General features: G+C 63.3%; 44 protein-coding genes, 1 tRNA gene and 1 pseudogene (1 of these 46 running past the window's edge). 21 read left to right on the plus strand and 25 right to left on the minus strand.

Annotated features, from left to right (window positions below; all coding sequences use genetic code 11):
- Positions 1–436 precede the first annotated feature (436 nt).
- Together PQR02_RS09485 and PQR02_RS09490 are read right to left on the minus strand one after the other, a co-directional pair.
- Entirely contained in the window at positions 437–1,852 is a 1,416-nt protein-coding gene (locus tag PQR02_RS09485) for a lactate utilization protein B (RefSeq protein ID WP_408228852.1), read from the minus strand.
- Positions 1,853–1,954: 102 nt separating this feature from the next.
- A complete protein-coding gene (locus tag PQR02_RS09490) occupies positions 1,955–2,683 on the minus strand; it encodes a (Fe-S)-binding protein (RefSeq protein ID WP_408228855.1) in 729 nt (242 codons plus the stop codon).
- A gap of 180 nt (positions 2,684–2,863) precedes the next feature.
- Here PQR02_RS09490 and PQR02_RS09495 point away from each other — a divergent pair, with 180 nt between their 5' ends.
- Entirely contained in the window at positions 2,864–3,670 is an 807-nt protein-coding gene (locus tag PQR02_RS09495) for an IclR family transcriptional regulator (RefSeq protein WP_408228858.1), read from the plus strand.
- Between the two features lie 123 nt (positions 3,671–3,793).
- Here the strand turns inward: PQR02_RS09495 and pbpG are convergent, their stop codons facing one another.
- Positions 3,794–4,987, minus strand: a complete 1,194-nt coding sequence (gene pbpG / locus PQR02_RS09500; protein ID WP_408228861.1) for a D-alanyl-D-alanine endopeptidase — start codon at positions 4,985–4,987, stop codon at positions 3,794–3,796.
- Between the two features lie 770 nt (positions 4,988–5,757).
- Here pbpG and PQR02_RS09505 point away from each other — a divergent pair.
- The gene (locus PQR02_RS09505; RefSeq protein ID WP_095418901.1) at positions 5,758–6,330 is read left to right on the plus strand and encodes a phasin family protein; all 573 of its coding nucleotides are present in this window, start codon (positions 5,758–5,760) and stop codon (positions 6,328–6,330) included.
- Positions 6,331–6,333: 3 nt separating this feature from the next.
- Here the strand turns inward: PQR02_RS09505 and PQR02_RS09510 are convergent, their stop codons facing one another.
- From PQR02_RS09510 to aceE, 4 genes are all read right to left on the minus strand, one after another.
- The gene (locus PQR02_RS09510; protein ID WP_408228864.1) at positions 6,334–6,561 is read right to left on the minus strand and encodes a hypothetical protein; all 228 of its coding nucleotides are present in this window, start codon (positions 6,559–6,561) and stop codon (positions 6,334–6,336) included.
- A gap of 66 nt (positions 6,562–6,627) precedes the next feature.
- Complete coding sequence (gene lpdA, locus PQR02_RS09515; RefSeq protein WP_408228867.1) at positions 6,628–8,400, minus strand: dihydrolipoyl dehydrogenase; 1,773 nt, start codon at positions 8,398–8,400, stop codon at positions 6,628–6,630.
- Positions 8,401–8,540: 140 nt separating this feature from the next.
- Positions 8,541–10,187, minus strand: a complete 1,647-nt coding sequence (gene aceF, locus PQR02_RS09520) for a dihydrolipoyllysine-residue acetyltransferase (protein WP_408228870.1) — start codon at positions 10,185–10,187, stop codon at positions 8,541–8,543.
- Between the two features lie 86 nt (positions 10,188–10,273).
- Positions 10,274–12,970, minus strand: a complete 2,697-nt coding sequence (gene aceE / locus PQR02_RS09525; protein ID WP_408228873.1) for a pyruvate dehydrogenase (acetyl-transferring), homodimeric type — start codon at positions 12,968–12,970, stop codon at positions 10,274–10,276.
- A 274-nt stretch (positions 12,971–13,244) separates the two neighbouring features.
- Between aceE and fixL the strand changes: the two genes are divergently transcribed.
- The 4 genes from fixL to PQR02_RS09545 all read left to right on the plus strand — a co-directional run bounded on the left by fixL (position 13,245) and on the right by PQR02_RS09545 (position 20,172).
- Entirely contained in the window at positions 13,245–15,761 is a 2,517-nt protein-coding gene (gene fixL / locus PQR02_RS09530; protein ID WP_408228876.1) for an oxygen sensor histidine kinase FixL, read from the plus strand.
- Positions 15,758–16,402, plus strand: coding sequence for an oxygen response regulator transcription factor FixJ (gene fixJ, locus PQR02_RS09535; RefSeq protein WP_042322743.1), 645 nt, complete (start codon positions 15,758–15,760; stop codon positions 16,400–16,402). The genes fixL and fixJ overlap by 4 nt, the downstream gene beginning before the upstream one ends.
- A gap of 467 nt (positions 16,403–16,869) precedes the next feature.
- On the plus strand, positions 16,870–17,733 hold the full coding sequence (gene folD / locus PQR02_RS09540) for a bifunctional methylenetetrahydrofolate dehydrogenase/methenyltetrahydrofolate cyclohydrolase FolD (protein ID WP_408228880.1): 864 nt from the start codon (positions 16,870–16,872) through the stop codon (positions 17,731–17,733).
- 330 nt (positions 17,734–18,063) lie between these two features.
- Entirely contained in the window at positions 18,064–20,172 is a 2,109-nt protein-coding gene (locus PQR02_RS09545) for a M3 family metallopeptidase (protein WP_408228883.1), read from the plus strand.
- A gap of 137 nt (positions 20,173–20,309) precedes the next feature.
- Here PQR02_RS09545 and PQR02_RS09550 read toward each other — a convergent pair whose 3' ends face one another.
- The gene (locus tag PQR02_RS09550) at positions 20,310–21,602 is read right to left on the minus strand and encodes an amidohydrolase family protein (protein ID WP_408228886.1); all 1,293 of its coding nucleotides are present in this window, start codon (positions 21,600–21,602) and stop codon (positions 20,310–20,312) included.
- 208 nt (positions 21,603–21,810) lie between these two features.
- Between PQR02_RS09550 and PQR02_RS09555 the strand changes: the two genes are divergently transcribed.
- The 9 genes and pseudogenes from PQR02_RS09555 to PQR02_RS09595 all read left to right on the plus strand — a co-directional run bounded on the left by PQR02_RS09555 (position 21,811) and on the right by PQR02_RS09595 (position 27,899).
- Positions 21,811–22,509, plus strand: a complete 699-nt coding sequence (locus PQR02_RS09555; RefSeq protein WP_408228889.1) for an aspartate/glutamate racemase family protein — start codon at positions 21,811–21,813, stop codon at positions 22,507–22,509.
- A gap of 551 nt (positions 22,510–23,060) precedes the next feature.
- The gene (locus tag PQR02_RS09560; protein ID WP_408228892.1) at positions 23,061–23,273 is read left to right on the plus strand and encodes a hypothetical protein; all 213 of its coding nucleotides are present in this window, start codon (positions 23,061–23,063) and stop codon (positions 23,271–23,273) included.
- Between the two features lie 350 nt (positions 23,274–23,623).
- A pseudogene (locus tag PQR02_RS09565) lies at positions 23,624–23,962 on the plus strand (type VI secretion system tip protein VgrG); the annotation flags it as partial.
- A complete protein-coding gene (locus PQR02_RS09570; protein WP_408229228.1) occupies positions 23,913–24,116 on the plus strand; it encodes a hypothetical protein in 204 nt (67 codons plus the stop codon). The pseudogene PQR02_RS09565 and the gene PQR02_RS09570, both read left to right, overlap by 50 nt.
- A 40-nt stretch (positions 24,117–24,156) precedes the next feature.
- Positions 24,157–24,930: a hypothetical protein gene (locus PQR02_RS09575; protein WP_408228895.1), complete on the plus strand. Its 774-nt coding sequence runs from the start codon at positions 24,157–24,159 to the stop codon at positions 24,928–24,930.
- Entirely contained in the window at positions 24,931–25,566 is a 636-nt protein-coding gene (locus PQR02_RS09580; protein ID WP_408229212.1) for an N-acetylmuramidase domain-containing protein, read from the plus strand.
- Positions 25,553–26,227 (plus strand): hypothetical protein, encoded by a 675-nt coding sequence (locus tag PQR02_RS09585; RefSeq protein WP_408228898.1) that lies wholly within the window; start codon positions 25,553–25,555, stop codon positions 26,225–26,227. Before PQR02_RS09580 ends, PQR02_RS09585 begins: the two co-directional genes overlap by 14 nt.
- 74 nt (positions 26,228–26,301) lie before the next feature.
- Positions 26,302–26,928 carry a hypothetical protein gene (locus PQR02_RS09590; protein ID WP_408228901.1) on the plus strand — a complete coding sequence of 209 codons (627 nt, stop codon included), beginning with the start codon at positions 26,302–26,304 and terminating at the stop codon, positions 26,926–26,928.
- Positions 26,929–27,161: 233 nt separating this feature from the next.
- The gene (locus PQR02_RS09595; RefSeq protein ID WP_408228904.1) at positions 27,162–27,899 is read left to right on the plus strand and encodes a hypothetical protein; all 738 of its coding nucleotides are present in this window, start codon (positions 27,162–27,164) and stop codon (positions 27,897–27,899) included.
- A 110-nt stretch (positions 27,900–28,009) separates the two neighbouring features.
- On the opposite strand, the gene PQR02_RS09600 is transcribed toward PQR02_RS09595, so the two are convergent.
- From PQR02_RS09600 to PQR02_RS09610, 3 genes are all read right to left on the minus strand, one after another.
- Positions 28,010–28,606 carry a hypothetical protein gene (locus tag PQR02_RS09600; protein ID WP_408228907.1) on the minus strand — a complete coding sequence of 199 codons (597 nt, stop codon included), beginning with the start codon at positions 28,604–28,606 and terminating at the stop codon, positions 28,010–28,012.
- Between the two features lie 171 nt (positions 28,607–28,777).
- Positions 28,778–28,854 (minus strand) — tRNA-Met (locus PQR02_RS09605).
- A 94-nt stretch (positions 28,855–28,948) separates the two neighbouring features.
- The gene (locus tag PQR02_RS09610) at positions 28,949–29,236 is read right to left on the minus strand and encodes a hypothetical protein (protein ID WP_408228910.1); all 288 of its coding nucleotides are present in this window, start codon (positions 29,234–29,236) and stop codon (positions 28,949–28,951) included.
- A gap of 290 nt (positions 29,237–29,526) precedes the next feature.
- On the opposite strand from PQR02_RS09610, the gene xth reads away from it, so the two are divergent.
- Entirely contained in the window at positions 29,527–30,303 is a 777-nt protein-coding gene (gene xth, locus PQR02_RS09615; protein ID WP_408228913.1) for an exodeoxyribonuclease III, read from the plus strand.
- A gap of 66 nt (positions 30,304–30,369) precedes the next feature.
- Here the strand turns inward: xth and PQR02_RS09620 are convergent, their stop codons facing one another.
- The 4 genes from PQR02_RS09620 to glnA all read right to left on the minus strand — a co-directional run bounded on the left by PQR02_RS09620 (position 30,370) and on the right by glnA (position 36,918).
- Positions 30,370–32,493: a prolyl oligopeptidase family serine peptidase gene (locus tag PQR02_RS09620; protein WP_408228916.1), complete on the minus strand. Its 2,124-nt coding sequence runs from the start codon at positions 32,491–32,493 to the stop codon at positions 30,370–30,372.
- A gap of 127 nt (positions 32,494–32,620) precedes the next feature.
- Positions 32,621–34,135 (minus strand): nitrogen regulation protein NR(I), encoded by a 1,515-nt coding sequence (ntrC, locus tag PQR02_RS09625; protein ID WP_408228919.1) that lies wholly within the window; start codon positions 34,133–34,135, stop codon positions 32,621–32,623.
- A gap of 35 nt (positions 34,136–34,170) precedes the next feature.
- A complete protein-coding gene (gene glnL, locus PQR02_RS09630; protein WP_408228922.1) occupies positions 34,171–35,313 on the minus strand; it encodes a nitrogen regulation protein NR(II) in 1,143 nt (380 codons plus the stop codon).
- 189 nt (positions 35,314–35,502) lie between these two features.
- On the minus strand, positions 35,503–36,918 hold the full coding sequence (gene glnA / locus PQR02_RS09635) for a type I glutamate--ammonia ligase (RefSeq protein ID WP_408228925.1): 1,416 nt from the start codon (positions 36,916–36,918) through the stop codon (positions 35,503–35,505).
- A 425-nt stretch (positions 36,919–37,343) separates the two neighbouring features.
- Here glnA and PQR02_RS09640 point away from each other — a divergent pair, with 425 nt between their 5' ends.
- Positions 37,344–37,808 (plus strand): rhodanese-like domain-containing protein, encoded by a 465-nt coding sequence (locus tag PQR02_RS09640; protein ID WP_408228928.1) that lies wholly within the window; start codon positions 37,344–37,346, stop codon positions 37,806–37,808.
- 252 nt (positions 37,809–38,060) lie between these two features.
- On the opposite strand, the gene PQR02_RS09645 is transcribed toward PQR02_RS09640, so the two are convergent.
- The 4 genes from PQR02_RS09645 to PQR02_RS09660 all read right to left on the minus strand — a co-directional run bounded on the left by PQR02_RS09645 (position 38,061) and on the right by PQR02_RS09660 (position 41,999).
- The gene (locus PQR02_RS09645; protein WP_408228931.1) at positions 38,061–38,891 is read right to left on the minus strand and encodes a competence/damage-inducible protein A; all 831 of its coding nucleotides are present in this window, start codon (positions 38,889–38,891) and stop codon (positions 38,061–38,063) included.
- A gap of 19 nt (positions 38,892–38,910) precedes the next feature.
- A complete protein-coding gene (locus PQR02_RS09650) occupies positions 38,911–39,744 on the minus strand; it encodes an EI24 domain-containing protein (RefSeq protein ID WP_408228934.1) in 834 nt (277 codons plus the stop codon).
- A gap of 161 nt (positions 39,745–39,905) precedes the next feature.
- A complete protein-coding gene (locus PQR02_RS09655; protein WP_408228937.1) occupies positions 39,906–40,913 on the minus strand; it encodes a sterol desaturase family protein in 1,008 nt (335 codons plus the stop codon).
- Positions 40,914–40,979: 66 nt separating this feature from the next.
- The gene (locus PQR02_RS09660; RefSeq protein WP_408228940.1) at positions 40,980–41,999 is read right to left on the minus strand and encodes a YVTN family beta-propeller repeat protein; all 1,020 of its coding nucleotides are present in this window, start codon (positions 41,997–41,999) and stop codon (positions 40,980–40,982) included.
- Positions 42,000–42,607: 608 nt separating this feature from the next.
- On the opposite strand from PQR02_RS09660, the gene PQR02_RS09665 reads away from it, so the two are divergent.
- Positions 42,608–45,556, plus strand: a complete 2,949-nt coding sequence (locus PQR02_RS09665) for a YadA family autotransporter adhesin (protein WP_408228943.1) — start codon at positions 42,608–42,610, stop codon at positions 45,554–45,556.
- A gap of 226 nt (positions 45,557–45,782) precedes the next feature.
- Here PQR02_RS09665 and hrpA read toward each other — a convergent pair whose 3' ends face one another.
- Positions 45,783–50,171 carry an ATP-dependent RNA helicase HrpA gene (hrpA, locus tag PQR02_RS09670; RefSeq protein WP_408228946.1) on the minus strand — a complete coding sequence of 1,463 codons (4,389 nt, stop codon included), beginning with the start codon at positions 50,169–50,171 and terminating at the stop codon, positions 45,783–45,785.
- A 22-nt stretch (positions 50,172–50,193) separates the two neighbouring features.
- Here hrpA and argA point away from each other — a divergent pair, with 22 nt between their 5' ends.
- The 3 genes from argA to proP all read left to right on the plus strand — a co-directional run bounded on the left by argA (position 50,194) and on the right by proP (position 54,163).
- Positions 50,194–51,582, plus strand: coding sequence for an amino-acid N-acetyltransferase (gene argA / locus PQR02_RS09675; protein ID WP_408228949.1), 1,389 nt, complete (start codon positions 50,194–50,196; stop codon positions 51,580–51,582).
- A gap of 112 nt (positions 51,583–51,694) precedes the next feature.
- Complete coding sequence (locus PQR02_RS09680; RefSeq protein ID WP_007181244.1) at positions 51,695–51,967, plus strand: oxidative damage protection protein; 273 nt, start codon at positions 51,695–51,697, stop codon at positions 51,965–51,967.
- Between the two features lie 693 nt (positions 51,968–52,660).
- Positions 52,661–54,163 carry a glycine betaine/L-proline transporter ProP gene (proP, locus tag PQR02_RS09685; protein ID WP_408228952.1) on the plus strand — a complete coding sequence of 501 codons (1,503 nt, stop codon included), beginning with the start codon at positions 52,661–52,663 and terminating at the stop codon, positions 54,161–54,163.
- 130 nt (positions 54,164–54,293) lie between these two features.
- Here the strand turns inward: proP and PQR02_RS09690 are convergent, their stop codons facing one another.
- The 5 genes from PQR02_RS09690 to PQR02_RS09710 form a co-directional block, all read right to left on the minus strand.
- On the minus strand, positions 54,294–54,782 hold the full coding sequence (locus tag PQR02_RS09690; RefSeq protein ID WP_408228955.1) for a metallophosphoesterase family protein: 489 nt from the start codon (positions 54,780–54,782) through the stop codon (positions 54,294–54,296).
- A 25-nt stretch (positions 54,783–54,807) separates the two neighbouring features.
- Positions 54,808–55,614: a hypothetical protein gene (locus tag PQR02_RS09695; RefSeq protein WP_408228958.1), complete on the minus strand. Its 807-nt coding sequence runs from the start codon at positions 55,612–55,614 to the stop codon at positions 54,808–54,810.
- Positions 55,615–55,617: 3 nt separating this feature from the next.
- The gene (locus tag PQR02_RS09700; protein WP_408228961.1) at positions 55,618–56,193 is read right to left on the minus strand and encodes a TMEM175 family protein; all 576 of its coding nucleotides are present in this window, start codon (positions 56,191–56,193) and stop codon (positions 55,618–55,620) included.
- Positions 56,194–56,386: 193 nt separating this feature from the next.
- Complete coding sequence (locus PQR02_RS09705) at positions 56,387–56,755, minus strand: cupin domain-containing protein (protein WP_408228964.1); 369 nt, start codon at positions 56,753–56,755, stop codon at positions 56,387–56,389.
- Positions 56,756–56,805: 50 nt separating this feature from the next.
- Positions 56,806–57,671 carry the 3' portion of an FAD-containing oxidoreductase gene (locus tag PQR02_RS09710; protein WP_408228967.1) on the minus strand. The gene runs 547 nt beyond the window's last position, so only the last 866 of its 1,413 coding nucleotides appear in the window; its start codon lies off the right edge, out of view; the stop codon is at positions 56,806–56,808.

Genomic DNA, 57,671 nt, shown 5'->3' on the forward strand with positions numbered 1-57,671 from the left:
GGGGGGGGGGGGGCCGGGGCGCCGGCGGGGCGGCCCCCCCCCCGCGCCCCGGCGCGGGCGGTCCGCCGCCGGCGCCGCCACAGCAGCAAGCCGGTAATGGAGGCGGACGCGGCAACGGCGGGGGTGGCGGCCAATGGCGCGGGCAGAACAGCCGTCAGCCTGGGCAGCCGACTGATCATTAAGCGACGTGTTTCGAGCGGGCCGCCTCTTGCGCGGCCTGCTGCGCCTCACGTGGATTCATTGGCGGCTTCATCCGGCGTCTAGTTGCATCACGCATGGAAATGCGGCGGCACGGCAGCGTCAGCGCGAGGACGCGTGTTGCACATGACTCTGCCGCATGACTGCGCGCAAGCCTCACCTGCTTGACCACGCGGTACGAGAGGGCAATTCGCCTTCTCCACCCGCACCGAAGCGCATCGAGACTCTGCCGCGCACCTCAGCCGATATGGCTGCGCTGCGCGGCGTACAACTCCCTGAACGTCCGGCCGACCGGAGCCGGCATCTCGCGCGTATCGGTCCAGCCAGCACCACCCAACGGCAGTTTGGCGATCGAACGGTTGCGCCCGCCCATCCGCTCAAGCACCCGCACCGCCAGTTTGGTGAAGAGCGCGTAAGCATCAGGATGCAGAGCCAGAAAACCCCACACGGCAAGACCCACGCGTTCTTTCCAGGGCCGCAGACGCCGCTCCACCTGCTTTTCGCGCAGCTTGCGCAATAGATCGGAAAGCGGAATTCCCACCGGGCAAACGCTATTGCACTCGCCGCACAGGGTCGCGGCTTGCGGCAAATCCAGCGCCTCGTCGATCCCGACATAGCTCGGCGTCAACACCGACCCCATAGGTCCCGGATAAACCCACCCATATGCGTGGCCGCCCACCTTCTGATAAACCGGGCAATGGTTCATGCACGCACCACAGCGAATGCACCTGAGCATCGCCTGAAAATCGCCCCCAATCAGCCCCGTACGCCCGCCGTCGACCAGCACCACGTACATATGCTCGGGACCATCCTGATCGCCCGCGCCGCGCGGCCCAGTCAGCATGGAGAAATAGTTCGACGTGGCCTGCCCGGTCGCCGAGCGCGGCAGTAGACGCATGGCCGTCGCGAGATCCTCCAGCGTCGGCAGCACCTTCTCGATACCGGTCACGGCGACATGCACGCGCGGCATCACCGTGCACATGCCTTCGTTGCCCTCGTTCGTGACGAGGACGACCGAGCCCGTTTCGGCGACGACGAAGTTGCCGCCCGTCACCCCCATGTCCGCGCTCAGGAAGTGCGGCCGCAGCATTTCGCGCGCTTCGCGCGTCATCTCCGGAATCTCTGTCAGACGCGGCCGGCCGTGGGTTTTCGCGAACAGGCCGGCGATCTCCTCCTTATCCTTATGGACGACCGGCGCGATGATGTGGCTTGGCGGCTCGTTGTCGTTGATCTGCAGAATGTACTCGCCGAGGTCGGTTTCGATCGACTGCACGCCCATCTGCCCGAGCACTTCGTTCAGGCGTATTTCCTCGGTGACCATCGACTTGGTCTTGATCACCTTCTTCACGTCGTGCTTGCGCGCAATATCGCCGACGATCCGGGCGGCCTCCTGGGTCGTCTCGGCGAACAGCACCGTCACGCCGCGCCGAGTCGCCTCGCGCTCGAAGCTTTCCAGCCACACGTCGAGATTCTCCAGCGCGCGATTGCGGCGCTCCTTGAGCGCGGCGCGAGTCGCCGGAAAGTCGATCGCGGTCATCGCCGTGGCGCGGGCCGACACGAACTTGCTGGACAGCTTGGTCAGGTTCTGCTGCAAACGCTGATCGGCGAGCTTCTGACCGGCGCGAGCCTTGAACTGCATCGATTGAACTTGCATGGCGGCCTTATGCGGAATCGAAAGGAAACGCGCGGAACGAGTAGCGTGAAACGAATGGCGCGCGGGTAGTGCGGGATGGCGCGCGGCGAACGGGCGATACCCTCACACATCGCCGGCAAGCACTTGTGCGATGTGCAGCACCCGCGTCCTCGAGTCGCCGGTGCGCCGCAGACGGCCTTCGATATTGAGCATGCAGCCAAGATCGCCAAGCACCACCGTGCCGGTGCCGCTCGCGCCGATATTCGCGCATTTCTCGTCGACGATCGCGGTCGAAATATCGCCGTACTTGACTGCGAACGTGCCGCCGAAACCGCAGCAATGCTCGCAGTCCGTCATCTCCTTCACCGCCACGCCGACTTGCGCGAGCAACGCGCGCGGCTGGCTCTTGACGCCGAGTTCGCGCAAACCCGAGCAGGAGTCGTGATACGTCACCTGACCCTGGCCCGCGAACTCCCCTGGCTGCAATTGCACCCTGGCGACATTGACGAGGAACTCGGTCAGCTCGAACACCTTCGCGCGCAATCGCCCGAAGCGGTTCATCAGTTCGGGATCGTCCGCGAACAGGTCGCCATAGTGCGCGCGGAGCATGCCGCCGCACGACCCCGAGGGCACCACCACGTAATCGAACTGTTCGAACTCGCGCAGGGTCTTTTCGCCGAGATCGCGTGCGATGCGCCGCTCTCCCGAGTTGTACGCGGGCTGGCCGCAACAGGTCTGCGCGGGGGGCACCACCACCTCGAAGCCGGCGCCTTCGAGCAGCTTGATGACCGAAAAACCGATTTCGGGACGCATCAGGTCGACCAGGCAGGTGACGAACAATCCGACTCGCATGAGCCCTCCTTCGGGAAAACGTCCCTGATTATCCGCTGTTTGGCGCACAATACCAACGGCCAGAAGGCATAGGACGAACATAGGACGAAACTGGAGCCGCCCTTCGAAGCGCGTTCGCTTTTTTCACAATACGAGATACAATCAATTTCCGCTGTTTGACGCGCCACCCCAATCCCTCCCATGAGCGATACGAACCCGGATCCCAAAACTTCGATCCAGGTGATCGAACGCATGATGCGCCTGCTCGATGCACTCGCGGCCCATAGCGACCCGGTCAGCCTGAAAGAACTCGCTATCCGCACGGAGCTGCATCCGTCCACCGCGCACCGCATCCTGAACGATATGGTGATGTGCCGGCTGGTCGACCGTTCGGACCCCGGCACTTACCGTCTCGGCATGCGCCTGCTCGAACTGGGTAATCTGGTGAAGGCGCGCCTGTCGGTACGCGACGCGGCGCTCACGCCAATGCGCGAACTGCACCGCCAGACGGGCCAGACCGTGAATCTGTCGGTGCGTCAGGGTGACGAGATCGTGTATATCGAGCGCGCGTACTCCGAACGCTCCGGCATGCAGGTGGTGCGGGCCATCGGCGGGCGGGCGCCGTTGCATCTGACCTCGGTGGGCAAGCTGTTCCTTGCCGCCGACGAGTCGAACCGCGTGCGGGCTTACGCGACGCGCACCGGGCTGTCGGGACACACGCAGAACAGCATCACCGACCTGACCAAGCTGGAGCGCGAACTGTCGCACGTGCGGCAGCAGGCTTGCGCGCGCGACAACGAGGAACTGGAACTCGGGGTTCGCTGTATTGCGGCCGGCATATACGACGACACCGGCAAGCTGGTCGCGGGCCTGTCGCTATCGGCGCCGGCGGACCGCTTGCAGGACTCGTGGCTCGGGCAGCTCAGCCAGACGGCGCTGATGATTTCCGAATCGCTCGGCTATCGGCCGCAAGCGCCGCACGACCATTCGCGTGGTCAGCACAACTAGGACCCCGGCGACCTTTCCTTCGGCATTCGACATTCGATATTCGGCATAAAAAAAGCCTCGCATTCGCGAGGCTTTTTTTTCGAGCCGGCCGATCCGGAAAAACCGCCCGGCCGCCGTACCGCGTCAGGTGCCCGCGCCGCTGGCGTCCGCGCTGGTGATGCGCGCCTGGTCGCCGCCGTTGTCCAGCCACGTGCGCAAACGCGAGGCGTCCGCGAAACGCGAGTACTTACCCGACGAATCGAGCAGCACCATGATCATCGGACGACCATGGATGGTCGCCTGCATCACGAGGCACTCGCCCGCTTCGTTGATGAAACCGGTCTTCTGCAGGCCGATGTCCCACGTCGGGTTACGCACCAGCGCATTGGTGCTGTTGTACGCCAGCGTGCGCTTGCCGGTGTACACCTCGTAGCTGTGGTCGGTCGAGAAACGGCGAATCACCGGATATTGGTACGCCGCGTTGACCATCTTCACGAGGTCGCGCGCGCTCGACACGTTCTGGCTCGTCAAACCGGTCGGGTTTTCGAAGTGCGTGTCGGTCATGCCGAGTTGCTTCGCCTTGGCGTTCATCGCTGCGAGGAACGCCGGGCGGCCGCCCGGGAAGTAACGCGAGAGCGCCGCGGCGGCACGGTTTTCCGAGGCCATCAGCGCGATGTGCAGCATGTCTTCACGCGACAGCACCGAGCCCACCGACAGGCGCGAGCCCGTGTTCTTCTCGTAGTCGCGGTCTTCGTCGGTGACTTCGATCTGGTCGGTCATCGGCTCTTTCGAATCGAGCACCACCATCGCCGTCATCAGCTTGGTGATCGACGCGATCGGCACCACGGCGCGCGAGTTCTTGTCGAACAGCGACTCGCCGGTATTCTGGTCGATCACATACGCCACGCTCGAGCGCAGCATCAGCGCGTCCGGCGTTTCGTGCAGACCGAAAGCCTGCCCCACGGTCGGCTGGCGCGGCTCGTACGCGACGCGGCGCATCACCGAGTGGTGACGGCCGTTCGACGTGAAGCTCACGCGCTTGCGCTTGACGGTGGCGCGCGGCGCATCGTCGTCCGCGGCGGCGACGGTCTTCGCAGCGGCGCCTTTGCCGGCCTTCGCCGACTTGCTCGACTCCTTCGCGGCGGCAGTGGCGGCGGCCGGCTTCTTCGCGGCTTTTGCGTGTTTGAAGGTTTTTGCACTTTCAGCAGGCGTAGCGGCAAAAGTGCTGACGGGCGTGGCGAACGCCGCTGCGACGACCAGAGAGACGGCCACCGACAGAGCGGTGCTGCGGGCCGCGCCGTGGATCACTTTTAGCGACGAAAACATGTCGGTTTTCATGGGTGTTCGGTAGGGAGCGGCGAGAGGTTTCCGCAAGTGTAGTAAAACAACGAAAAATTAGCAATTTGAAGCACTTATGAGCACTCCTTAAACCGGCTTGTAAGCTCCGATCGCAAAAACACAAATAAGTGCCGGCCTCGATCGAAAAAAACGATCGAGGCGGCCTGCGCCTCGTCCAGTGCCGCGTCAGCGCGAATCGAGGGGATTCTTGCAGCATAACGGCAAGTTTGAGACAACCTTGATCAGGGGAAATACTGTCGGCATCGGCCGATGCGGCGGCTCACATCCCTTGGAACCTCGCCGCGCCCCGCGTCCACCTCTTAAGCGCCTGCTGGAAATCGACGACGCGCGTTCGACTGGCTTAGATCAATAACGTTCCTTAACACTTTGTGGTTTACAGGGAAGCTCCAAATGCCCGGATTTTTTCAAGATGCCGACGTTACCACAGCGCTCTACCGCGCATTCCTGCAGAAAATTAGCTGCAAAAATCGCCAACAGTAGGCGCTTTCTTGCCGCACCAGCGCGGTGCAGCCCACAAATCAGCCGCCGTCATGTGAATGTCATGCCTACTGCATAAGATATTGTTTTATCAGCAATTTCTTAACATTGTGCGACGCACAAAAAATACTTGACATTAGTTGCGCGCATCTTAAAATGGGAACCATTGCTGCGATGCACAATACATCGCGGTCCGGGGAGACGACCTAAGCCGTCTCGCCACCCACCCAATGCGGTCCGCACAGACAGACCGCTACCCAGGAGCGTAAACCATGACTCTGCTGACCCCTGAGCAATTCGCCGCAGCCCAGAAAGCCAACTTCGAAACGCTGTTCGGCCTGACGACCAAAGCATTTGAAGGCGTCGAAAAGCTGGTTGAACTGAACCTGCAAGTCGTGAAGTCGACCCTCGCGGAAAGCCAGGAAAATGCCCAACGCGCGTTGTCGGTGAAGGACGCGCAAGAATTGCTGGCGCTGCAGGCAAGCCTCGCGCAGCCGGTGGCTGAAAAGGCGCTGTCGTATGGCCGCCACGTGTATGAAATCGTCTCGGCCACGCAAGGTGAATTCACCCGCGTCGCTGAAGCCCAGTTCGAAGAGCAAAACCGCAAGGTTCAGTCGCTCGTCGAGAACGTCGCGAAGAACGCACCGGCCGGTTCGGAAACCGCAGTTGCCGTGATGAAGTCGGCGATCACCGCCGCCAACACCACGTACGAAACGGTCCACAAGGCAACCAAGCAAGCCGTCGAGATCGCTGAAAGCAACTTCAATGCAGCCGCTACGGCCGCATCGAAGGCAGCTTCGCAAGCCGCCGCGCAAGCATCGCGCTCGGCCAAGAAGGCAGTCTAAGCTTCAGCCTACGCTTTGACGCAGCACCCCCACGCCGGCCCAGCGCACCCGCTGGGCCGGCGTTATCGCAAGCAACAGCGTCGCGCCGTTGCCGCTCACACGGTTTGATTGGCCGAACGCTCCGATACGTTGAACAACGTATCGTTTGCCCGGCGTAAGGCCGGGATTTTTTTTCCGGTCGTCTGCTTGCTCTGCCCTGTCCGGGGTCAAAAAAAACGGCGCGCCCTTCACAGGACGCGCCGTTTTTTCTTTGCTTCGCCGGGGCCGCCCGCAAGCGAACGGCCCCAACGAGCAGCGTTACTTCTTCTTTTGCGGCGGCAGGTCGGTACACACGCCTTCATACAACTCGGCCGCCATTCCGATCGATTCGCCGAGCGTCGGATGCGGATGTATCGTTTTGCCGATATCCGTTGCATCCGCACCCATTTCGATCGCGAGACAAACTTCGCTGATCAGGTCGCCCGCGTTCAGACCGACGATGCCGCCGCCGATCACGCGATGCGTTTCCTCATCGAACAGCAGCTTCGTAAAGCCTTCGTCGCGGCCGTTGGCGATCGCGCGGCCCGAAGCGGCCCACGGGAACACCGCCTTGCCGTACTTGACGCCCTCGGCCTTCAACTGGTCTTCCGTCTTGCCGGCCCACGCCACTTCCGGATCGGTGTAAGCCACCGACGGAATCTGCAGCGCGTCGAAGTACGCCTTTTCGCCATGCGCCGCTTCCGCGGCGACGTGGCCTTCGTGCACCGCCTTGTGCGCAAGCATCGGCTGACCGACGATATCGCCGATCGCGAAGATATGCGGCACGTTGGTGCGCATCTGCTTGTCGACGTCGATGAAGCCACGCTCCGTGACCGCGACGCCGGCCTTGTCCGCGCCGATTCTCTTGCCGTTCGGCGTACGGCCGACAGCGACCAGCACGAGGTCATAGCGCTGCGCTTCGGCCGGCGCCTGCTCGCCTTCGAACGACACGTAGATGCCGTCGTCCTTCGCTTCGGCCGCAGTGGTCTTGGTCTTCAGCATGACGCTGGCGAAACGCTTGCTGTTGTACTTGTCCCAGACCTTGACCAGATCGCGGTCCGCGCCGGCCATCAGGACGTCGAGCATTTCGACCACGTCGATCTTCGCGCCGAGCGTCGCGTACACGGTCGCCATTTCCAGGCCGATGATGCCGCCGCCGACCACCAGCATGCGCTGCGGAATCTGCCGCAGTTCGAGCGCGCCGGTCGAATCGACCACGCGCGGATCTTCCGGAATGAACGGCAGTTTCACCGCTTCCGAGCCCGCGGCGATGATCGCCTGCTTGAACTTGACGACCTTCTTGCCGCTTTCGGTCTGCACTTCCATGTGATACGGATCGACGAACGCGCCGGTGCCCGTCACCACTTCGACCTTGCGCATCTTGGCCATGCCCGCGAGACCGCCCGTCAGCTTCTTGACGACGCCCGACTTGAAGTCGCGCAGCTTGTCGAGATCGATCTGCGGCTTCCCGAACGTGATGCCGTGCGCGCCGAGTTCTTCGGCTTCGTCGATCACGAGCGCGGTGTGCAGCAGCGCCTTCGACGGAATACAGCCGACGTTCAGACAGACGCCACCGAGCGTCGAATAACGTTCGACCAGCACCGTCTTCATGCCGAGATCGGCCGAGCGGAACGCGGCCGAATAGCCTCCCGGGCCCGAACCGAGCACGAGCATGTCGCATTCGATGTCGGCGCTGCCGGAGAAACTGCCGGCTTGCGGAGCGGGCGCCGCGGCTTTGGGCGCGGCAGGCGCGGCAGCTTGCGCCGGCGCTTTTTCGGCTGCTTTCGGCGCTTCCTTCGCGGGCGCCGCTTCACCGGACGTTTCGACGAGCGCGACCACCGTGCCCTGCGAAACCTTGTCACCGGCCTTGATGCGGACTTCCTTGACGGTGCCGGCGACGTCGCTCGGCACTTCCATGGAAGCCTTATCGGACTCGAGCGTCAACAGCGACTGTTCTTTTTCGATTGCATCGCCCGGCTTGATGTTGACTTCGATGACATCGACGTCCTTGAAGTCACCGATGTCCGGCACTTTTACTTCGACGAGACTCATGGTGTCCCCTTCTCTTATTAATCGGTGATGAGCCGCGCGCGAATGCGCGCTGCGCAAACGGAAGGACGCGGATGAGCTAAGCAAACTGCCTGAGCAATCTGCCCGAGCAACCGCGCCCCGGCAACAACCTCACCAACCGATCAAAGAATCACACGCCGGAAATCGGCAAGAATCGCACTCAGGTAGGCATTGAAGCGAGCCGCTTCCGCCCCGTCGATCACGCGATGGTCATACGACAGCGACAGCGGCAGCGTCAGGCGCGGCACGAACTGCTTGCCGTCCCACACCGGCTTCATCGCACCGCGCGACAGACCGAGAATCGCGACTTCAGGCGCGTTGATGATCGGCGTGAAATTCGTGCCGCCGATCCCGCCCAGCGACGAAATCGAGAAGCAGCCGCCTTGCATCTGATCCGGCTTCAGCTTGCCATCGCGCGCGGCCTTCGACAGATCGGTCATTTCCTTCGCGATCTCCACGAGGCCCTTTTTGTCAGCGTCACGAATCACCGGCACCACCAGACCGTTCGGCGTATCGGCGGCAAAACCCACGTGGTAGTACTGCTTGAACACGAGGTTGTCGCCGTCGAGGCTTGCGTTGAAGGTCGGGAATTTCTTCAGGGCCGACACCACGGCCTTGATCACGAACGCCAGCATCGTGATCTTCACGCCGGCCTTTTCGTTTTCCTTGTTCAACTGCACGCGCAGCGCTTCAAGTTCGGTGATGTCCGCTTCGTCGTTGTTCGTGACGTGCGGGATCATGACCCAGTTGCGATGCAGATTCGCACCCGAAATCTTCTTGATGCGCGACAGCGGCTTCGGATCGATCGGACCGAACTTCGTGAAGTCGACCTTCGGCCACGGCAGCAGATTCAACTCGCCGCCACCCGCCGCGGGTGCTGCCGCACCTGCGGGCGCAGCACGCTGGCCGGTCATCACGCCCTTGATGAAGGCGGTCACGTCGGCCTGCGTAATACGGCCCTTCGGACCCGTGCCCTGCACTTGCGTCACGTCGACGCCGAGTTCGCGCGCGAACTTGCGCACCGACGGCGACGCATGGCTCGCGCGACGTGTGCCGCCCTCGCCGGCCGGGATCAGCGGCGCTTGCGCGAGCGCTGACGGGGCCGCCGGTGCGGGCGACGGCGTCGCCGGCGCGTCGGACGGCTTTTCGGCCGGGGCCTGCTGCGCGGCAGGTGTGGGCGCCGCAGCGGCCGCGCCGCCTTCGGCTTCCACCACGACGATCACCGAACCTTCCGAGACCGTATCGCCGACCTTGACCTTCACTTCCTTGACGACGCCGGCGGCCGAACTGGGCACGTCCATGGTCGCCTTGTCGGATTCGAGCGTCACCAGCGACTGCTCTTTCTCGACGCGATCGCCGACCTTCACCGCGACCTCGATCACGGGAATGTCTTTGTAATCGCCGATATCCGGCACCTTGACTTCCTGCAGGCCGCCGCCGCTTGCCGCGGGCGCTGCAGCGGGAGCCGGTGCCGCAGCGGGCGCGGGCGCCGGTGCGGCGGCGGGCGCAGCAGCGGCCGCACCGCCTGCCGCGCCATCCAGCACGACGATCAGCGAACCTTCCGACACGTTGTCGCCGACCTTGACCTTCACTTCCTTGACGACGCCGGCGGCCGAGCTGGGCACGTCCATGGTCGCCTTGTCGGATTCCAGCGTGACGAGCGATTGCTCTTTCTCGACGGTGTCACCCGCCTTCACCAGCACCTCGATCACAGGGATGTCCTTGTAATCGCCGATGTCCGGCACCTTGACTTCGATCGCTTGACTCATTGATAGTGTCTCCTGGGCCGCGCCCGCGCCCGGCCTCTGTCGATCAGAGGCGGGCGCGCACGCCGTGGCACACGGGGAATGATGCGTTAGACGGTCATCGGGTTGGGTTTGGCGGGATCAAGGTTGTATTTCTTGAGCGCCTCGGCGACGACCTTGCGTTCGATCGTGCCCTCGTCTGCCAGTGCATTCAACGCGGCAACCGTGACCCAGTAGCGGTCGACTTCGAAGAAGTGGCGCAGCTTCTCGCGAGTGTCCGAACGGCCATAGCCGTCCGTGCCCAGCACGACGAACTTCTGCGGCACGAACGCGCGGATCTGCTCGGTCAGCGCGCGCACGTAGTCGGTCGATGCGATGACCGGACCTTGTGCATCCTTGAGCAGCTTCTCGACGTGCGAGAGCTTCTTTTCTTCGGTCGGGTGCAGCAGGTTCCAGCGCTGCACTTCGTGGCCTTCGCGCGCGAGTTCGGTGAAGCTCGGCACGCTCCACAGGTCGGCGGCGACGCCCCAGTCGTTCTTCAGCAGGTCGGCCGCGGCGATCACTTCGTTGAAGATCGTGCCCGCGCCCATCAGCTGAACGCGCGGCGCCTTCTTGTCCGCCTCGGCCTTGCGGAACGCGTACATGCCCTTGATGATGTCGGCCGCTACCGCATCGCCCTGCGGAATCGCCGGGTGCTCGTAGTTCTCGTTCATCACGGTGATGTAGTAGTACACGTCTTCCTGGTCGGCCACCATGCGGCGCAGACCGTCCTGCATGATGACCGCGAGTTCGTAGCCGAACGTCGGGTCATAGCTGATGCAGTTCGGCACCGAAGCGGCCCACAGCAGCGAGTGGCCGTCTTCGTGTTGCAGACCTTCGCCGTTCAGCGTCGTGCGGCCAGCGGTGCCGCCCAGCAGGAAGCCGCGCGAGCGCATGTCGCCCGCCGCCCATGCCAGGTCGCCGATCCGCTGGAAGCCGAACATCGAATAGAAGATGTAGAACGGGATCATGATTTCGCCGTGCGTCGAGTACGACGTCGCGGCGGCGATCCAGTCGGCCATGCCGCCGGCTTCGTTGATGCCTTCCTGCAGGATCTGACCGGTTTCCGACTCACGGTAGAACATCAGCTGGTCGGAATCTTCCGGCACGTACTTCTGGCCTTCCTGATTCCAGATACCGATCTGACGGAACAGGCCTTCCATACCGAAGGTACGCGACTCGTCCGGCACGATCGGCACGACCCGCTTGCCGAGCGCCTTGTCTTTCAGCAGGATGTTCAGGATCCGCACGAACGCCATCGTCGTGGAGATCTCGCGGCCTTCGCCCGTGCCCTTCAACAGCGGCTCGAATGCCGAGAGTTCCGGCACCGGCAGCGATTCCGCCTTCTGGCGACGCGCCGGCAGATAGCCGCCGAGGTCCTGGCGGCGGGCGCGCATGTACTCGAGTTCCTTCGAACCTTCTTCGAACTTGAGGTAGGGCACGTTGACGAGATCTTCGTCGGCGATCGGCAGACGGAACTGGTCGCGGAATTTCTTCAGCTGCTCCACCTGCATCTTCTTCTGCTGGTGGGTGATGTTCATCGCCTGGCCGGCTTCGCCCATGCCATAGCCCTTGATCGTCTTCGCGAGAATGACGGTCGGCTGGCCCTTCGAATTCGACGCTTCCTGGAACGCTGCGTAGATCTTGTGCGGATCGTGGCCGCCGCGGTTCAGATTCCAGATGTCGTCGTCTGACCATTCGGCGACCAGCGCCTTCAGCTCCGGCGTGTTGAAGAAGTGCTCGCGCACAAACGCGCCCGACTCCGACTTGTACGTCTGGTATTCGCCGTCGACGACTTCCATCATCCGGCGCATCAGCGCGCCCGACTTGTCGCGCTGGAACAGCGCATCCCAGCGGCTGCCCCAGATGACCTTGATCACGTTCCAGCCGGCGCCGCGGAATTCGCTTTCGAGTTCCTGGATGATCTTGCCGTTGCCGCGCACCGGGCCATCGAGACGCTGCAGGTTGCAGTTGATCACGAACACCAGGTTGTCGAGGCGTTCGCGTCCGGCCATGCCGATCGCGCCGAGCGATTCCGGCTCGTCCGTCTCACCGTCGCCGAGGAAGGCCCAGACCTTGCGGCCGTCGGTCTTCGCGACGCCGCGCGCCTGCATGTACTTCATGAAGCGCGCCTGGTAGATCGCCATGATCGGGCCGAGGCCCATCGACACGGTCGGGAACTGCCAGAAGTCCGGCATCAGCCACGGGTGCGGATACGACGAAATGCCCTCGCCGCCCACTTCCTGACGGAAGTTGTCGAGCTGGTTTTCGGTCAGGCGGCTGAGCAGGAACGCGCGCGAGTAGACGCCCGGCGACGAGTGGCCCTGCACGAACACGAGATCGCCGCCGTGTTCGGCCGACGGTGCATGCCAGAAATGGTTGTAGCCGACGTCATACAGCGTGGCCGCCGAAGCGAACGACGCGATGTGGCCGCCGACGTTGGTTTCCTTGCCGGCGCGCAGCACCATCGCGATGGCGTTCCAGCGGGTGTACGAGCGGATGCGGTGTTCGAGGTCCTGGTCGCCGGGGATCTTCGCCTGGCGCGCGACCGGAATCGTGTTGATGTACGGGGTGTTCGCCGAGAACGGCAGATGTTCGCCGTGCACGCGCGCGAATTCGATCTGTTTCTCGATCAGGTAATGGGCACGGTCTGGGCCCACAGCAGAAATCACGCCATCCAGCGCTTCAAGCCATTCGCCGGTTTCCTGGGGATCGTCGTCTTTTTCGGCGGCGACATATTTCATGACTTCGTCGGGTACAGCGGACATGCTCGTCTCCTGGATGTAGAGGAACGCACTTTGACAGACGGCGCGGGCGAGGCACGACCGCGGCAGCTTCGGCCGATTGTAATAAGGGTCCCGACGTCCACGCAACAAAATTTTCAAATTACGAGATCGATTCTCATAATGCGACAAATTGCTGCAGCGCAACCTGATTTGACTGCCGTTCGACGGATACGTCGGCTAGTTTGCGCCGATTAACGTGACTTTCCGTGCTTTTTTGCGCGTTTTGTCGGCGACGCGCTGCGCTACAATGCCACGCATGTTGACCGAACGGCTTTTCACTCGCTCGGCGCGCACCGCCGGTTCGCCGGCGGAATCGACGCCGTCCTCCCGCTGGCACCATGGACCATGGTGGTCGAATTCCTATTTGCTGACGCCGCTCCTGTCGATCCTGGTGTTCCTGGTCGTCATGAGCCTGATCCTGTGGAGTCTGAACCGGCGCGAACAGCAGCAGCAGGAAGACACGCTTTATCGCAATGTCGCGTGGGCGCAGCAGCAGATCCGTCTGTCCATGACGGGCGCGCAGGAGCAGATCCAGGCGCTCGCGCGCGATCTGGCCAGCGGCCACGCCGATCCGCACTCGTTCCAGGTGTCCACCACGGACATCATGCAGGGGCATCCCGAGATCCTCTACATGAACTGGTACACGAGCGCACAACAGCCGCGCTGGCCCAACACCGCGCTGCCCGTGTTCGGCCAGCGGCTCGCGCGGCCCAACGACGCGCAGATGGACGAAGCCGTCAAGGCCGCCTTCGCCGAGGCGCGCAACACGCGCCGCCAGGTGTACTCGCCGCTGATCTACGACGACCTGGGCAATGGCTACATCACGCTGCAAACGCCGGTGTTCCGCGACCGCGAATTTCTCGGCTCGATCGCCGCGGTGTTTTCGGTGGAAGGTATCCTGAAGCGGGACATTCCGCCTGAACTGTCGGCCAAGTACAAGATCTCGATCATCGACGTGAACAACCGCGAGTTGACCACCACGTCGACCCGCCCGCGCCTGCCGCGCGACATGTTCTACGATCTGCCGCTCGATCCGCCGGGCCAGGGCATCTCGGTGCGCGTGTACGCGTTCCCGCAGATGACCAATTTCACCAACAACACGCTGGTGTGGCTGGTGGCCGGCTTGTCGTGCTTCGTGCTGTGGAGCCTGTGGAGTCTGTGGAAACACACGCGCCAGCGCTTCGAAGCACAACAGGCGCTGTACGCCGAAGCGTTCTTCCGCCGCGCGATGGAAAACTCGGTGCTGATCGGCATGCGCGTGCTCGACATGCATGGCCGCATCACCCACGTGAACCCGGCGTTCTGCCGCATGACCGGCTGGGACGAGAGCGACCTGGTCGGCAAGAACGCGCCGTTCGCGTACTGGCCGCGCGACGCCTACCCCGAGATGCAGCGTCAGCTCGACATGACACTGCGCGGCAAGGCGCCGTCGTCGGGCTTCGAATTGCGCGTGCGCCGCAAGGACGGGTCGCTGTTCCACGCGCGCCTTTACGTGTCGCCGCTGATCGACAGCTCGGGGCGCCAGACCGGCTGGATGTCGTCGATGACCGACATCACCGAGCCCAAGCGCGCGCGCGAGGAACTCGCCGCCGCCCACGAGCGCTTCACCACGGTGCTCGAAAGCCTCGACGCCGCGGTGTCCGTGCTGGCCGCCGACGAAGCCGAGCTGCTGTTCGCCAACCGCTACTACCGGCATCTGTTCGGCATCCGGCCGGACGGCCATCTGGAATTGGCGGGCGGCGGGTTCGACAGCGCACAGACCTCGTCCGATTCGATCGACATGGTGGACACCTTCGCGGGCCTGCCCGCAGCCGCATTGACCGAAAGCACAGCCGATGCGCAGGAAATCTACGTGCAAAGCATCCAGAAATGGTTCGAGGTGCGCCGCCAGTACATCCAGTGGGTGGACGGCCACCTCGCGCAGATGCAGATCGCGACCGACATCACCACCCGCAAGCGCGCGCAGGAACTGGCGCGCCAGCAGGACGAAAAGCTGCAGTTCACCAGCCGGCTGATGACGATGGGCGAAATGGCCTCGTCGCTCGCGCACGAACTCAATCAGCCGCTCGCCGCGATCAACAACTATTGCTCCGGAACCGTCGCACTGGTTAAATCCGGTCGCACCACGCCCGACAATCTGCTCCCCGTGCTCGAAAAGACCGCGCAGCAGGCGGTGCGCGCCGGCATGATCATCAAGCGCATCCGCGAGTTCGTGAAGCGCAGCGAGCCCAAGCGGCAAGCCACGCGCGTCGCCGACATCGTGGCGGACGCGGTGGGTCTGGCCGAAATCGAGGCCCGCAAACGCCGCATTCGCATCGTCACCGATCTGCGCTCGCGCCTGCCGGTAATCTACGTCGACCCGGTGCTGATCGAGCAGGTGCTGGTCAACCTGCTGAAGAACGCCGCCGAAGCGATGGCCGAAGCGCGCCCTAACGCGGTCGATCCGGTGATCCGCGTGGTCGTGCGGCTGGAGAGCGGATTTGTCTGCATCAGCGTCGTCGACCAGGGTCCCGGCGTCGACGAAGCGACAGCCGAGCGGCTGTTCGAACCGTTTTACAGCACCAAGTCCGATGGTATGGGCATGGGGCTGAACATCTGCCGTTCGATTATCGAATCGCACCGCGGCCGTCTGTGGGTGGTGAACAACGTCGAGTCCGACGGCCACATCACAGGCGCCACGTTCCATTGCAGTCTGCCTATTGGAGAGCCTGACGGCCCGAGCAACGGCGGGTCCGAGGCGCCGACACCACAAACCGTTACGGGAGAGCTATGAACAGCCCAGTCACCACACAGGAAACTGTCTTTGTCGTCGACGACGACGAGGCCGTGCGAGATTCGCTGCGCTGGCTGCTGGAGGCGAACGGCTACCGCGTGCAATGCTTCTCCAGCGCCGAGCAGTTCATCGACGCATGGCAGCCGCATCAGCATCCGGGCCAGATCGCGTGCCTGATTCTCGATGTGCGGATGTCCGGCATGAGCGGGCTCGAGTTGCAGGAACGCCTGATCGCCGACAACGCATCGCTGCCGATCATCTTCGTGACGGGCCACGGCGACGTGCCGATGGCGGTGTCGACGATGAAAAAAGGCGCGATGGACTTCATCGAGAAGCCGTTCGACGAAGCCGAGTTGCGCAAGCTGGTCGAGCGCATGCTCGACAAGGCGCGCAGCGAGAGCACCAGCGTGCAGCAGCAACGCGCCGCCGCCGAGCGCTTGGGCAAGCTGACCGCACGCGAGCATCAGGTGCTCGAGCGCATCATCGCGGGCCGCCTGAACAAGCAGATCGCCGACGACCTCGGCATCAGCATCAAGACGGTCGAAGCGCATCGCGCGAACATCATGGAAAAGCTCAACGTCAACACGGTCGCCGATCTGCTGCGACTCGCGCTGTCGAACAAGCCGCAAGCGGCGCAATAAAAGCCGCCGGGCGGTATTCCCCGCTACGAGTTATCGCGTGATCAACGGCCGGACTGCGCAGGCGTCCGGCCCGTGACGGCTCTGCGCCGGGACCGCTTGGCGCGGCTCGTTTGCCGTGCCGATCTGTACCGCGTGGTGGCCGGTTTCTTACGGGCTTTCTGCCTGTTTCCCAGTCTGCGTCAAGACCCCCTTCAGGGCCCGCTGCCCGCCGTTCGGCGTGGACCGCGGGCTCGCCACGCAAGGCCCGCTTCGCCCGCGTGCCGACACCCGACTCGTTCGCCTAACCGGGATTGCGCAAGCGGCACGCCAGGCTGCGCCGGTATAATGTCGGACTTTGCAGTTGCGCCTATCGCCGCTTCGCGCCGCGCGCTTTTCACGCTCCGACCCGTTCCCGCTGAAAAACGCCGTCGCGCGTGGCCCGCCGCCGCGCCCTGCCCCGCTTTCCAAACCGCCCATCTCGACCGACCATGACTGCCAAACTGATCGACGGCCTAGCCCTCTCCAAGACCCTGCGCGCCGACGTCGCCGCGCGCGCCGCCGCCCTCACCGCCCGCGGCCATCAGCCGGGCCTCGCCGTGGTGCTGGTCGGCGACAATCCGGCCAGCGAAGTCTATGTGCGCAACAAGGTCAAGGCGTGTCACGACAACGGCCTCGGCTCGTCGTTCGACCGCTATCCGGCCGACCTGCCGGAAGCCGACCTGCTGGCGCGCATCGACGAACTGAACCGCGATCCGCGCATCCACGGCATTCTGGTGCAACTGCCGCTGCCCAGGCACATCGACAGCCACAAGGTGCTCGAAGCGATCGCGCCGGAAAAAGACGTCGACGGCTTCCACGTCGCCAATGCCGGCGCACTGATGACCGGTCGGCCGCTGTTCCGCCCGTGCACGCCGTACGGCGTGATGAAGATGCTCGCCGCTTATGAGATTCCGCTGCAAGGCGCGAATGCGGTGGTGATCGGCCGCTCGATCATCGTCGGCAAGCCGATGGCGCTGCTGCTGCTCGAAGCGGGCGCGACCGTGACGATCTGCCATAGCAAGACGCGCGATCTGGCGGCCCACACGCGCAATGCCGACGTGGTGGTCGCGGCCACCGGCCTGCGCAACATCCTGACCGCGGAGATGGTGAAGCCGGGCGCGGCGGTGATCGACGTCGGCATGAACCGCGACGAAGCGGGCAAGCTGTGCGGCGACGTCGACTTCGCGGGCGTCAAGGAAGTGGCCGGCTACATCACGCCGGTGCCGGGCGGCGTCGGCCCGATGACCATCACGATGCTGCTCGTCAATACGATCGAAGCCGCCGAACGCGAAGCGGACGCCGCGCAAGCGTGATCGGGTGAGCGCAGGCAACGGCGGCTTGAGGCTGCGCGAAGGCGGGGTTGTTGCCGTTGCCGTTTCCTTCCTGAGAGTGGGTGCGAAAGCCCACTCGTCGATACCGCTGACAGAAATACCAAACGCCGCCGCCTCGCTCGCCTCCCGCCAAACGCCCACCGTCTCGCGCCATCCGCGCACCGCCCCCCGACATCTGATAATTTGTCTCCCGACGGATTGGAATCGGCGCGTCCCGCCCCAATAATGTCCGTATCGGGTGCCACAGGCCGTGATCGCGCGCGCCCGTCGATGCACCGATTACCCGTTCACCCGCGCCAGACAGGAAGCCTTATGTCCACTACCGCCTCGAATCACGACAATCCGCTCCTCGATTTCTCCGACCTGCCGCGCTTTGGCGACATCCGCCCCGAACACGTGACCCCCGCCCTCGACGTGCTGCTCGCCGACGCGGCCGCCGCCGTCGAGCGCGCCGCGCTGCCGATCACGCCCGCGTCGTGGGCCGACGTGGTCGAGCCGGTCGAGCGCGCCACCGAACCGCTGTCGCGCGCATGGAGTGTGGTCGGCCATCTGAACGCGGTCGCCGATACGCCCGAGCTGCGCGCGGTGTACGGCGAAAACCTGCCGCGCGTCACCGAATTCTGGTCGAGCGTCGGCCAGAATCTCGCGCTGTACGAGAAGTACAAGACGCTGAACGCGAGCAGCGACTTCGCGTCGCTGACCGGCGAGCGCAAGAAGATCCTGAGCAATGCGCTGCGCGATTTCCGTCTGTCCGGCGCCGAATTGCCGGAAGACCAGAAACCGCATTTCGCCGAATTGCAGGAGCGCGAGGCGGCGCTGTCCAAAGCGTTCTCGGATCACGTGCTCGACGCGACCAACGCGTACGCCTACGTGGTCGAAGCCGGCGGCGAAGCGCAACTGGCCGGCCTGCCCGAAGACGTGATCGAAGCCGCGAAGGAAGCGGCCGAACGCGAAGGCAAGACCGGCTACAAATTCACGCTGCATTTCCCGTCGTATTTCCCGGTGATGCAGTACTCGGAAAATCGTCCGATGCGCGAAGCGATGTACCGCGCGTACGTGACGCGCGCATCCGAGCTTGGACCGCAATTCGGCAACGGCAAACCCGAGTGGGACAACACCGCGGTGCTCGCCGAGCAGCTGAAGCTGCGCGCCGAAGAAGCGCACATGCTCGGCTTCAACAATTTCGCGGAAGTGTCGCTCGCGCCGAAGATGGCCGAGTCGCCCGCGCAGGTCATGGCCTTCCTCGAAGACCTCGCCACGCGCGCGCGTCCGCACGCGGAGCTGGACTGGAAGGAACTGCACGAATTCGCCGCGAACGAACTGGGCATGAGCGATCTGCAACCGTGGGACATGACGTTCGCCGCCGAACGTCTGCGTCAGAAGCGCTATTCGTTCTCCGAGAACGAGGTCAAACAGTACTTCCCGGAAGACGCGGTGTTCAAGGGCCTCTTCAAGGTCACGGAGACGCTGTTCGGCGTGCGTATCCGTCGCGACGAAGCAACCGTGTGGCATCCCGACGTGCGCTTTTTCCGCGTCGAGAATCAGGACGGCGGCCTCGTCGCGCAGTTCTACCTCGACCTGTATGCGCGCGAAGGCAAACGCGGCGGCGCCTGGATGGACGACGCGCGCGGCCGTCACAAGCACACCCATGGCGGCGTGCAAACACCGGTTGCGTATCTGACCTGCAACTTCTCGGCGCCGGTCGGCGGCAAGCCCGCCTGCTTCACGCACGACGAAGTCATCACGCTGTTCCACGAATTCGGCCACGGCCTGCATCACATGCTCACGCGCGTCGATGAGCTGGGCGTGTCGGGCATCAACGGCGTCGAGTGGGACGCGGTCGAACTGCCGTCGCAATTCATGGAGAACTTCTGCTGGGAGTGGGACGTGCTGAGGGACATGACGTCGCACGTCGAAACCGCGAAACCGCTGCCGCGCGATCTGTTCGACAAGATGCTGGCCGCGAAGAACTTCCAGAGCGGCCTGGGCACGCTGCGCCAGATCGTGTTCTCGATGTTCGACATGCAACTGCATACCGGCTTCGACGCGAGCGGTACGAAGAACGCCATCGAACTCGCGAGCGAGATCAACGAGCGCTTCCACGTGGTGCCGCAAGCTCCGTTCTCGCGCTGGCCGAATACGTTCAGTCATATTTTCGCGGGCGGTTATGCGGCGGGCTACTACAGCTACAAGTGGGCGGAAGTGCTGTCCGCCGATGCGTACGCCGCGTTCGAAGAAGCGGCGCAAGCCGCGAGCGGCAGCGTGCTCGATCAGACGACCGGCATGCGCTATCGCAAGGAGATTCTGGAAGTGGGCGGCAGCCGTCCGGCGATGGAATCGTTCAAGGCGTTCCGCGGCCGCGAGCCGAATATCGATGCGTTGTTGCGCCATAACGGTATGACGCCGGGCGCGGTGCATTGATTGCGTGACGCATCGGCCGGCGGGCTTCGCTTCGCGTTGTCGATGCCGATCTCGGCGTCTAAACAAACAAGCCGGCGACCTGCGTAAGCAGGCGCCGGCTTTTTTCATGCGCACGCCAAGCCGCTACGCGGCGACGACTAACCGCGATGCAGCTTGAAGTCCACCTGCGCGGGACGCCCTTCAAGCGACAGCGCCGCGCGCGCGGCCGGCGCACGGCTCACCACCTTGCCACGGCTCACCACCGCGAGCCGCGCCGCGCGCAAGCGGATCGCTTCGACCGGATCGCGCGCGTCAAGCAGCACGAGATTGGCCGCGCATCCCGGCGCGACGCCATAAGCTTCGAGACCGAGAATCCGCGCGGCGTTCATCGTGACCGCGTCGAAACACGCACGCATCCCGTCGACGCCCGTCATCTGCGCGACGTGCAGGCCCATGTGCGCGACTTCGAGCATGTCGCCTGAACCGAGGCTGTACCACGGGTCCATCACGCAGTCGTGGCCGAACGCGACGTTGATGCCGGCGGCCATCATCTCCGGCACGCGCGTCATGCCGCGCCGCTTCGGATACGTGTCGCTGCGCCCCTGCAGCGTGATGTTGATCAGCGGATTCGCGATCGCGGCGACACCTGACTCGCGCATCAACGGCAGCAGCTTGCTGACGTAGTAGTTGTCCATTGAATGCATCGATGTCAAATGCGAGCCGGTGACGCGCCCCTGCAAGCCGAGCCGCTGCGTTTCGGCGGCGAGCGTTTCGATGTGGCGCGACATGGGGTCGTCCGATTCGTCGCAATGCATGTCGACGCGCACGCCCTGCTCCGCCGCGTACTCGCACAGCAGGCGCACCGACTGCGCGCCCTCGGCCATGGTGCGCTCGAAATGCGGAATGCCGCCGACCACGTCGACGCCCATCGCGATCGCCCGTTTCAGGTTCTCGAACGCGCCGGCGCTACGCAATACGCCGTCCTGCGGAAACGCGACGAGTTGCAGGTCGAGATACGGCGCGACCCGGCGTTTCACTTCGAGCAGCGCCTCGACCGCAAGCAAGCGCGGATCGCATACGTCGACGTGGCTGCGGATCGCCAGCAGCCCGCGCGCTACCGCCCAGTCGCAATACTGCAATGCGCGTTCGACGAGCGCCACCTGGGTCAGATCGGGCTTCAGTTCACCCCACAGCGCAATGCCTTCGAGCAGCGTGCCCGACGCGTTCACGCGCGGCAAGCCGTACGACAGCGTCGCGTCCATGTGGAAATGCGGATCGACGAACGGCGGCGTGACGAGCGAGCCGGCCGCATCGATTTCTTCGGCCGCGCTCGCGGCCAGATTCGGCTCGACGGCGACGATGCGGCCCGCGTCGATGCCGATGTCGACCGGTTGTTTGTGCTGCGATGCGGCGCTCGGCGGCAGCATCGCGCGGCGGATGATCAACTCCATGTATGGCTCCCTTTGACCGCTTCCCGCTTTGGATGCGTACGATTCTATCGGCGCCAGAAAGCCCGTGCGGGGTTTTCTCGCGATGCCCGTACCGGCGCGCGGCGCGCAATCCGTACCGGCGGCGCGCGCCGCGGCGCGCCTATACTCGGCCTTCAGGACGGTGGTGCCGGGTGGTCCGGATGCCGTCATGCATACATGGAGCGGGCAGATGAAAACGATCGGCGTAATCGGCGGAATGAGCTGGGAGTCGTCCACCGAGTATTACAAACTTCTCAACCGGCATGCGAAGGCACGCCTCGGTGGTCATCACAACGCGCGCAGTCTGATGCTCACGGTCGACTTCGCGCCGATCGAGGCGAACCAGCGCGCGGGCGACTGGGCCGCGCTCGGTCAGCAGATGGCCGATGCCGCGCTTCAGCTCGAACGCGGCGGCGCCGATCTGGTGATGCTAGCGACCAATACGATGCATCGGGTGTACGAATCGATCGAGCAGGCGATCACGGTGCCGTTCCTGCATATCGCCGACCCGACCGGCGAGGCGCTGCGCGCGGCGGGTATCGAACGGGTCGGCTTGCTCGGCACGCGCTATACGATGGAGCAGACGTTTTATACAGGACGCTTGCGTGAGCGCTACGGCCTGGAGACGCTCGTCCCCGATGAAGCCGGACGCGCGGACGTGCACCGCATCATTTACGACGAGTTGTGCCACGGCGACGTGAACGATGCGTCGCGCGCGGTGTACCGGCGAGTGATTGAAGAGCTGGCCGCGCGTGGCGCGCAAGCGGTGATTCTCGGCTGCACCGAAATTACGCTGCTGATCAAGCCGGAGGATTCAGTGTTGCCGGTGTTCGACACGACCGCGTTGCACGCGCAAGCGGCGGTCGAGTGGGCGATCGGGGCGCAGTGATGCGCGCTGTGGTGCGGCTTTAATCGCGCGCGAGATACGAACACCGTAGCGAGAAGCTATAAAGCCCGCATGCGAGCCTGCGCGCTTTCAAATGAGACTGTATCCGGCATGAGCCGCGGTCTCTTCGACGAGTTGAAGGTCGACATGGCCGACGGCCTCCATCCGTTGTGTGAGCGTGCAGCCTGGCTCCAATTTGAACCGCCCTGGAAGGCAAAAAGCCTTGGTTTCGGCTTGAAATCAAGGCTTTTTACGTAATGGCTGGTTGCGAGGGTAGGATTTGAACCTATGACCTTCGGGTTACGAGACCTGAGGTTTGCGAATTCCTCAGTGTTGAAGGATATTGATGGAATCACAGGAAATCCCTATAAATCACATACACAATTTAACATCCAAACTACTGTTGATCGAGGTTCCCCGGCCGCGCGACGCTTGCCGAACTCACCGAACCCAATCTCCAGCTTGCGCAGGAAAATGCCGCACTTCATGTCCTGCTTGAAAAGAGCGCTGAATTTGCGCGTCGCCAGGCTGAGGCTCCTGCTCGCATTACTGAAATGGCACGCGTATTGACGCGGAATGAAGGACTGGCGAAGGATCGCGCCCTGCTCGCGGCCTCGCTCCAGGCATTCAGCGAGGAACGCGCGGCTGAAGTCAAAGCACACATGGGTTCACTGGCGGCAGTCAGTGCATTGCAAAAGGCTGCCGAAACCGGTGAGGACAGCATGTGTAATCCGTGGCCATTCATGGCATCAATCATCGTTCACTAGGTACTGGTTTCCTAGACGGTTTTTTCTGCCTCAAAAAAAACAGGAGTCCTATGGACGATCCATCAGTACTTTATCTCTGGGTGGCGGCGGGTTGTGTCGCGCTGTTCTGTGTGCGGTCCTGACTGTCGCGACTCTTGCCGACAGGCGGCGGGCAAGAACAGGTCACTTGCCGGGAGCCGGAAACAGACATCGTTCTGATGCGCCACGAATCAGACGCGGCGGATTTTCTTCAAGAATTGTCAGGGCACGCCTATCCCATATTGATTCCGTTGACCGGACGCGTTTTAAATGTTCAGTTAACAGGTTTGACAGCTAACGCTGCGTCGCTGGTCTTTTTCAGGGAGCAGAGAGTGGAAGAGTTTGATCCGCTACGCCAGGGTGTCGGGGGACGCCAGGCGTATTTTCTCGACGTGCCCGGCACGTCAAGTGCAGCGGCGCTGTCGGTCGCGTCATTCAAGGCGATCGAAAAGATGGGCGCACCGACCGAAGTGCGTATCGAGTTGACCGACCCGCAGCAGCTTGCGCGCACCGATTACCTGAACCTGGACGCCTGCTTTTCCGTAGTGGCCGACGACGGCACCGTGAAGAAGTTTTCCGGGTACATCGAACGCTTCTCGACGGTGCAGACCACGAAGGACTATGTCAGGTACGAACCGGCCCTATCGCATCTATCTGCCCGATGGCACGCTCAAGCAGCAAGGCACGCTCTACGATGGTGCAACGTTGACGGTCAGCACCGTGGATGCTGTGAAGGTTCGGTGCGAGATTGGGGCGGGAGATTGGGGCGTGGTCGAAGACGCCTACGATCACCACGAACTGGAAGACGACGCCGCGCAGGCTTGAGACAGTCTTGCTCTTTAAAGTAACTTGTGAAAGGTAACAGATGGCTCATCCGCATCACACACCGCATCCGGCAGCCCCCAAGGCCCCGCCATCGCCCTACGTCAAAGTGACCTTCCTGTTCAGGGACACCCTGCAAAAGCCGATTGAAGGGTTGTCCGTGCAGTTCAAGGCGAGCACGGGTGCGCCGCAAGCGCCTGCATGGAAACTTGGACCAGACAGCGATGATCCGCTTGCTACAGCTCCGGTGTCGGCACCGGGGGCGGCGTCAGCCGCCGGTGAGAGTCTGACTATGCCGATGGTGGATAACAAGGCAGATCCGGTAGCGACGGACAAGGAGGGCTACGCTCTGACGATCCAGAACGCCGCCCGCAACCAGCCGATTGACGTACTGGTGAAGAACCAGCGTGCAGAGTACGTATGGAAGGCGACCGTGACGCCGAAAAAGGACATCAGCGCGTTTACGATTGTCAGTCCCGAGTACCACCTGGAAGCGACGACGAAGCTGACACCGAAGGAAGAACTGGAGCAGAACCTCAATCTGCCGGTTGTGCAGCAAGGCGAGATCATGACCATCGAGCGTCTTGTTCACGACTTTGGTCCATCCATTGGCTGGTCGCAGAAAGTAACCGAGCAGGGGCAGGTTAAGAAAGACTTTCCGACAAAAAAGAAAGATGTGACCGAGGATGCGACGACTCATAAGAAGACAGCAAAAATTACGATAGAGCACCGCTATAAGGTTGTCGATACGAACAAACCGGCGACCGTCGCATTTAACGTGCTAGGTTCGCGGCTTAACTACCCCAAGACAATTTAAATATCAGAGGCCAAATTCCAAGCAGTTGCGAGCGAGTTAAAAGTTGAAGTTGCCGCACTTAAAGCTGTTGCGGCGACAGAATCATCTGGCGCCCCCTTTTGTCACAATGGGCTACCGAAAATTCGGTATGAGCGACATTATTTTTTTCGCGCGACTCAAGATAAGTCACATTGGGAAGATCGGGATATTTCAAAATTACAGAATTTATTTCCGAAGTATCCTGATCTTTGCTTGCCAAAGTTAGGAGGATATTCAATCGGAAGCGCGAAGGGAGATGATGGTGGATGGGCGCATGAAGACGGCGATGTAATGTACCGGTACGAGCGCTTAGCAAGGGCGGCGAATTTAAGTCTTCCCGCTTCGATTATGGCGTGCTCCTGGGGGGCATTTCAAGTAATGGGCTTCTTTTACTATCGAATGGGATATTCAAGCCCAATGGAGCTGGCAAACAAAGCGATGATGGGTGTGGATGAGCAATTCGAAATATTTGTAGCGTACATGACAAAGGTTAGCGCAGGAGCTTTGGATGCCCTTCAAAAAAAGCACTGGGATAAGTTTGCAAGCAGCTACAACGGAGGGGTCTATCCGCCTGCCTATCCTGTACAGATGGAGACGCATTACAATGAGTTCAAGTAAAGTATTTCGCTTGTTTTGTGCCGTTGCGGGATTCTTGTTCTGTCGTTTTGCAATGGCCGGTGTGATTTCTTTATATGATGAATCTAGATTTCTGACGTTTTCGGATGGGCAAAAAATTTACGGACTCTATTCGGCTCATAATGAATTGTTCTATTGCAATTTCTTATTTATGTCCGAAAAATCAGTTCGTGATCGGGATGAAATTGTACCGATAGAAACATTTTCTCTTGATTATAAAAATCATAGATATACATATACTCAGATTGGGCATATCTCTTCTATTCGCGGAGTTTTATCAAAAAATGGAAACACCATAACGATAAGTACTGAAAAGCCTCAAGGTGGATGCCAGAGCGCAGCTGGATTGTTTTCGGGTGATGGTGGTCTTCCTTACACGGAGATGGCGAAAATTTCCGGCATGGGAATTGGTGTTATTAATAGGAAGTCGTTTATTTATCAGAATCCGAATTCAATTAATAAGCGTGGCTATCTTTTGCCGGGAGATATGGTTGTTGTGATTAATAAAAAAGATAATTATTCGTATATTCGTTATGTCAATCCCGATATGCTAATTGAAGATGACGATAAAAGGCACGTCTCAACCGGCTGGGTCCGCTCAGCTGATCTCGTGAACCCATTCCCGGCAGCGAGTAAGCAATGATTGATTTCATTTATTTTGGCGACACCGCCGACATAACAAAGCCACGAACAGTGTCAATACTGGGAGGATAGTGAATGGGCGCATTCCGCACGCGGGACCCGGTTGCCTACGTGATCATGTTCGAGAAGGACGATGGAGAACGCCGTTACCACAGCAGCGAGTTGCTGGATGGACAGATGGCGCTGCGCTGCTACCCGCCGCCTTTCGATGCGCTGCTTGATATCTCACGTAATTCCGCAGGCGTCGTTGGGCGAGAACAATCCGTCGTCATCCATCCGGTCGATGCGCTGCGGCCGGAAGCGGGTGGGACACCAGGCGACCGGCCGGTGATCGCCTGCGTTCATGTCGCGTGGGGGACGTGTTCGGGCAAGCTGCTGATTCGCCCGGACGCCATGCCGGATGCCGTGCTGTCCACCTCGTCCGAACTGGAGTCCGGGGACACTGTACGGGAGTTGCCAGGCAGGCTGCTGCGTCTGGTTGATGAAATCCATGAGCAGGCAGGGCTGTTTGCTTGGAAAGAAACAGCGAATACCTGCTCGGATTGGAGTGAACGCGACCTGCGGGCGGTCGCGCATCAGGCGTGGCGGGACGCGCCGACGATGGAAGCGGACGGCGCGAAACCTGGTTTTGACCAGTTCGCGGTTTACGACCCGGAGTTCATGCAGTGGCACTTCGTGCCGCGCGCCGTCGTGGACGCCTGACACACCGTATCAAGCAAGGCCAGCGTACCTCGCGTTTCTATCCGGCGATGCAACCGCCCAAGCGAAATCAGTTTATGTCTACAGCCAGCGTCACGCCTCGAAAATCATTCCGTCGACGAACCGGGACGCGTCTTCGAGCGTGCTGGCGCATGTATACGCGCGGCACGCGAGTGTGGGTCGATAGGCTGCCAATCTTTTTCGGTACGAGCTACACGTCCCTACTTTGCTCCGTGATGTTTTACTGGCAACTCTACATCCGGTCCTTAGACTTCTGGGCAAGTGTCTACCTGCCGTTATTTTGTGGCTGGCTTAGCCTGTTGTTTGCTGCCCTTACGGTGTGGCAAATCAAGCCGATCAGGCGAATCATCAACCATCCGCCGTTCGGCGTATTCATGATCGGCGTGTCAGCCTTCTCTTACCAGGACGCCCGAAACACGACAGTAACAGTTCTCAACCGTCATTTCCCGTTTGCAGTCTCGCAACTTGTTCAGGCCGTTGACACCGGCACGCGTCTGTTACTCGCACTTGATATCGCTCTGTTTTTATTCGTTGTTTTAGCGGGTTCGTGGATTGCACTCGTGGTCTGTGACTTCGCCCCGGGAGGTCGTGACCGCTGGCCATTGAACCGGGGTTTCTACACGGCATGCTTCGGCGCGCTCCTCTCAATGCTCACGGTGTTTGGTTGTAGCGTTGATATTGTGCGCAGTTTTGGCGGCGAGGTAATACTCGTTCGTGCAGCATACGAATTGGACTTTACGTCGCAATTCAACTGCGAGGGGGTGCCGGACGGTGCGCGCGTGCTGTTGTCCAAGATATCGGACAATATCGGCTACGCAGTGAAACTGTCGTTCCCGAACCGTCCTTTCTTACGCATGAAGGAGATGGACAAGGATCTTGCGGGTTCAATGCCAAGCCCCGCCTCGTATCGCGTTGTTGCCTGCAACAAGGTATCGCCAACACGGGGGCAGTAGCGAGACGCGGCTTCTGGCGTCAAAGCAGTTGCGGGATGGGCCACTGATGCCGATACTGTGTGCGCGAAGGACGGAGCAGCACGAGCAATGACTCGCGGGAATCTACGTAGTCAACTGGCGCAAGATTGCGCTTGGGAATCTTCCCCGAAAACGGGGCCGGTCGGTCCGGGCGGCTCACGGTTCGACATGCACGACCGTGGAGGCTGCGTTCTCGTCGGTATCGGGCTGACCGTGTTGTCAGTCGTACCGGTGTGAATCTTCATCTCGGCGATTACCTGCACCGTGCTGCCCACCGGCAGCACGATGGTCTGCATATCATCCATTTCTGCGCTGGGCAGGAATTCATAGTTGTCGCCCGCCAGTTTCAGCAGATCGATACTGGCAATCAGGTCGCCCTCATCCTCGTGGAATACCGTGCCGGCCTTCGCATCGGTGGCCAGCTTGCGCACACGCAACTGATACGAGTCGTGCTGGGTGCTGTCGAGTTCGAAGGTTGCGTTGCGCGGATTCTTCGACTTCACGTGGACGACCAGCAGGCGGAGATCGTCGTGGTAAGGCAGCACCTGTGTTTCGAGCGTGATGTTGTCCTGCCAGTCAGTTGAACCGCCCAGCCGGAACGTATAGAGCGCCCATATGCCCGCGCAAACGATGGCGACGCACGACAGGACTTTCAGGGCAAGGTCCGCAATCTCAGCGATTCTTTTCATGAGGGTGTCCGCCAGTGGCGGTAGGCCATGATAACGGACAGTGCAAGGAAAGCAGGGGTGGCCGCAGCGATCGTCGGGGGAGCTGGAGCTTTGGCGGCTACACGCAGGTTACACGAACGCAAAAAGCAAAAAAGGCTTACACGCCAATGCGATGTAAGCCCTTGATTTTCTTGGTTGCGGGGGTAGGATTTGAACCTACGACCTTCGGGTTATGAGCCCGACGAGCTGCCAGACTGCTCCACCCCGCGTCAGAGAGAAAAAAAGAGTATATCGGGACGTGAGCAAAACGTCAAACCATTGTGCGAACTATTTCTCAATCGAGGCAGCGCGCCAACGCGCGCATCAAAGATCCTCGACCGTCGCCCCTTCCACCTTGCCGTCGATAATATCCGCGCCGTACTGGCTCGCGCTGCGTTTGGCCACACCGAAATCCGAGATCGTGGCGTGCAGCGGCAGACGAAACACGCGGCTCGCTTTCGATCCGCTGATCGCACCCGGACGGCACACACGCACCGCGACATCGTAGCCTTCGGCAGAACGCTTGTGACCGTCGAATTTGTCGAAGGTCCGCGAAAACACCAGCGGATGCACTTCGAAGTCCTTATAAACGGATGGGTAAAATTCGGCCATGATGACTCTCCAACTCGCAGGCATGCGAATGTGTATGTGGTCCCACTATACGCTGCGGCATCGGCGGATCGCGCTTTTATTTTCGCCCCGCCACGGACGCAATTTCACAGCCCCGGCTCCCGCGCGATAAGATGCGAGGCTATCGAAACTGCCCGCGCATCGACCGCGCCAGCACCCGCGTCAGGGTCGGCCGTCAGTCGCCCCGAAGACGCGCGGCAAGCCGGGGCGCCCGAACAAAACGCCAGGGCGAGCCCCCATGAATCCTTGCCCGGCAAGACTGTGAGAATGTCATGAAAATCGCGACGTGGAACGTCAACTCCCTTAAAGTCCGCCAGCAACACGTGATCGACTGGCTCGAAACGAGCCGCGCCGACGTGCTGTGTCTGCAGGAACTGAAGCTGCGCGACGAAAAATTTCCGCACGCCGAACTCGCGGAGAAAGGCTACCGCAGCTGGTATGCCGGTCAGAAAACCTATAACGGTGTCGGCATTCTCGTGCGCGACGGCCTGAACGTCGATGAAAGCAGCATCGTGCGCAACATCCCGGGTTTCGAAGATCCGCAGCAGCGCGTGATCGCGGCCACCATCGAAGGTGTACGCATCATCTGCGCGTACTTCCCGAACGGCCAGGCGCCGGGCACCGAGAAGTTCGCGTACAAACTGCGCTGGCTCGCCGCGCTGCACGACTGGATCGCGAGCGAGATGGCGCTGCATCCGAAGCTCGCGCTGCTCGGCGACTACAACATCGCGCCGGAAGATCGCGACGTGCACGACCCGAAAACATGGGAAGGCCAGAACCTGGTGTCGCCCGAAGAACGCGCCGCGTTCGTGCGGCTGATCGGACTCGGCCTTCTCGATGCGTTCCGCCAGTTCGAGCAGCAGGACAAGATCTACTCGTGGTGGGACTACCGGATGATGGCGTTCCGCCGCAACGCGGGTCTGCGCATCGACCACATTCTGCTGTCGAAAGCGCTGGCCGACGTGTGCTCGTCCTGCGATATCGACAAGGTGCCGCGCAAATGGGACCAGCCATCGGACCATGCGCCGGTGGTCGCGCAACTCGGCTGAGGGTTCGATTCAACTGTGCAAACCGTGGACTACGCGTCGCACCGCATGCGCGTGCTCCTGTGGGGCTCACGCTGTCGCAGCGGCAGGCGTAGCGCCGCTCAACACGCTCGACAAGAACTCGAACACCATCGCATCGTGCTCGGCCTGCTCCAGCTCATCCGAGCCGCCATGCCCGCCTTCCGTGTTCTCCCGATACCAGACCTGCCGCGCCCCCAGCGCCTGCATGCGCGCGGCCATCTTGCGCGCGTGGCCGGGATGCACGCGATCGTCGGCGGTCGATGTGGTGAACAGCACGGGCGGATAGGCAACGTCCGCCGCCACGCGGTGATACGGCGAGTAAGCGGCGAGCGAGCGCGCGCCGGCGGGTTCGTCCGGGTCGCCGTATTCGTCGATCCATGACGCGCCCGCATGCAACAGGTGATAGCGGCTCATATCGAGCAAGGGCACCTCGCACACCACGGCGCCGAACAACTCGGGACGTTGCACCATGCAGGCCGCCACCAGCAAGCCGCCGTTGCTGCCGCCCTGGATGCCGAGTTGCGCGGCGCTCGTCACGCCGCTACTGATGAGCGCTTCGGCCACCGCGATGAAATCGTCGAAGGCCCGCTGGCGATGCTCGCCCTGTGCCGCCGTGTGCCAGCGCGTGCCGAATTCGCCGCCGCCGCGAATATGCGCGACCACATACACGCCGCCACGTTCGAGCCAGCCGATGCCCTGCCCCGTCAGATAACTCGGCAGCAACGGGATCGCGAAGCCGCCATAGCCGCCGAGTAAGCACGGACCCGCAGCGTGCGCCTGCGTGGACGACTGCGCGGCCCGCGGCCCGATCACCGTGTACGGCACCTGCGTGCCATCCGCCGACACCGCATGTCCGCGCGTCACGGCAAAGCGCGTCGCGTCGAACTGGGTCGGCCAGCGGTCGATCAACTCCCACTCGCTCAGATCCTCGCGCGCGAGGTCGGTGAGCCAGTAGGCAGGCGGCTCCAGATAGTCGTCCGTATCGACGAACACTTCGTCGTTCAGCGTCGGCTCGACGGGCGACACATCCGCTTGCGCGTCGTCATGCGACGCAAACGCACGCTGCTGCCAATGCCACGCCTGATCCGCGCCTTGCGACGGCGTCCACAGCAAGGTCTTGCTACGCACGTCGTCGAGGTACGACACGATCAGGTGATTGCGCGTATGCGTCCACTCGCAGGCCGAGGTCAGCGGCGTCGGCGTAAAGAGCGGCACCACCTCGCGCTCACCGCGCAGAAACGCGGCTTCGCGGATCGCGAGCAATGCGCCGCCGGGATAGTGCACGCCGTCGCAGTGCCAGTCGAGACGCGGTTCGAGCAGCAGCCAGCCTTGCCAGCCGCCCACCGCGACGTGCGCCGGCACGTCGTACTGGCGCCATGCATCGGCAGCGCCGTCGGCGCTATCGAGGTAGTACGTGTGCGAGTCGAAGAAATCGACACTGCTCACCACCGTATGCCGCCGCTCGACCGGATCGTAATGCGCTTCCACACCGATATCGCCGAACGCTCCCCGGAACACCACCGGTGCTGCAGCCAGCGCCGTGCCGCGCGTCCAGCGCCGCACCTCGCGCGGGTATCCGGAGCGCGTCAGCGACTTACGGCCATTGTCCCAGCCGATGTAGAGCGTGTCCCGATCAATCCACGACGCCGTGTGCTTGCCCGCCTTCGCGATCACGAAGCCGTCGTCGACGAAGCGTTGCGCGTCGATGTCGAACTCGCGCACCACCTGCGCATCCGAGCCGCCCGGCGACATCGTGATCAGCGCACGATCGCCATCGGGATAAAGAATGTCGAGTTCGACACACACCCATGGCGTGCCTTCGGCCGCGCCGAGCGCGTCGAAATCGAGCAGGTTCTGCCAGACCGGCGCGCCGCTGCGCCATGCCGCCCATGGCGTGCGCCTCCAGAGGCCTTTCGCATTACGCTCGTCCTGCCACAGATCGTAGGCCCAATCCATCCAGCGATCGGGAATCACCGGACGCTCGCGCGGCAGATACGCATCGGCGAGCCGCTGCCGGAGCGTCTCGAACGACGCGCCGCTGCACCACGCGGCGCGCGTGCGCGCGTTCTGCCGCTCGGCCCACGCGAGCGCGTCGGGGTCGTCGAGCGCTTCAAGCGCAAGAAAAGGATCGGGGGAAAGCGGCCAGGAGAAAGGAGCAGGAGAAGCGGGCATCGTCGGCTGTCGAATGGAAACAGCGTTGATTATGCCTTGTGGGCGCCCGAGGCCCGGTCAGGCATCCAGCAACAGACAACAGGCCGAGGCCGCTTACGCGTCGCCCCGACCTGCATCGACACGACAATCAGGGCTCGAGATTGAGTTCCTGGATCTTGCGCGTAATCGTATTGCGGCCGATGCCCAGACGCTCGGCCGCTTCGACCTTGCGTCCGCGCGTGAAGTCGAGCGCCTCGCGAATCACCGCCGCTTCGAAGCGGCGCGCGAGTTCGTCCATCACGTCGGCCGCGTTTTCGCGCAGCATCCGCGCAACTTCGGTGCGCAGACCGCCTTCCCACGCGCTGACCGCCGTGCCGACTGCCGCACCCGCAGCGCCGGCCGGATGAACCGCAGCGCTCGCGGCATTGCCCGGCGCAACGCCGCCGAAGCCCTCGTCACCCGTGCCGGATGCCGCACCGCCGCTCGCGAGATCGTTGACACCGGCTTGCGCGGGAACGAGGTCCGGCGGCAAGTCCTTGCTCTCGACGGTCTGCGCGGGCGCCATCACGGTGAGCCAGTTGGCGAGGTTCTCCAGTTGACGCACGTTGCCTGGAAACGGCAGCGACGCGAGATATGCGAGCGCCTCTTCCGACACGCGCTTGGGCTCGACGCCGAGATCGCGCGCGCTCTTTTGCAGGAAGTGCCGCGTGAGCAGCGGAATGTCTTCGCTGCGTTCGCGCAACGCCGGCAAGCGCAAGCGGATGACGTTCAGCCGGTGATACAGGTCCTCGCGAAACAGCCCCTGCCGAACGCGCGATTCGAGATTCTGGTGCGTCGCCGCGATCACGCGCACATTCGCGCGCAGCGGATTGTGACCGCCGACGCGATAGAACTGCCCGTCCGACAGCACCCGCAATAGCCGGGTCTGCAGATCGAACGGCATGTCGCCGATTTCGTCGAGAAACAGCGTGCCGTTCTCGGCCTGCTCGAAACGGCCCTGGCGCATCGCCTGCGCGCCGGTGAACGCGCCGCGCTCATGGCCGAATAGTTCGGATTCCAACAGATCTTTCGGAATCGCCGCGGTGTTCAGTGCGATGAAAGGACCGTTCGCGCGTGGGCTATGTCGGTGCAACGCACGCGCGACCAGTTCCTTCCCGGTGCCTGATTCGCCGGTAATGAGCACGGTGGCCGCCGAATGCGAGAGGCGGCCGATCGCGCGAAACATGTCCTGCATCGCCGGCGCCTGGCCGAGCATTTCGGGCGCTTCGGCGACGCGGTCGTCCCACGTCTGCTCACCGCGCATGCTTTCGTCCACCGCGCGGCGGATCAGTTCGACCGCCTTGTCGACGTCGAACGGTTTGGCGAGATACTCGAACGCCCCGCCCTGGAAGGCGGCGACCGCGCTGTCCAGATCCGAGAACGCCGTCATGATGATGACGGGCAAGCCCGGCACCTTGTCGCGCACGGTTTGCAGCAGTTCGAGGCCGGAACCTCCCGGCATCCTGATGTCGGACACCAGCACCTGCGGGCTTTCGTGTTCGAGCGCGGCCGAAGCCTCACGGACGTTCGCGAAGCTGCGAGTCGCGAAGTTTTCGCGGGCGAGCGCTTTTTCGAGCACCCAGCGAATCGATTGATCGTCGTCTACTATCCAGATCGGCTTCATAGGGGTCGGTCAGAAGTCTTGAGATGCGTTTGGGGTTAGCAGTCGAGCGGCAGCAAAATCTGAAACTCGGTGTGGCCGGGCCGGCTTTCCACTTCGATCAGGCCGTCGTGCTGTTGCACGAAAGTCTGCGCGAGCGTCAGACCGAGACCGCTGCCGTCCTCGCGCCCCGACACGAGCGGATAGAAAATGCGGTCACGGATTTCTTCGGGAATGCCTGGGCCGTTGTCAACGATATGCAAGTCCAGTGCCAGCTTACATAAACGTTTCGACACGGTGATCTTGCGCGCGATGCGGGTGCGCAATTCGATCCGCGCATCGCCTTGCGAAATGCGTTCGCGCAACGCTTCGGCCGCATTGCGCACGATGTTCAGCAGCGCCTGGATCAGCTGCTCCTTGTCGCCGCGCAAGTCCGGCACGCTCACGTCGTAATCGCGCTCGATCGTGAGGCCGCGCGGAAACTCCGCGAGAATCACCTGGCGCACGCGTTCGCAAACCTCGTGAATATTCACGTCGCCGACGATATGCGGATGACGGTGCGGTTCGAGCAGGCGGTCGACCAGCGTTTGCAGCCGGTCCGATTCCTTGATGATGACCTGCGTGTATTCGCGCAACTCGTCGCGCTGACGCTCGCCGAGTTCGAACTCGAGCAGTTGCGCCGCGCCGCGAATCCCGCCTAGCGGATTCTTGATCTCGTGCGCGAGATTGCGGATCAGTTGCTTGTTGACCGCGGTGAGGTCGTTGATGCGCTCTTCGCGGTCGGAGCGCAAGTGCCGCTCGTTCTCGAACAGTTCGAGCAGCACGTAGTCCTGCGCGCTCTCCAGAAAGCCGACGATCGCATGCACATGCAGCGGCTCGTGGCCCGGACGCTCGAGCACGGCGTCCAGATGCGTCGCGTGAAAACGATGGGCGGCGATCGCCGAGATGGTCGCGACCAGTTCGTCCGCATTCGAGAAAATGTCGGGCCACGTCATCTGCGTGAGTTGCCGGCGCGACAGTTCCAGCATCGACTCCGCCGACGGGTTCGCGAACGCGACGCGCAGCGTGCGCTTCTCCAGCACCAGCACGACGGTCGGCAACGTCTCGAAGCCCGGCAGCAAACCGGAACTCACGAGTTGCGCATCGTCCGACAGAGTCTGCTCGTGTCCCTTTCTTGCCTTGATCAGATTCTTGAGAACCATCTTGCAGTCCGGCCGATAGGAGATGGTGAAAAATCAGGTGTGCCGCTTTTTATGTGTTGCTCACTGCCCGGACTTCGCGAAGTTCGGCGCGGCCTAACGAAAAAGGGACGGCGCCGCCGTCCCTTCGTGACCGATCGCGAGCGTCGGGCAAAGCGCTTCGCCGGGTGAGGGGCGAAGCGCCATGGCCGCTTACAGCGAGTAGTACATTTCGAATTCGATCGGGTGCACCGACTGACGATAGCGTTGCAGCTCGCCCGTCTTCAGTTCGATGTACGCGTCGAGCATCGAATCCGTGAACACGCCGCCGCGCGTCAGGAATTCGCGGTCCGCGTCGAGCGAGTCCAGAGCCTGGTCGAGGCCGGCGCACACGGTCGGGATCTTTGCATCCTCTTCCGGCGGCAGGTCGTACAGGTTCTTGTCGGCGGCTTCGCCCGGGTGAATCTTGTTCTGCACGCCGTCCAGACCCGCCATCATCAGCGCGGAGAAGCACAGGTACGGATTTGCCAGCGGATCCGGGAAGCGCGTTTCAATACGGCGGCCCTTCGGGTTCGACACGTGCGGAATGCGGATCGATGCCGAGCGGTTGCGAGCCGAGTAAGCCAGCTTGACCGGTGCTTCGAAGTGCGGCACGAGACGCTTGTACGAGTTCGTACCCGGGTTCGTGATCGCGTTCAGCGCGCGTGCATGCTTGATGATGCCGCCGATGTAGAACAGCGCGAATTCCGACAGGCCTGCGTAGCCATTGCCTGCGAACAGGTTCTGGCCGTCCTTCCAGATGGACTGGTGAACGTGCATGCCCGAACCGTTGTCGCCGACGACCGGCTTCGGCATGAAGGTGGCCGTCTTGCCGTACGTATGCGCGACGTTATGGATGATGTACTTCATCTGCTGCAGCCAGTCGGCGCGTTGCACCAGCGTCGAGAACTTGGTGCCGATTTCGTTCTGGCCTTGACCAGCGACTTCGTGGTGGTGCACTTCGACCGGGATGCCGATCTGTTCGAGCAACAGGCACATTTCCGAACGGATGTCCTGGAACGTGTCGACCGGAGCGACCGGGAAATAGCCGCCCTTCGTGCCCGGACGGTGGCCGGTGTTGCCGCCTTCGAATTCCTTCGCCGACGACCACGGTGCTTCTTCCGAACCGATCTTGATGAAGCAGCCCGACTGGTCCGTGCTCCACTGGACCGAGTCGAAAATGAAGAATTCCGGTTCCGGACCAAAGAAGGCGGTGTCGCCCAGGCCCGTGCTCTTCAGGTACGCTTCAGCGCGCTTGGCGAGCGAGCGCGGGTCGCGTTCATAGCCCTTGCCGTCAGCCGGTTCGACGACGTCGCAGGTCAGCACGAGGGTCGATTCTTCATAGAACGGGTCGATGAAGGCCGTATTCGCGTCGGGGACCAGCAACATGTCCGATGCTTCGATGCCCTTCCAGCCGGCAATCGACGAACCGTCAAACGCATGGCCGCTTTCGAACTTGTCTTCATCGAATGCCGACACCGGCACCGAAACGTGTTGCTCTTTGCCGCGCGTGTCGGTGAAACGGAAGTCGACAAACTTGACGTCTTCGTCTTTGACGAGTTGAATGACGTCGGCCACGGATTTACTCATAACCTATCTCCTGATTAACGAATTCGGCGGATTCAGCCGCCGCCCAATCTAGCTGACCCGTCCCGGCGCGTCCACCCTCAATCGGTGGAACTGGCAGAAAGTCTTGCCGGACAAGTCGATCGGACCCAATAAAGCAGCTTCTGTGCCACCCATGCGCCAGGCCGGCGCAAAACCTTGCTGCGCGTGCATTTGCGGGGAATCGGCGCACCGCCGCGCATACAGCCCTGAAATTGGCTAACCCGCGGACGCACCAAATTCGTGCGTTCGTCATAACAAAAGCCACAGCAATCCTTCTTTTGGTGCATTTTCCCAAAAATGCACCATAGACGAACGCGAGGGGTGCAGAAGCGAGCACAAGCGCCGCGTCACACGTGGCTCGTGCGCCGCGCGCTAGAATAATCATTTCGTCAAGGAGATTGACGCTCATGAGCACGCTCGAACAGCTGTACGCCCAGGCGGATGCACGCCGCAACGAGAACCATCTGCCCTACGCGGGCGCGGTATCGCCCGCCGAAGCATTCGAACTGCTGCAACTCGACCCGCGCACGCGTCTGATCGACGTGCGCACCCGTGCCGAACTCGATTGGGTCGGGCGGCCGGTCGTCGGCGACGGACAATATGCGCACGTGGAATGGACGCGCTATCCGGGCGCAGTGCCGAATCAGGAGTTCCTTGCGCAATTGAGCCAGGTGGCGTCGCACGATACGCCGGTGCTGTTTCTGTGCCGCAGCGCCGCCCGTTCGAAGCTTGCCGCCATCGCCGCCGCTCAAACCGGCTTCACGAAGGCGTATGACCTGCTGGAAGGCTTCGAAGGCGACAAGGACGGCCAGGGGCATCGGAAGACGGTGTCGGGATGGTGCTTTCGCGGATTGCCGTGGATCGGCGCGTAATTGCACGGGTAGGAGGAAACGGGCGATGCAGGGTTGCGGCGTGAGAGCCGCTGATCGCGCCCTGCACTACCCGCATGCGTGGAAGCCGCGCGTTCGGGCTTCACGCTCTCTGACAGACCCAGCTGTCGGCGCCGAATGTGACAGGCCGATGATGCGACCGGCGAATGCTTCGCTGATCGACTGACCGGCCGCGAACACGGCTGGCCATCGGCAAAGGCGCCGCGCCGCGAAGTTCGGCATTCGCCGCGCCGCTCAGCCCTTCTGCTTCACCGCCGCCGACTCCGGCTCGACGATATCGCCGCCTAGCAGATGCACACCCTCGCGCAGTTTCACGAAGGCAGCGGCCACCGCCTCCGGCTCGCCCTTCACACCGAGGTCGATGTGATGCCGCGCATACAGGCCGCCGCGCTCCGCATCGCCGACGCTCGGCAGACTGAATACCCGCACGCCCGGAAAATCGCGCTCGATTTTCTCCATTAGCGGCGTCAGACGCGATTCCGGCAGCTCGAACACCAGCAGCGACTTCTCCGCATGCGGCATCGCGTGATGCAGGTGCGTGTAGTGCGTATCCAGCACCCATTCGATCATCGGCCACGCCATCACCGGAAAGCCCGGGACGAAATGATGATGCCGGATCGAGAACCCGGGAATCTTGTTATAGCCGTTCGGAATGATCGACGCGCCCTGCGGGTACGTGCCCATGTTCAGGCGATGCCGGTTTTCGGGCGAATCCAGATCGAGCGGCGTCGCGGCATTGGCCGGATACATGTCGCGGATGCGCTCCTGAATCAGCTTCGCGGCCTCCGGATGCAATTCCAGCGGCGCGCCGAGCGCGGCCGCCGCGCATTGGCGCGTGTGGTCGTCCGGCGTGGCGCCGATGCCGCCTGTGGAGAACACGATATCGCCCGACGCGAACGTGCGCCGCAGGGTCGCCGTGATGCGCTCGGGGTCGTCGCCGATGTACTCCGCCCAGCCGAGCGGCAGCCCGCGCGCGCCCAGCAACTCGATGAGCTTCAGCAGATGCTTGTCGACACGCCTGCCCGACAGGATTTCATCGCCGATGATGATGACGCCAAATGCCATTGCCGCCTCTTTCGTTTAATCAATAGGGAACCGGCGCCGGGTGACGCACGCCGCCGTGGGTTTCGGTCCGCATGCGTTGCAGCGCGCGCAAGCAGTAGTAGCCGAACCACAGCGCCGAAAACACGAGGATGAACGAATAAATCCAGATCATCACCGCGGTGATCACCGGGAACAGCACGATCAGCCAGACCGACGACGCCCACAGCAGCGTCGGCAGCGAACCCAGCAAGCCGCTCGCGATGCCGATCAGCAGCAGCGGCAGCCGGAAGCGGCGCACCAGCGCGCGCCGCTCGTCGCGCGACGCGTGCAGCGCGAGCGCGTCGTAGCTCATCACGCGATAGGTCAGCCAGCCCCACAGCAGCGGCGGAATCAGCGCGAAGAACGGCGGCACGAGCCACAGCGGCAGCGTGACGATCAGCAGCACCAGACACACCAGCGTGGTCCACAACGCCTGGCCGAGGCTACCGTACCACGTTCCGCCGCGGCGCATTTCGAGGCCCGGGAATTGCCGCGCGGCGAGGAAGCGGATCACCGCGGGCATCGACAGCGTGGCGATCAGCAGCAGTACCGTGACGACGATCAGCGGGATCGCCATCGCAATCACGATGAACGGCGCGATCACCGCATGCAGCGCCGAAAAACCCAGCCAGTCGAACAGATGATAAAGCGTGGTCGTGAACGACCAGCTATCGAGCCATAGACGCGTGCCGCCGATCAGCGTCTGCCAGGAGAACCACAGAATCACGCCCCATCCGACCGTCGCCAGGATAAATGGTTTGAAGGTCAGCCAGAGCATGCGCGGGTGGAGCGCGCTGGCGAGCGCGCGCCCGAACGAGCGCAACAGATCATTCATGCGAGCCGGTGCCGGTGAACGAAACGATGGAATAAAGGGAAACGCGCAACGAACCGGCCAACGGGCCCCGCTCGTGCGCGTAAACGTGAACAGGATAAACCACGCGACACGCCGCCGGGGAAACCGCCGGCGGGGGAAGAAAGCCGCTCAGACAAGGGCGCTCAAACGGCGGCGGGGTCGTTGCTTTCGGCGGTTGCGGCGCGGCGCTTCGACGACAGCCGCCCGGCGATGCGCACGAACGCGAGCCAGTGCTGCGCCCAGAATCCGTCGCCATAGCGCCGGCCTTCCAGCTGATCGCCGATGCCGGTCGGCTCCATGTCGCGGCTCCAGGACGCGCTGCGAAACAGCATGTCCCACCACGGAAACAGCACGCCGAAGTTGCAGCCGTAGTTCAGCCCTTCCTGGCCGTAGCCGATTGCATGATGACGGCGATGGAACGTCGGGCTGACCAGCAACCGCTCGCCGAGCCAGCCGAAGTACAGGCGGATGTTCGCGTGCTGCACGCTCTGCGCGAGATTCGTGATCGCGACCAGTACGACGAACTGCGACGGCGGCACGCCGATCACCAGCGCGATCACCGCGAAGAACGACGCCTGCAACAGGTCGTCGAGCAGATGGTTGCGGTCGTCGGCCCACAGCGACATCTGCTGCTGGCTGTGATGCACCGCGTGCAGTTCCCACCACACGCCGATCCGGTGTTCCCCGCGGTGATACCAGTAGCCGGCGAAGTCGAGCACCAGCAGATACATCACGAAGGTGACGAGCGGCTGCGTGGTGACCCCGGGCCACAGATTGTCGAACTCGATATTCGAAATGTTGTGCAGCCGCAGCCACGCCTGCACGTGGTCGAAGAACGGCTGCAGCGCGAAGAAGAAGAACAAGTTGAGAAGGCCGAGCTTGGCGATCCAGGTGTAAAGCACGTCGATGCGCACCGCCTTGCGGTTCTCCCACCGCTCCACCGGGCGCAGCGCTTCGAGCGGACGCAGGACCGCGTACATCGCCAGCACCTCGAAGACGCCCACGATCACCCAGTACAGGCTGTCGTAGGTGTCTTCGTCGTAGTCCATCAGGTCGAAGCGGAACAGCAGCGGCTGCACCACGTCGACGTAGAGCAGCGTCTGCACGGCTGAAACAAAGCTGTCGAGCGAAGAAAAAATCAGATGGAACATGCTGGTCTGGTTACTTCATCCGTCATGGCTCGCCCGGGTGCGGCATTGCTGCAGCACGACTACCCGCTACGCGCCGTTGGGCGCCGTGACCGGCGCGCGATTGAAGAAATAGATGCCGTGCGGCGAACGGCCGACGGCAATCGTCTGGATCAGCTTACGCGTGTTCAGGTCGATGATGCCGACATGCTTCGCGAAGCGGAACGTCACCCACAGATACCGTTTGTCGGCGGAAAGTTCCATGTCGTCGGGCCCCGGCATCAAACCGGTGATGTCGCCGACGTTCGTCAGCGTGTCTTCGTCGATGATGCTGATGGTGCTCGCCACGCGGTTCGACACCGCCACGTGCTTGCCGTCGGCCAGCGAGCGGAAGTTGTGCGCGCCCTTGCCCGTCGGAATGGTCTTGACGATCTTCTGGTTGCGCCAGTCGACCACGGCGACGTAATCCGCGCCGGTCATGCCGACCAGCAGGTACTTCTCGCCCGGCGTCATCCACAGGCCCGCCGGCACCTTGCCGACCTTCATCTTCCATTTCACGGTTTGCGTGGGCAGATCGATCGCGGCCAGCTCGCCCGACACCTGCAGCGTGACGAACACCGTCTTGCTGTCAGCCGTGAAAGCCATGTGGCTCGGCATGACCGCGAGCGGCAAACGCGAAGCCAGCGTCATCTGGTTCTTCGGGCTGTCGTAGTGATAGATGTCGAGACGGTCGAGGCGCAGGCCGGTGGTGACGAGCCACTTGCGGTCCGGCGAAAAGCCGATCTGATACGGGTCTTCGATGTTCTCGACCCAGCGCTGCACCTGGCCCGACTTCGGATCGACGAACATCAGGTTGTTCGACACCGAATTGGCGACGATCAGCGATGAGTTGTCCGGCGTGGCCATCAGGTGATGCGGTTCCTTGCCGGTCGGGACCGTGCCGACGACCTGGCGGCTGGCTTCGTCGATCAGGCTCAGCGTGGCTTCGCCGGAGTTGAGCACGATCACGTCATTGGCGTGGGCCGCCGGAGAAAATAAGCCCGCGGCGGCGACCAGCGCTGCGCTGGCGGCGAACGTGGCAGTCAAGCCGGGAAGAAAAAAATTACGCATGAAAACTCGCTTCGGAGAACAACTGTCATTGTAGAACGTTTGCCCGTGCCAGCGGTTGACGCAGGTCGCTGTGCGGCGCGCTGAATATGAAGGGCACGATGAGGTGCGGCGGCAGGCCGGGGCGGATTGGCAAGCGCATTGCTCACGCCATCTTTTTCTAGCGCGTGAGGAAAACCGGGCGTCTCAGGTTTTCAGCCCGGCATCAGTGGCGACCTATGTCATTTGGCCAAATATTAAAAAACTCACAGAATTCGCCACATAGGCTAAGAGAAAATCGGATTATTCTTTAATCCATTTAACTCCCAATAAATAAAACCGGCTCCATCAAGATGGTTTATCTGAATCACCGATTTAAGATTCCGCTGATATCGGAGTCGCGCCGCCGGATCGGATAATCCAATCTCCATCGCCCCAGCGCTCGCCGCTTTTGACCGGTCGACGTGTCGCGGGTATTCCGGACGCGCAACGGCCATAGAAACACGCTTCCGGAAAAGTGCCGCAACCGTTTGGTATTTTCGCGATTTTATCGGGGCGATGCATTGCAACCGGTCATCGCGAATCACGTACTGCCCAAAGCGCACACAAATAATCAAGGAGGCTCTGACACAATGAATCAAAATTCTTCAATCTGGCATGGAGCAACGCACACCTCGCTCGCGGCATTCGGACCGGCAAGATTCGGCGGAAATCGCGCAGCGGCGCGAAAAAAAGCCATCGCGCAGGCCGTGCTGACCGCAACGGCTTTCGCGGGTGGCGCCCCGGCGGTCGCGGCGGGCGTCGGCTCGATTGGATCAGGGGTGGGAGCCGATCCATCCGGCAACTACTCGATCGCGATAGGCCAGCCCGCGGCCGCGCAGGGCGACAACTCGATCGCGGTCGGCACGCAGGCTGCCACGCAAGGCGACGGCGCGATCGCCGTGGGCCTGAACGCCAATGCGCAAGCGGCAGGTGCCAGCGCGCTCGGCCAGAACGCTGGGGCGCTCGGGGCAGGCGCGGTGGCGGCGGGGTTGAATGCAAATGCAGTCGGCGGCGGGACCACCGCCGTAGGCATGAACGCCAATGTGCAGAACGAACGCGCAACCGCGCTCGGCATGACGGCCACCGCGCTGGGCCTCGACTCGATCGCGGCGGGCTCGGGCGCGATCGCAGCGGACGCCGCCGCGGCCGCGTTTGGCGCGCTGGCGAGCGCGGCCGGGGCCGCCTCAACCGCAGTCGGCTATCACGCGCAAACCAGCGGCGACGCGGCCTTCGCGGGCGGTATGTCGGCGCGGGCGGCGGCCGACTACGGCGTCGCGCTCGGCACTGAGGCGGCGGTCGGCGGCGCAGGCGGAATCGCGCTCGGCGCCTTTGCGCAGACGACCGGCGTCAATGCGAGCGCGCTCGGCTTCGGGGCGGTGGCAGCGGGCTCCGGCGCTGTCGCGCTCGGCGATAACGCGAACGCGAGCGCCGCCAACAGCGTCGCGTTAGGCGCGGATTCAGCGACGACAGCCGATCTGAATCAGCGCGCGTTCGTGCCGTCCGGCCTCGACCCGATTCTGATCGCGGCGCCGGACCCCAGAGGGGAGGTGTCGCTCGGCTCCGCGCAACACGAGCGCCGCCTGACCAACGTCGCAGCGGGCGCCGAGCCGACTGACGCCGTCAACGTCAGCCAGCTGCGGGCGGTCGACGGCAAGGTCGATGCGATAGCCCGAAGTGGTACTCAGCGTTACTTCAAAGCCAACGCAGACACTGCCGACACGGACGCAGACGCGAGCGGCGTGCATGCGCTCGCGGCAGGCGCCGGCGCAAGCGCAGCCGGTGTTGACGCGACCGCAGTCGGCGCGGGCGCGCATGCCAGCGCAACCGGGTCGGCAGCGCTCGGCGCAGGTGCCGTGGCAAATGCGACGAATGCCACGTCGATCGGCGTATTGGCCACGGCCGGCGGTTTGAACGCGACAGCCATCGGCGCGTACTCGGCCGTGAGCGGCGACGGCAGCATCGCGCTCGGTTACGGCGCATCGGCGAGCGTGGACAACGCGGTTGCACTCGGCCGGAACTCTCAAGCCGACCGCGCGAACACGGTATCGGTGGGCTCCGGCGGCAATGAACGACAGATTGCCAACGTCGCCGCCGGCACCGCCGATACCGATGCGGTCAACGTTGCCCAGTTGAATACGGTGAGCGGCCAGAGTGCGGCCACCGCCGCCAAGCTCGATGGCGCCGTCATGTATGACCAGAACCCCGATGGCAGTGTTAACCGCAACAGCGTCACGCTCGGTGGCAGTGGTGCCGTGATCCACAACGTCGCCGCCGGCTCCGCCGATACCGATGCGGTCAACGTCGCCCAGTTGAATACAGTGAGTGACCAGGGCGCGGCCACCGCCGCCAAGCTCGACGGTGCGGTCATGTATGACCGGAACCCCGACGGCAGCATCAACCGCAACGGCATCACGCTCGGTGGCGGCGGCGCCGTGATCCACAACGTCGCCGCCGGTACCGCCGATACCGATGCGGTCAACGTCGCCCAGTTGAATACGGTGAGCGGCCAGAGCGCGGCCATCGCCGCGAAGCTCGATGGCGCCGTCACGTACGACCAGAACCCCGATGGCAGCATCAACCGCAACAGCATCACGCTCGGTGGCAGTGGTGCCGTGATCCACAATGTCGCCGCCGGCTCCGCCGATACCGACGCGGTCAACGTCGCCCAGTTGAAAACGGTGAGTGACCAGGGCGCGGCCACCGCCGCCAAGCTGGATGGTGCGGTCATGTACGACCAGAACCCCGATGGCAGCATCAACCGCAACAGCATCACGCTCGGTGGCGGCTCTGCAAGCGGCGGCGCCGTCCTCCACAATATCGGCGACGGCGTGGACGCATCCGACGCAGTCAATCTCGGCCAACTGAACGCGGCCGTCAACGGCGCGGTCGGCAACGCGCTGATCAACGCGGCGAACCCGTTCATCAGCGTGGCAGGCGATCGCGATACGGAAGGCGCGTTGTCGTCGGGCACGCATTCGATCGCGGCAGGTGCGAACGCGCGGGCCACGGGCGTGAACGCGGTCGCCACCGGCGCAAATGCGACGGCCGCCGGCAACGATGCGACCGCGCTCGGCGCGGCCGCGAACGCAAGCGCGGACAGTTCGGTCGCGTTGGGCCATGGCTCGGTCGCGGACCGGGCGAACACGGTATCGGTCGGCGTCACCGGTCAGGAACGTCAGATCACCAACGTCGCAGCCGGCACGCAACTGACCGACGCAGTCAATGTCGGCCAGTTGCAGCAGAGCATGGACGGCGCGGTCAGCCAGGCTATGCGCCATACCGACGACCAGATCCGCACGGTCCGTCGCGATGGATATGGCGGCACGGCGTCCGCGTTGGCGATGGCGGGTTTGCCGCAGGCAATTCTGCCGGGTCGCGGCATGATCGCGATGGCTGGCGGCACATATGGCGGCCAGTCGGCTTTGGCGATCGGCGTGTCGCAGTTGTCCGATACGGGCAAGTGGGCCTACAAGCTGCAAGGCACCACTGACTCGCGCGGTCAGTTCGGCGCGTCGCTCGGCGCAGGTGTGCACTGGTGAGCCAAGGACGCGGGACTGGTAGGCGGTCGGGGCATGCGTCCATGATGGCTTAGGCGTGGTTCCACCGTACGCAAGCGCGGGTCTCAAAGGGCCCGCGCCCGTTGCGCGCGACGTCACTCTCGCAACGTGTGGGGTCGCGTGCAGTTCGAGCCACGCAAAAAACGCAACCTCGCGCGGCCGAAGCCTTCAGGCGTGTAGCGCGCGGCGCCACCCGTCCTCGCCCCACTCAGCGCTGCATCGACTCCCAAACCTTGTACAACCGCTTCACCGAAACAGGCATCGGCGTACGCAACTCCTGGGCGAACAGCGAAACGCGCAATTCCTCCAGCAGCCAGCGGAACTCCGACAGTCGCGGATCCAGCACGCCGCCACGCTGCGACACCGCGCGCTGATAGTTCTGCAACAGCGGCTGAACCTCGGCGAACTGCCGCGCGTCGCGTGCCGGGTCCGCCTTCAGCTTGTCGATACGCAGCGTCATCGCCTTCAAGTAGCGCGGAAAGTGCGTCAGTTGGGTGTACGGCGTGTCGACCACAAAGCGCTTGCCGATCAACCCATCGAGCTGATTCTGCATGTCCGCATGCGCGGCGGCGAACGACTTCGCCTGCACCAGCTTTTTCGTCACGCTCGCGTATTCGCCGAGAATCTGCCCGACCAGCCGCGCGATTTCCTGAGCCAGCAACGTCAGACGGCTGCGTCCCTCGTCGCGTCGCGTATGGAAACTGACGTCGTCGTCGGGCAGCGGGTCCTGCAGACACGCGCGATCGAGCGCGGTGTCGATCAGCTGATCGCGCAGTTCTTCCTGTGTGCCGCGCGGCATGAACTGCATCGCCATTTCGCGCAGGCCGGGCAGATTCTTTTCCAGGTACTTGATCGGCTCCTTCAACTGCAACGCAAACAGCCGGCGCAGTCCCGCACGATGGATCCGCCCGGCTTCGTCCGGCGAATCGAACACTTCGACGTCGCAATGGGTGCCGCGATCCACCAACGCCGGGTAGCCGAATAGCGTCTGGCCGCCGCGACGAATCTCCAGCAACTCGGGGAGCTTGCCGAAATTCCAGGTCGTCAGTTTTTCATACAGCGCGGTGCCCGCCGTGCCACCTTGCGGCGCGGTTTGCGGACCGGCCCCGGTCCCGGCCCCGCCCTTGCCGCGCTGCGCGGCGCCACCTGCCGACCCAACCGCCCCCGCGCCTTGCGCCGGCGCCGCGACACCGCCGCCCCCCGCATCCGCCAGCGCCGCGCCCGCCGCGCTCGACGCGATCTTCTGGAAATGCTGCTGCGCCTGCCCGCCGAGTTCGGCGCGCAGTTGCGACAGGTTGCGGCCCATCGCAAGCTGCCGCCCGTGTTCGTCGACGACCTTGAAGTTCATGAACAGATGCGGCATCAAGGTCTCGAGCTTGAAGTCCGACTGCTTCATCGCGACCTGAGTCTGCTCGCGAACGTCGGCGATCAGCGACTCCAGCAAACCGCCCGCACCGAAACGCGGCCCCCCGTGCCGTTCGGCGAACCCGGCCGCGTACTCCGGCAACGGCACGCAATGCCGGCGCAACTTCTGCGGCAAGGATTTCAGCAGCAGTTGCGCCTTCTCTTTCAGCATGCCGGGCACGAGCCACTCGCAGCGGCGCGCGTCGACCTGATTCAACGCATACAGCGGTACGGCGAGCGTGACGCCGTCGCGCGGCGAACCCGGCTCGAAGTGATAGGTCAGCGTCATCTCGACGCCTGCCATCGTCATCCGTTTCGGGAACAGATCGGTCGTCACGCCGGCGGCTTCGTGCCGCATCAGATCGTCGCGTGACAGATAGAGCAGGCGCAGCTTGTCTTCCGGCTGTCCGCTCTTTTTCACCTCGTCGCGATACCAGCGCTCGAACGACGCGCCGGTGTAAATGCCGTTCGGCAACGCCTGATCATAGAACGCAAAAATCAGCTCGTCGTCGACCAGCACGTCCTGGCGACGCGACTTGTGCTCCAGCTGTTCGATCTCGGCGAGCAGCTTGCGGTTGTGCGCGAAGAACGCGAGCTTCGTATCGAACTCGCCTTCGACCAGCGCGCCGCGAATGAACAGCTCGCGCGCACGCGCCGGGTCCTGTTTGCCGAAGCTCACGCGCCGCCGATGATAGATCGGCAGCCCGTACAGCATCGCGCGCTCGAACGCCGATACCTGCGCCGCGCGCTTCTCCCAATGCGGCTCAGAGAGCGACTTCTTCAGCAGATGCGCGCCGATCTTCTCGACCCACTCCGGCTCGATCTTCGCGATACAGCGCGCGTACAGACGGCTCGTCTCGACCAGTTCCGCGGCCATCACCCACTTGCCCGCCTTCTTCACCAGCGCCGAGCCCGGCCACAGATAGAACTTGATGCCGCGCGCACCGAGGTAATACGGTTCGTCGTCGGCTTTCAGGCCGATGTTGCCAAGCAGACCGGTCAGCAGCGCGAGATGGATCTGCTCGAAAGTCGCTTGCGCATCGTTGATGCGCCAGCCGTGCTCGCGCACCACCGTCAGCAATTGCGAGTGCACGTCGCGCCATTCGCGCAGGCGCAGCTGTGACAGGAAGTTCTTGCGGCATTCCTCGTGCAACTGCTTGTTCGACTTCTTGTGCGCGATCGCTTCTTCGAACCAGTTCCAGATCTTGAGCCACTGCAGGAATTCGGAACGCTCGTCGGCGAACCGGCGATGCGCCTGGTCGGCCTGCTCCTGCGCTTCGATCGGCCGGTCGCGGGGGTCCTGCACGGACAACGCGCTCGCGATGATCAGCACTTCCTTCAACGCCTGCTGATCGCGCGCGGCCAGAATCATCCGGCCGACGCGCGGATCGAGCGGCAGGCGCGCGAGTTCGCGGCCGAGCGGCGTGAGCTGATTGTCGTCGTCGACCGCGCCGAGTTCGTTGAGTAGCTGATAGCCGTCGGCGATCGCGCGGCCGGGCGGCGGCTCGATGAACGGGAAGGTTTCGATCGCCGTCAGATGCAGCGACTTCATCCGCAGAATCACCGACGCCAGCGACGAACGCAGAATCTCCGGATCAGTGAAGCGCACGCGGCCCTGAAAATCGCTTTCCTCATAGAGACGGATGCACACGCCGTCGGCGACCCGGCCGCAGCGCCCTGCGCGCTGATTCGCGGCGGCCTGCGAAATCGACTCGACCTGCAACTGCTCGACCTTGTTGCGATACGAGTAGCGCTTCACGCGCGCGAGTCCGCTATCGACTACGTAGCGAATGCCGGGCACCGTCAGCGAAGTTTCGGCGACGTTCGTCGCCAGCACGATGCGGCGCGCGTTCGAGGTGCGGAATACGCGCTCCTGTTCGGCCGCCGACAGCCGCGCGAACAGCGGCAGAATTTCCGTGTGCGGCGGATGATGCTTGCGCAGCGCCTCGGCGGCATCGCGGATTTCGCGCTCGCCGGGCAGGAACACCAGCACGTCGCCGGGGCCTTCGCGGCACAGTTCATCGACGGCGTCGACGATTGCTTCCATCAGATCGCGATCGGTTTCGCGCTGGGTCTTCGGGCGTTCGCCACGTGCAGACGATGTTCCCGACGACGTGCCTTGCGCGGCCTTCACTGCCGGGCTGTCCTCGACGACCGGCCGGTAGCGCACCTCGACCGGATAGAGGCGGCCGCTCACCTCGATCACCGGCGCAGGCCTGGCGTCGCTGCCGAAGTGGCGCGCGAAGCGGTCGGCGTCGATGGTCGCCGAGGTCACGATCAGTTTCAGATCGGGCCGCTTGACGAGAATTTCCTTCAGATAGCCGAGCAGGAAATCGATGTTCAGGCTGCGCTCGTGCGCTTCGTCGATGATCAGCGTGTCGTACGCCTTGAGCAGCGGATCGGTCTGCGTTTCGGCGAGCAGGATGCCATCGGTCATCAGCTTGACCGACGCGCCCGGCGAGAGGTTGTCGGTAAAACGCACCTTGTAGCCGACCACTTCGCCGAACGGCGTACCGAGTTCTTCGGCAATGCGGCGCCCGGTCGCCGACGCGGCGATCCGGCGCGGCTGGGTGTGGCCGATCAGACCCGCGCCGCCGGCGCCGAGGCCGCGCCCCAGCGCGAGGCAGATTTTCGGCAGCTGGGTGGTTTTGCCCGAGCCGGTTTCGCCCGACACGATCACCACCTGGTTCTCCGCAATCGCCCTGGCGATCTCGTCGCGGCGGCCGGAGACCGGCAGCGCTTTGGGGAAGGTGATCGGCGGGATGGGATTCGGTTCGACGACGCGCGGCACACGAGGCGCACGAGGCGCACGCGGTTCACGCGGCGGGCGCGGTTCACCGGCTTGCCGGGATCCACCCGCGGCTTTACCCGCCGCTTTACCGGTTTCTAGCGGTTCACGGCGGCCGGCATGGCGCTCAGCGCCGCCCGCTTGCGGCGATTTTTGAGCCGCCGCGCCGGCGCCGCGACGCGCTGCGCCCCCTTCGGCGTTTTTCGGCGCGTCACGGCGCGGCTCGCGCGGCGGATTATTTTTCTGCGCCGGCGACGGCGCGCCCTCCACCGCGCGACGCGGCTCGCGCGCCGCGGGCGGCTCGTTGGGCTGGGCACGCGTGGGCGCGGCGCCGGGGTTCACCTGATCGGCGGCCGGGGCCGGATTCTCGTTCGCCGCAGCGGGACTTTTGGGTACATTCGACATGGGGGCGCATTATAATCCCGGCATGAATTCCCAAACCGACCTCGTCCCCGCGCCCGCGAGCGTTCCGGCCCCTGCCGGAACAACGGAAGACCTCGCCCAGCATGCGCAGTTCGTCGACTGGATGCGCTCAGTCGCCCCTTATATCCACGCTTTCCGCAACAAGACGTTCGTCGTCGGATTCGGCGGCGAGGTGGTGCATCAAGGGCTCCTGAACGCGCTGGTGTCCGACATCGCGCTGTTGCAGGCGATGGGCATCCAGATCGTGCTGGTGCATGGCTCGCGACCGCAGGTCGAAGAGCAGATGAGCCTGCACGGTGTCGAATCCGAGTTTTCGCACGGCATGCGCATCACCGACGCGCGCGCGCTCGAGTCCGCGAAAGAAGCGGCCGGCGAAGTGCGTCTGGACATCGAGGCCGCGATCAGCCAGGGCTTGCCGAACACGCCGATGGCGCACGCGCACATCAGCGTGGTGTCGGGCAACTTCGTGACGGCGCGGCCGGTCGGCATTCTGGACGGCGTCGACTTCGCCCACACCGGCGTGGTGCGCAAGATCGACGCGGATTCGATCCGCCACTCGCTCGCAAGCCGCAAGCTGGTGCTGCTGTCGCCGCTCGGCTTCTCGCCCACCGGCGAAGCGTTCAATCTGGCGATGGAAGACGTGGCCTCGGCCGCGGCAATCGCGCTGCGCGCCGACAAGATCGTGTTCCTGACCGAAACGCCTGGCCTGATGGAAGCCGGCGAAAACGGTCCCGAACTGGTGCGCGAACTGTCGCTCGACGACGCGTACAAGCTGCACGAAAGCGGCGAAGTCACCGGCGACGCGGGCTTCTACCTGAAGCATTCGATCCGCGCGTGCCGCGGCGGCGTCGCGCGGGCGCACATCATCCCCTACGCGCTCGACGGCAGCCTGCTGCTGGAACTGTTCCTGCACGACGGCGTCGGCACGATGATTTCGTACGAGAACCTCGAAAGCCTGCGCGAAGCCACGCCGGACGACGTCGGCGGGATTCTCTCGCTGATCGAGCCGCTCGAGGCGGACGGCACGCTGGTGCGGCGCGGCCGCCATCAGATCGAACGCGACATCGACCATTTCTCCGTGATCGAGCACGATGGCGTGCTGTTCGGCTGCGCGGCGCTGTATCCGTATCCGCAGGAGCGCATCGGCGAAATGGCCTGCCTGACGGTCGCGCCCGAGGCGCAAGGCACCGGCGACGGCGAGCGCCTGCTCAAGCGCATCGAGCAGCGCGCGCGGGCGCGCGGCCTCACGCGCATTTTCGTGCTCACCACGCGAACCGAACACTGGTTCCTCAAGCGCGGCTTCGTCAAGGTCACGGTCGACGACCTGCCTGAAGACCGCCGCAGACTCTATAACTGGCAGCGCAAGTCGCTCGTGCTGATGAAACAGCTCTGAGCGGCGCCCTATAAAAGCAACTGCCCGCCCTACATTGATACAGTAACCATTTTTTATGGGACCGCAGGAAGTGCTGAAGCACTCACTGCGGTCGACAAAGGAGAAGCACAGCATGACTCGTATGGTTCAATGCGCGAAGCTCGGCAAGGAAGCCGAAGGCCTCGATTTCCCGCCGTTGCCGGGCGAACTCGGCAAGCGGATCTACGAAAGCATTTCGAAGGAAGCCTGGCAGGCATGGTTGAAGCAGCAGACCATGCTGATCAACGAAAACCGCCTGAACATGGCCGATCCGCGCGCACGCCAGTACCTGATGAAGCAGACCGAAAAATTCTTCTTCGGCGAAGGCGCGGATACCGCGCAGGGTTACGTGCCGCCGTCGGCCTGAGAAAGCGTTTTAGCGGCGCGAGCCGTACCGACGAAATCCGCGCCGCGAGCGCGGATTTTTTTCGCCTTTTTGCCGCGTTTTTTTCGCGTTTGTTGCCGCCGGTTTTCAGATGCACGGCCGCCGCAAAACTACCCAAACGGTTCATTTCCAGCCGCTCCGAAGACGGGTTCGCCGATTGCCGCAATCCGCCTCAATCCCCCGCCTGCCAAGGGATTGAGCGATCTCGCCGAGCCTTCGCCGAAGGCCAGGTTTGCACGATCATCTGTCATCGTGCTATCATGTGTATCGTTCCAATAGCAATTCACCTTCATTAACATTTCTTTTCATTGTGGCCCGCGCTGCGCGCGCCATCCTGAATCGAACCGTTTTTATACAAGAAGGCTCGTCGGTCGTTTCCCCGTTTCATGTCGCATCATGAGCGGCGAGCAAGCATCGGCCTTTTTCGTTTCAAGCCTTCCAGCGGCGCGCGGGCCAGCTTCCAGTCACCCCGGCGTCCTCATGCATCTGCCCCCCTTACACGGCCACGCAGGTGCAACAGTCAGCACAATCTAGACGAGTGTTTTTTCGCGAGATGTCTCGCGAGGCACGGGCGTTGTGTTTTTTATTTGCGCCCTGCTCCGCCGCCTCCGGTGACGGTGAAGCCTTCGCTTTGCTCGCGAAATCACACTTCCCAGCAACCGTGGCGGAACGTCCATGCGTTTCGTCGCAGTCATTGGAGTTTTCACCTTGACCGCTTCCAGCAACGGCTTCTGGCGACACCACAAAGAAGAACAACGCCTCTCTCTCGACGACATCACCGTCGTCGACAAATCTCTCCTCAAGCGGGCCGTCGGCGCGATGGCGCTCGGCAACGCGATGGAATGGTTCGATTTCGGCGTGTACAGCTACATCGCCGTGGCGCTCGGCAAAGTGTTCTTCCCGTCGTCGAATCCGTCTGCGCAGCTGATCGCCACCTTCGGCACGTTCGCCGCGGCGTTCCTCGTGCGGCCGATCGGCGGCATGGTGTTCGGGCCGCTGGGCGACCGCATCGGCCGTCAGCGCGTGCTGGCGATGACGATGATCATGATGGCGCTCGGCACCTTCGCGATCGGCCTGATTCCGGGCTATGCGTCGATCGGCATTTTCGCGCCGGTGCTGCTGCTGGTCGCGCGGCTAGTGCAGGGCTTCTCGACGGGCGGCGAGTATGGCGGCGCCGCGACCTTCATCGCCGAATTCTCGACCGACAAGCGCCGTGGCTTCATGGGCAGCTTCCTCGAGTTCGGTACGCTGATCGGCTACGTGCTCGGCGCGGGCACGGTGGCGGTGCTGACCGCGACGCTGTCGAACGACGCGCTGCTGTCGTGGGGCTGGCGGGTGCCGTTTCTGATCGCCGGCCCGCTGGGTCTGGTGGGTCTGTACATCCGGATGAAGCTCGAAGAAACGCCCGCGTTCAGGAAGCAGGCCGAGCAACGCGAAGCCGAGGACAAGGCGCGGCCCTTGCAGTCGTTCCGGCAGCTCCTCGCGCAGCAATGGAAGCCGCTTCTGCTGTGCGTCGGCCTCGTGCTGATCTTCAACGTCACCGACTACATGGCGCTGTCGTATCTGCCGAGCTATCTGTCGGCCACGCTGCACTTCAACGAAACGCACGGCCTGTTCCTCGTGCTGCTCGTGATGATCCTGATGATGCCGATGACGCTCGCCGCCGGCCGCCTGTCCGACACGATCGGCCGCAAGCCGGTGATGCTGTTCGGTTGCCTGGGTCTGTTCGCGCTGTCGATCCCCGCGCTGCTGCTGATCCGCATGGGCACGGTGCTGCCGGTGTTCGGCGGCCTGATGATGCTCGGCGTGCTGCTGTCGTGCTTTACCGGCGTGATGCCGTCGGCGCTGCCGGCGCTGTTTCCGACCAGGATCCGCTACGGCGCGCTCGCGATCGGCTTCAATATCTCGGTGTCGCTGTTCGGCGGCACGACGCCGCTCGTGACCGCATGGCTGGTCGACCGCACCGGCAATCTGATGATGCCTGCGTATTACCTGATGGGCGCGTCGCTGATCGGCATCGTGTCGGTGCTCGCGCTGCGCGAGACCGCCCGCAAGCCGCTGCTCGGCTCGGGCCCGTGCGTGGCGACCCGCGCCGAAGCGCATGCGGTGCTGCGTGGCGAGCGTGAAGCCGAGGAGATGGATGAAGGTTACGCGGCTGCCGCAACGGCGCGTGCGTGAGCGCGGGTGGCGCGATAGCTTGCGCGCGATATTGAGCGCGCGGCGTTGAGCGTGAAGCTTTCATCGCGCGGCTTGAATCACGATCCGTTCGGAGAGCGGGCCGGCAAGAATTTGCCGGCCCGCTTTTTTTTTACGTCAGCAGCGAATCGAAACTGGCGCTCGCGCGCGCGCCGTCGACGATCAGCATGCCCGCGCAAACCGGCAGCTTGAAACGCCTTGGCCCCGCGCTGCCGGGGTTGACGAACAGCACGCCGTCGCGCTCGCTGATCGACGGCTTGTGCGAATGGCCGCTCACCACCACGCCGACACCCTCGCCGCGCGGGTCGGCGCCCAGATCGGCGATATCGTGCACGACGCGGATCGTCACCTGCTGCACGGTCAGTGTCGCGTGAGTCGGCAGCGACGCGGCCCACTCGCCGGTGTCGTTGTTGCCGAGCACCGCCGTGACCGGCGCGATGCGCATCAATGCGTCGAGCACCGCCTGCTGGCAGATGTCGCCCGCATGAATGATCGCGTCGCAGCCGGCGAGATAACGCAAGGCTTCGGGACGCACGAGGTTATGCGTGTCGGAGATGAGTCCGATGCGGGTAAGCGAAGAGCGAGCGTTGCGCGATGTCATGGGGTCCAGTATCGGCCAGGCGGCCTCACTCCGCCTGCTGCCGGGCAAGCTCGCGCGACACCGCCTGCGCAGGCCGCCTCGGGCCGAGCATGCGTCTTGTCGTGCCTTGCACGGCGATCGACACCAGCGCCGCGCACGCAAAGCTCAGCCACACGCCGTAGTGTGGCAGCATGGCCGCGGTCACCGCGAAGAACGCCGCGAACGAGGCGCGCCCGATCACCATGCCGCGCATCAGCAACGCGACGAAGTCCGCGCCATGCGCGCGCTGCGCCGACACCGCGAGCACGATGCCGAGCAACGGAAACACCGACAGCAGCCCGCTCCAGCTCGCGCCCATCGACGCGGACAAGCTTGTCACCGCGACCGTCAGCAACGCGCCGGCGACCATGCGCACGGCCAGATCGGCGAGTCCGACGCGCGCCGCCAGCACGTGGACCGTCACGCGCGGCAAGCCGCTTTGCGACGCTGCCACGGCCAAGCATGCCGCCGCCACTGCCAACCCAAGCGAACCGGGCAGATGCACGAGCAGCACCGCCAGCGCGAGCCACCCCGCCAGGCCGGCAACCAGCGCGAGCGGCCAACCTACACGCCGGCAGCTCCACGCATACGCGAAATTGAATGCTTCGGACGCGGCGATCGCCGCGATCGATGCCGTCGACGCCTGCGCCGCGAACGAGGGCCCGCGCTCCAGTGCGAGCAGCAGCACGATCGGTCCGGCGACGACCGGCAGTCCCGCCAGCCATCCCGCCACCGACGGCCCCCACACGCGCGCGGCCAACGTCAGCGCGGCGAGAAACGCCGGCACCAGCACGAGCTTGAGCGTCAGCAGCATGCTCTACGCTTGCAGCACGTGTTCGATGCGCCGGTCTGGCACCAGCCACCACGCCGCCGCAAGCGTGTAGAGCGCCGCCGAGACCCATGGCGCAACGAAGGCCAGCACGATGCCCGCCAGATAGATCACTACCGAGACCTTGCCCTTCAGGTCACTGCCGAGCGCTTTGGCGATGGTCGACTCCTTGCCGTGTTCGCGGATCAGCACACGGGTCAGGATGAAATACGCGATCGCCGACATGAACAGCACGACGCCGTACATCGCGGTCGGCCAGGAGGCCAGATGGTTTTCGCCCGCCCAGTGCGTGACCGCGGGCAGCAGCGACAGCCAGAACAGCAGATGAAGATTGGCCCACAACACCGCGCCGTTGACCTTCTGCACGGCATGGAACATGTGGTGATGATTGTTCCAGTAGATGCCGACGTAGATGAAGCTCAACACGTACGCGCAGAACACCGGCACCATCGGACGCAGCGCGGCGAGATCGAAGCCGTCCGGCACCTTCAGTTCGAGCACCATGATGGTGATGATGATGGCGATCACGCCATCGCTGAAGGCCTCGACGCGTCCCTTGCCCATCGGTGAATTTCCTGAGAATGAATGCGGTCGGGCGTACCGGTCGCCTGCGTTGCGCAGACCACCCGCGCCGCTGCCGATTATCAGCGATGCCGCGAGGCTTTGTCGATGCGCGTGATCTTCTGACTGGAACGCATGCACGCAGGCTCGACTCGCTCGCACGGCGCGAATTCAGGCTGCGTGCTGTGGGCGTCGGTCAATCCGGGGCACCGTCCGCGTGCGGATAGTAGACGGCGAGCCACACGCTCGGCTCCGTGTCGCTGGTCCATGCCACCCGGTGCCGGCAATGCGCTTCGATCAGCACGTGATCGCCCGGCTTCATGGGGTGCGGCGTTGGCCTGCCCTCGAACTCGAGCGTGGCCGCGCCGCTCAGCAACACGACCCACTCGGCGCGCGGACTGTCGTACCAGAAGCCAGGCGGGCTCGCCTGCCCCGTCGACACGATCCGCTCGATCGTCACGCCGCCTTGCTCGACGAGCGCGTCGATCTGCTCGTCGGCGGCCGGGGATGCGGATACGCGCGGCGCATGCTCGAACAGATTGCCGGTGGCGAGTGCGTGTTTCATCGTTTGCGAAATATCCGTGATGTGCCGTGCCGACGCGCGCGCCCCGCCGCTCATTCCATCGGCTTAAGTCCGTCGAGCAAGGTCGGCACCAGTTCGCTGATCGTCGGATGCACATGCATCGCGTACTGCAGGGTCGGATATGACGCCCCCGCCGTCATGATGTCGATGAAGTTGTGAACCGCCTCGTCGCCTTCGACGCCGTGAATCGCGGCGCCGAGTATCTTTTTGCTTTGCGCGTCGACCATCACCTTCATGAAGCCGTCGGTCTCGCCGCGTTCGCGCGCACGCCCCACGCGCGACATCGGCATGGTGGCGATCAGCGCATCCCGGCCCGTCTCGCGGCGCATCTCGCGCACCTCGGCTTCCGACATCCCCACCCGCGCGAGCGGCGGATCGACGAACACCGCGTAGGCCATGATGCGCGTATCGACGCTGCGCCCGCCGCCGCCGAGCAGATTGGCCGCGACGATCTGGAAGTCGTCATAGGACGTATGCGTGAACGCGCCGCGTCCGTTGACGTCGCCGATCGCCCAGACGCCCGGCACGTTGGTGCGCAATTGGCCGTCGACCGGAATCGTGCCGTGCCTGTCGGTCGCGATGCCGGCGGCCGCAAGGCCGAGGTCGTCGGTATTGGGCGCGCGGCCGGTGGCGAGCAGCAGGTGCGACGCTTCCAGCGCGGGAACGTTCTTCTCGAAGCCGATGCACACTTCGTTCGCGCGATGCGGATGCGGTTCGACGCGCGTGGGCTGCACCCCGAAACGGAACTCGACGCCTTCGCGGGCGAGCACCTTGCGCACCGATTCCGCGAAATCGGCATCCTCGCGCGTGAGCACGCGTTCGCCGCGCACCAGCACGGTCACCTCGCTGCCGAAGCGCCGAAAGATCTGCGCGAATTCGAGCGCGATATAACTGCTGC

The sequence above is a fragment of the Paraburkholderia sediminicola genome (genome assembly GCF_046026895.1).
Taxonomy (GTDB): Bacteria; Pseudomonadota; Gammaproteobacteria; order Burkholderiales; family Burkholderiaceae; genus Paraburkholderia; species Paraburkholderia sediminicola_C.

Bases quoted from the DNA above. Each gene is read 5' to 3' on its own strand.
- PQR02_RS09495 (WP_408228858.1), top strand. From the start codon at position 2,864: ATGAGCGATACGAACCCGGATCCCAAAACTTCGATCCAGGTGATCGAA.
- hrpA (WP_408228946.1), bottom strand. From the start codon at position 50,171: ATGTCGAATGTACCCAAAAGTCCCGCTGCGGCGAACGAGAATCCGGCC.
- glnL (WP_408228922.1), bottom strand. From the start codon at position 35,313: ATGGTTCTCAAGAATCTGATCAAGGCAAGAAAGGGACACGAGCAGACT.
- PQR02_RS09505 (WP_095418901.1), top strand. From the start codon at position 5,758: ATGACTCTGCTGACCCCTGAGCAATTCGCCGCAGCCCAGAAAGCCAAC.
- argA (WP_408228949.1), top strand. From the start codon at position 50,194: ATGAATTCCCAAACCGACCTCGTCCCCGCGCCCGCGAGCGTTCCGGCC.
- PQR02_RS09560 (WP_408228892.1), top strand. From the start codon at position 23,061: ATGGCACGCGTATTGACGCGGAATGAAGGACTGGCGAAGGATCGCGCC.
- PQR02_RS09705 (WP_408228964.1), bottom strand. From the start codon at position 56,755: ATGAAACACGCACTCGCCACCGGCAATCTGTTCGAGCATGCGCCGCGC.
- glnA (WP_408228925.1), bottom strand. From the start codon at position 36,918: ATGAGTAAATCCGTGGCCGACGTCATTCAACTCGTCAAAGACGAAGAC.
- PQR02_RS09600 (WP_408228907.1), bottom strand. From the start codon at position 28,606: ATGAAAAGAATCGCTGAGATTGCGGACCTTGCCCTGAAAGTCCTGTCG.
- PQR02_RS09680 (WP_007181244.1), top strand. From the start codon at position 51,695: ATGACTCGTATGGTTCAATGCGCGAAGCTCGGCAAGGAAGCCGAAGGC.
- PQR02_RS09640 (WP_408228928.1), top strand. From the start codon at position 37,344: ATGAGCACGCTCGAACAGCTGTACGCCCAGGCGGATGCACGCCGCAAC.
- PQR02_RS09490 (WP_408228855.1), bottom strand. From the start codon at position 2,683: ATGCGAGTCGGATTGTTCGTCACCTGCCTGGTCGACCTGATGCGTCCC.
- PQR02_RS09700 (WP_408228961.1), bottom strand. From the start codon at position 56,193: ATGGGCAAGGGACGCGTCGAGGCCTTCAGCGATGGCGTGATCGCCATC.
- PQR02_RS09550 (WP_408228886.1), bottom strand. From the start codon at position 21,602: ATGGAGTTGATCATCCGCCGCGCGATGCTGCCGCCGAGCGCCGCATCG.
- PQR02_RS09555 (WP_408228889.1), top strand. From the start codon at position 21,811: ATGAAAACGATCGGCGTAATCGGCGGAATGAGCTGGGAGTCGTCCACC.
- PQR02_RS09660 (WP_408228940.1), bottom strand. From the start codon at position 41,999: ATGCGTAATTTTTTTCTTCCCGGCTTGACTGCCACGTTCGCCGCCAGC.
- folD (WP_408228880.1), top strand. From the start codon at position 16,870: ATGACTGCCAAACTGATCGACGGCCTAGCCCTCTCCAAGACCCTGCGC.
- PQR02_RS09645 (WP_408228931.1), bottom strand. From the start codon at position 38,891: ATGGCATTTGGCGTCATCATCATCGGCGATGAAATCCTGTCGGGCAGG.
- PQR02_RS09570 (WP_408229228.1), top strand. From the start codon at position 23,913: ATGTCAGGTACGAACCGGCCCTATCGCATCTATCTGCCCGATGGCACG.
- PQR02_RS09695 (WP_408228958.1), bottom strand. From the start codon at position 55,614: ATGCTGCTGACGCTCAAGCTCGTGCTGGTGCCGGCGTTTCTCGCCGCG.
- PQR02_RS09610 (WP_408228910.1), bottom strand. From the start codon at position 29,236: ATGGCCGAATTTTACCCATCCGTTTATAAGGACTTCGAAGTGCATCCG.
- lpdA (WP_408228867.1), bottom strand. From the start codon at position 8,400: ATGAGTCTCGTCGAAGTAAAAGTGCCGGACATCGGTGACTTCAAGGAC.
- fixJ (WP_042322743.1), top strand. From the start codon at position 15,758: ATGAACAGCCCAGTCACCACACAGGAAACTGTCTTTGTCGTCGACGAC.
- PQR02_RS09485 (WP_408228852.1), bottom strand. From the start codon at position 1,852: ATGCAAGTTCAATCGATGCAGTTCAAGGCTCGCGCCGGTCAGAAGCTC.
- PQR02_RS09665 (WP_408228943.1), top strand. From the start codon at position 42,608: ATGAATCAAAATTCTTCAATCTGGCATGGAGCAACGCACACCTCGCTC.
- PQR02_RS09545 (WP_408228883.1), top strand. From the start codon at position 18,064: ATGTCCACTACCGCCTCGAATCACGACAATCCGCTCCTCGATTTCTCC.
- PQR02_RS09650 (WP_408228934.1), bottom strand. From the start codon at position 39,744: ATGAATGATCTGTTGCGCTCGTTCGGGCGCGCGCTCGCCAGCGCGCTC.
- PQR02_RS09655 (WP_408228937.1), bottom strand. From the start codon at position 40,913: ATGTTCCATCTGATTTTTTCTTCGCTCGACAGCTTTGTTTCAGCCGTG.
- PQR02_RS09590 (WP_408228901.1), top strand. From the start codon at position 26,302: ATGGGCGCATTCCGCACGCGGGACCCGGTTGCCTACGTGATCATGTTC.
- xth (WP_408228913.1), top strand. From the start codon at position 29,527: ATGAAAATCGCGACGTGGAACGTCAACTCCCTTAAAGTCCGCCAGCAA.
- PQR02_RS09690 (WP_408228955.1), bottom strand. From the start codon at position 54,782: ATGACATCGCGCAACGCTCGCTCTTCGCTTACCCGCATCGGACTCATC.
- pbpG (WP_408228861.1), bottom strand. From the start codon at position 4,987: ATGAAAACCGACATGTTTTCGTCGCTAAAAGTGATCCACGGCGCGGCC.
- fixL (WP_408228876.1), top strand. From the start codon at position 13,245: ATGTTGACCGAACGGCTTTTCACTCGCTCGGCGCGCACCGCCGGTTCG.
- PQR02_RS09620 (WP_408228916.1), bottom strand. From the start codon at position 32,493: ATGCCCGCTTCTCCTGCTCCTTTCTCCTGGCCGCTTTCCCCCGATCCT.
- ntrC (WP_408228919.1), bottom strand. From the start codon at position 34,135: ATGAAGCCGATCTGGATAGTAGACGACGATCAATCGATTCGCTGGGTG.
- PQR02_RS09575 (WP_408228895.1), top strand. From the start codon at position 24,157: ATGGCTCATCCGCATCACACACCGCATCCGGCAGCCCCCAAGGCCCCG.
- aceE (WP_408228873.1), bottom strand. From the start codon at position 12,970: ATGTCCGCTGTACCCGACGAAGTCATGAAATATGTCGCCGCCGAAAAA.
- PQR02_RS09585 (WP_408228898.1), top strand. From the start codon at position 25,553: ATGAGTTCAAGTAAAGTATTTCGCTTGTTTTGTGCCGTTGCGGGATTC.
- proP (WP_408228952.1), top strand. From the start codon at position 52,661: ATGCGTTTCGTCGCAGTCATTGGAGTTTTCACCTTGACCGCTTCCAGC.
- PQR02_RS09595 (WP_408228904.1), top strand. From the start codon at position 27,162: ATGTTTTACTGGCAACTCTACATCCGGTCCTTAGACTTCTGGGCAAGT.
- aceF (WP_408228870.1), bottom strand. From the start codon at position 10,187: ATGAGTCAAGCGATCGAAGTCAAGGTGCCGGACATCGGCGATTACAAG.